The following is a 57,671-nucleotide window of genomic DNA, read 5'->3' as shown; positions in this document are numbered from 1 at the left end:
GCGTTTAACCCCTTTTGGCAAGATGTTACGTTCGACCAGTCTGGATGAAATGCCTGAACTCTGGAACGTAATTAAAGGTGATATGAGCGTTGTGGGTCCACGTCCATTATTAATGGAGTATCTGCCGCTGTATAATAAAGAGCAGGCAAAACGCCATGACGTACGTCCAGGTATGACAGGACATGCTCAGGTCAATGGGCGTAATGCGATTAGCTGGGAACAGAAGTTTAAACTGGATACTTGGTATGTAGAAAACAGATCACTGTGGTTAGATTTTAAAATCATGTTGCAGACGGTAAAGAAAGTCATAGCTAAAGATGATATCAGTGAGGCTGGAGAGGCAACAATGAGTAAATTTACAGGAACAGATAATAAGGAGTTAAATAAGTGACAGAATTTATTGGTGTTTACGGTGCAAGTGGTTTTGGTAAAGAAGTTATGCCATTGGTCCGCCAGCAATTTCCAACTTTAAAAAAAGAACAATTTGTATTTATTGATGATGGTCAGGCGGGTGGAAGCCTAAATGGATATGCTGTTTTAACCTATATAAATTTCATTAACAGTTCTGCTACTCATAAAGCTATAACCATTGCGATCGCAAACAGTGTTGTACGAGAGAAGTTGGTTGCACGTCTCAATGAAGATGGTGTCCAACATTTAGCGGTACAAGCAGGCAATACAGTAATTTTAGATGAGGTGGAGATAGGTGAAGGTAGCTTACTTTGTCCATTCACTTGTTTGACGTCAAATATAAAAATTGGCAAGTTTTTCCACGCTAATATCTATAGCTATGTTGCTCATGACTGTGTAATTGGCGATTACGTCACTTTTGCACCTGGTGTCAAATGTAACGGCAATATTCATATTGAAGATCATGCCTATATTGGTACAGGAGCTATAATTAAGCAGGGAACACCAGATAAGCCATTAGTGATTGGTAAAGGTGCTATCGTTGGTATGGGTGCAGTTGTGACTAAAAGCGTGCCTGCAGGAGTCACTGTAGTCGGTAACCCTGCAAGAATTTTAGAAAGAAAGTAAGATATATTTTAATAGGAAATCATAATGTTAAATACTGCATTTGAACCATGGCCAAGTTTTACCCCAGAAGAAGCAGACGCAGTTAAAAATATATTACTTTCAAATAAAGTAAATTATTGGACAGGGCAAGAATGTCGTGAGTTTGAAAAAGAGTTCGCAACATTTGCAGGTACTCAATATGCAGTGGCGCTAACCAATGGCACTGTTGCTTTAGATGTGGCTTTAAAAGCGTTAGGTATTGGTGCTGGTGATGATGTTATCGTGACCTCACGTACCTTCCTTGCATCAGCTAGTTCGATTGTTACAGCGGGCGCCAATCCTGTGTTTGCTGATGTTGAGTTAGATTCCCAAAATATTTCACGTCGTAGCATTGAAGCTGTTCTTACACCAAATACCAAAGCCATTATTTGTGTGCATCTGGCAGGCTGGATGTGTGATATGGACCCAATTATGCAGCTTGCTCAAGAAAAGGGGCTGTATGTGATTGAGGACTGTGCACAAGCGCATGGTGCAAAATACAAAGGCAAACCTGCAGGTTCAATTGGACATATTGCGGCTTGGTCTTTCTGTCAGGATAAGATCATGAGCACGGGTGGGGAAGGTGGTATGGTCACCACCAATGATGAAGTGCTGTGGAAGAAAATGTGGTCTTATAAAGATCATGGTAAAAGCTATGATAGCGTTTATAACAAGCAACATCCGCCAGGTTTCCGATGGTTGCATGATTCCTTTGGTACAAACTGGCGTATGATGGAAATGCAGGCGGTGATTGGTCGTATTCAGTTAACACGTATGACTGAGTGGACACAAAAACGTACTGAAAATGCAGAGAAAATCTTAAAGGCTTTTGAAGGTTCTCCTTACTTTACCGTTCACTTGCCTTCAAATGATTATGTACATGCGCATTATAAATGTTATGTACAGGTCAACTTAGCTGCATTACCAGAGGGCTGGTCGCGTGATCGAATCATGCAAGAGATCAATGCACAAGATGTGCCTTGCTTTAGCGGTTCGTGTTCAGAAGTCTATCTGGAGCATGCATTTGATGGGACGCCATGGCGTCCAGAACAGCGTTTGCAAAATGCACAGCAACTCGGTGAGACAAGTCTCATGTTCTTGGTGCATCCAACACTGAGCACAGAGAGCATCGATAAAACAATTAGTGCAATTGACAAGGTAATACGCGCAATTTAATAAGGTTAAAAAAGTAAGGGGAAGAGTGCAATAATCTTTCAAATGCTTCCCCTTATGATTGTGTAATCAATATGTAAAAGTCATTTCTAGTTCTGTCAGAAATGCGTATAAAGATCAAACTGTAAAATGGAATGATTAGAAGATCATTGTGAAAAAGATTATTCATCACTTCGCCTCAGCACCAAGGCTTTTTAAGCAAATTTTCCTTGTTCTTTTGGATGCTCTAGCTTTCCCTATAATTTTATGGTTGTGCTATGTGATCCGTTTATTTGACTTAGGTGCAGATGTTATTCCTGGTATTCCTCATGGAATCATGCTGGTCAGTTTTATTACGGTTCTGAGTCTGGCACTTACAGGCGTTTATCATTTTATTGTACGTACATTTAACGAAGTCTTTATTGTTAAGCTGGCGATTTCCGTGGCATTGACCATGGCAACCTTGTACATCCTGAATGTGATTACGCCAGCCTATATCCCAATGTCGATTCCATTCATGTATGGATTTATGATGTTTGCCTGGGTATGGCTCAGTCGTGCCGTGATTCGTTTTATTATCAAAGCTTCTTATTATTCAGAGATTGGGCGTAAACGAATCGCAATTTATGGAGCGGGTGATGCAGGGCAGCAAATCGCAGCGGCATTACATCGTTCAGATGACCATTTACCAGTATTCTTTATTGATGACTATACTTCTTTACAAGGTCAAACTGTTGGTGGTTTAAAAGTTTATTCGGTTGAAAAAGCGTTACAGCGATTTAAAAAAGACCGTATTGATGAAATTCTACTGGCACTTCCTTCTGTTGGACGGGTGCGTAAGGCTGAAATTATCCAGCAATTTGAAATCGCACGTTTAAAAATTACGGAATTACCTGGTCTAACCCGTTTAGTGGATGGCGAAATTCAAGTTTCTGATATTCAGGAAGTTGATATTATTGATTTATTGGGCCGTGATCCAGTTCCGCCTATTTCACATCTGATCGCCAAAAATATCCAGAATAAAGTGGTCATGGTGACAGGTGCGGGCGGTTCAATTGGTTCTGAACTGTGCCGTCAAATTATTAAGAATAAGCCTAAAATGTTGGTTATTTATGAGCTAACAGAATTTGCGTTATACGATATTGATAAAGAGTTAAGACAAACAGCAACTTGTGAAATTGTTCCGATTTTGGGAACGGTACAAGATCAGCAAAAACTTGAACGTATTATTGAACAATATCATATTCAGACGGTTTATCATGCCGCAGCTTATAAGCATGTCCCTCTGGTTGAATGTAATCCTATCGCTGGCTTAAAAAACAATGCGATTGGTACTGCGAACAGTTTGAATGCCGCCGTGAAAAAAGGCGTTGAAACCTTTGTTTTGATCTCAACAGATAAGGCGGTGCGACCAACCAATGTGATGGGTGCATCAAAACGTATGGCTGAGCTCTATTGTCAGGCGGTCGCTGAAACCAAACCTGATACGCAAATCAGTATTGTTCGTTTTGGTAATGTCTTGGGATCTTCTGGTTCGGTTGTTCCACTCTTTAAGCAACAGATTGCAAAAGGTGGTCCGATTACAGTGACTCATCCTGAGGTGACCCGTTACTTTATGACCATCCCTGAAGCATCACAGCTTGTCATTCAAGCGGGTGCGTTGGGCACTGGGGGCGATGTATTCTTGCTCGATATGGGTGAGCCCGTCAGAATTCAGGATCTTGCTCGTCAAATGATCAAACTCAGTGGTTTGAAAGTGAGAGAAAGTGGTTCACTAGATGGTGATATTGAAATTGCCTATAGTGGTTTGCGTCCAGGTGAAAAACTGTATGAAGAATTGCTGATTGATCAGGACAATACCGAATATACTGAACATACCCGTATCTTACGTTCGTTTGAAAAACATTTTCCATTAGAAGAAATTCAGTGTGTATTTGGTAAAATCAATCAAATGACAGCAATCGATCATGATGTTGACTGGGCTTTAACACAGCTTGAGCATTATGTTGATGGCTATAAACGTAGTGACGAAGTTCGAGTTAACTAATCTGAGAAAGCAATGATCAAAAAAGCAATTTTACCTGTGGCTGGTTTAGGTACACGTTTCTTACCTGCAAGTAAATCTATTCCAAAGGAAATGGTGACTGTTGTTGATCGCCCTGCAATTGAATATGTGGTGCGTGAAGCGGTTGAAGCAGGTATTGAACAAATCATTTTGGTGACTCACTCTTCAAAAGCATCGATTGAAAACTATTTTGATCGTAATTTTGAGCTAGAAACGACGTTAGAGCAGAAGAAGAAATTTGATCTACTCAAAGAAATCACAGATATTTTGCCAAAGCATGTCAGTGTCGTGAGTGTACGTCAGCCACAGCCATTGGGTCTTGGGCATGCGGTACTCTGTGCAAAAGATATTGTAGGTGATGAAGCCTTTGCGGTGTTATTACCCGATGTGCTGGTCAAAAACCAAAGTGCTGAAAATGATTTGTCATTGATGATTCAGCGTTTTGACGCATCTCAAGCTGCGCAAATTATGGTTGAAGCAGTGCCTGACCACTTAGTTGATCAATATGGGATTGTAGACGTTGCTGTATCACCGAATGAAGGTGAAAGTATTGTTATGCAAGGCATTGTTGAAAAACCTGCCGTGGGAACAGCACCTTCAAATCTATCTGTGGTTGGTCGTTATATTTTACCCGCACAAATTATGGGCCTTTTGGAAAATACACCGCGTGGCGCTGGAAACGAAATTCAGCTGACGGATGCGATTGCGACTTTACAGCAAGCACAGGCCGTTGAAGCATATCGTATGAAAGGGCAGACCTTCGATTGCGGTAGCAAACTTGGTTATCTGAAAGCTGTGTTACATTATGGTGTTGAGCATCCAAAACTGGGCGCAGAATTTAAGGGCTTAATCAAGGAATTGGCCCTCTAATCATTTAGGGCAAGTATTTTATGAAAGTCGCGATCTTTGGTAATACTTTATATGCAGGCGTTATGTCTGCATTATTGTCTGAATCTGGTCATTTGGTGTATTGGTGTTCACAGCTTAATAGAGAAGTAGATGATCAACAATATGCCTTCCATGATGAAAACGTTAGTCATTTATTGCAGAAACAACTGAGCAGTGGTTTTCTGCATTATAGTGATTTAGCGGGCATACCTTTAGATATTGATGCTTATCTATTTAGTTTTAACCAAACGCAAGAGCAGCAAGTCTTTCAACTGTTACACTCTTTGAAACAACGTCCAATTATTCATCCGAAATTGATGATTAATGCATCCACTTTTGGTTTGCGTGGCACAGAAAAATTTCAACAGATCCTTTGTGATGATGATTGGGCATATCTGCCTGATACCATGCAGGAAGGAAACGCTTTACAGAGTTTAACTCAAGCAAAACAGTTGATTGTGGGCTGTACACGATCTGAAGTGCAGATTAAGGTCAAAGAGTTATTAAGACCTTTCTTTCCTCTAGAACAACAATATCTATTTATGCCGATTCTGGATGCCGAGTTTACCAAACTCAGTATTTCGGGCATGTTGGCGACACGTATTAGTTATATCAATGATTTGGCTGTCGTGGCGGAAAAGCTGGGTATTGATATTGCCTCTGTGCGTCAGGGTATGGCTGCTGATAACCGGATTGGATCAGCTTATCTAGCACCAGGTGCAGGTTTCGGTGGTGAAAACTTTTCTCATGATATTTTAACCCTTGCCAACACGGTTGCGAATACTGGGGTGAAAAGCCAGTTACTTGCTCAGGTTTGGGATATCAATGAGCAACAGAAAGAAATTCTGTTTCGCAAGTTCTGGAATTATTACCACGGGGATTTGCAAGCCAAATCGATTGCGATCTGGGGTGCATCTTTTAAAGAAAATACCTCAAGTATTCAACAATCTCCAATTCATCAAATGCTTGCCGCTTTATGGGCTCAAGGTGTAACCGTTCATCTGCATGATCCACAGGCCTTAGATGAAATAGAAATGATGTATGGGCAGCGCAGTGATTTGATTTTGCATCATGATCAATATGATGCTGTTAAAGATGTGCATGGCTTATGCGTTTTAACAGCTTGGAAACAATACTGGAGTCCGGATTTCAAACAATTAACACAATTGATGGAACATCCCTTGATTTTAGACGGTCGAAATATTTATGACCCACACTATGTAAAAGCCCAAGGTTTTGCTTATATGGGAGTGGGACGTTAATGATGACTAAGCAGATTCATCCTTTCGCTGTTAAAGCACAGTCCTCTGTTTTGGAGGAGCTGGCTGTTTTACAAAAGCAGTTTAAGATGCTTCATCTAAATGCTTTATTTGCAGAGGATCCTACTCGTTTCAAGCATTTTTCAGTCGAATATGACCAGATCGTTTTAGATTTTAGTAAACATCGTATTGATCAGCAGGTGTTAAATCAATTGGTGGATTTGGCTCATGCTCAGGATCTGAATGGGTGGATTAAACGACTATTCTCATGTGAGCAGATTAACTACACCGAACATCGGGCTGCGATGCACTGGGCCTTACGTCTGCCTAAATCAAGTCCAAAGCTGCCAGAGGTCAATCAAGCCGTTCAAGATCAGCTGGAGCAAATGTATGCGCTGGTTGAAAAAATTCATGCCGGCCAATGTCGCGGTGCAACAGGTGAAGTGATTCAAGATGTGGTGAACATCGGGGTCGGTGGATCTGATCTGGGCCCCCTCATGGTCACCCATGCGCTTTCAGACTTTAAAGTCAAAACGGCAAAGCCTTTAGATATTCACTTTGTTTCAACCATGGATGGCAGCCAGCTCTCTGAATTGTTACATCAGCTTCGTCCTGAAACCACCTTATTTATTATTTCTTCCAAGTCATTTGGTACCATTGATACACTTTCGAACGCACAGACTGTACGACAATGGTTAGAAAAAGCGTTAGGAAGCAATGAAAAGATTCTAAAGAATCACTTTGTTGGGGTCTCGACTAAACCAGAAAAGATGACGGAATGGGGCATTGCACCTGATAAGCAGCTTTTGCTTTGGGATTGGGTTGGTGGTCGCTATTCACTGTGGTCATGTATTGGTTTACCGATTGCGTTAACGATTGGTGTCGACGGGTTTAAACAACTGTTGGCAGGGGCATATGCCATCGATCACCATTTCCAGACGGCTTCATTTGAACAGAATATCCCTGTATTGATGGGGCTGTTAGGGGCGTGGAATAATAATTTTCTCGATATCCAAACCCATGCGGTATTGCCTTATGACGGGCGACTCAAGTATTTCGCGGCTTATTTACAGCAGCTTGAAATGGAGTCGAATGGTAAGTCCATTCAACGCAATGGGGAAAAGGTCAATTCAGCCACCTGCCCAATTGTTTGGGGAGAAGTGGGACCGAATGCGCAGCATGCTTTCTATCAGCTGTTACATCAAGGCACGCACTCGGTCAGCTGTGATTTTATTGCCCCAGTAAAACGTTATAACGCAAACCAGTTTACCTATGCAGAAAGCGCAGAGGCACTGGTCGAGCAACATCATCTTGCTTTGTCTAACTGTCTGGCTCAATCGCGTTTACTGGCGTTTGGAAATCAGGCTTTAGCCGCTGACGAACTTGAAGCTTTACCTGCATATAAGCAATATGAAGGGAATCAACCGAGCTCAACCATTTTACTTAAAGAGCTGAATCCTTATAGTTTAGGGATGTTGATTGCAATGTATGAGCATAAGGTGTTTGTGCAATCTGTACTTTGGAATATCAACCCCTTCGATCAATGGGGCGTTGAAAAAGGTAAAGAAATTGCCAATCAGCTGTTACCGATTTTAAATCGTGAGCAAGAAGATTTATCTTCATTTGATGCATCAACGCAAGGTTTGCTGAAAATATTGTTAGGAAAGACAGATGGCTAAGATTTTAGTCACAGGTGGTGCGGGCTATATTGGTTCGCATACCTGTTTAGAATTGCTGGATGCAGGCCATGAAGTTATCGCATTTGATAATTTGTCCAATAGCTCGGAAGAAGCTTTGCGCCGTGTCGAAAAACTAGCAAATAAAAGCCTGATTTTTGTAAAGGGTGATATTCGCCATGAGCAGGATCTAGATCAGGTCTTTCACAAATTCCAGATTGATGCGGTGATCCATTTTGCAGGTTTAAAAGCAGTGGGTGAAAGTCAGCAAATACCTTTAGCCTATTTTGAACATAATATTGCGGGGAGTATACAACTCTTCAAATCGATGGAAAAAGCAGGTGTTTTTAGCTTAGCATTTAGTTCATCTGCAACGGTATATGGTGAGTTAAATCCTTCACCTTATCAAGAAGATATGTCTCTAAGTTTGCCAAATAATAATTATGGTTATACCAAACTGATTATTGAACAGATGCTAGAAAAGATGGCGCTGGCAGACTCAAGATGGTCGATTGCCTTGCTACGTTATTTTAATCCAGTCGGTGCACATAAAAGTGGCCAGATTGGAGAAGATCCTCAGGGTATTCCAAATAATTTAATGCCCTATGTCACACAAGTAGCGGTAGGACGTCGTGAAAAACTGTCTATTTTTGGCAATGACTATCCAACCAAAGACGGCACTTGTGAGCGAGATTTTATTCATGTGGTTGATTTGGCGAAAGCTCATGTGCTGGCTGTTTCCAATCGTCTCAACAATAAAGGTTGCCGAGCTTGGAATATTGGAACCGGAGCTCCAATTTCAGTTCTACAAATTAAAGAAACCTTTGAGAAAGTGAATGGGATTAAGATTCCGACAGAATTTGCGGAGCGGAGAGCCGGAGATTTGGCCGCATTTTATGCAGATGCTTCGCGGGCTAAAACTGAGCTCGGTTGGCAACCCCAATATACTTTGGAAGATATGCTGGCAGATAGCTGGAACTGGCAAAAGCAAAATCCAAACGGTTTTAACTGAATCTGGTGGTAATAAAAAAGGAGCATGAAGCTCCTTTTTTATGACATGAATAGATTAGCCCTGAATCAAAGCTGTTAACTCATCAACATAATGCTGCATCGGTTGCGGATTTTTGTCTGCACGGCTTTCGATATTTAAGCGCAATAATGGCTCAGTATTTGATGCACGTACATTCAGGCGCCAAGCACCAAAATCGAGGCTAACGCCATCGGTGCGGTCTACCTGAGGATTCTGGTCAGCATAATGATCAAAGATTTTTTGTACGGTGGCTTGTGTGTCAGCCACTTTAAAGTTGATCTCGCCACTGCACGGGAATTTGGCAATCATGTTTTCAACCAGTGTTGAAAGCGATTGTCCTGTTTCTGAAAGCAATGCAATGGTGAGTAACCATGGAATCATACCGCTGTCACAATAGGCAAAATCACGGAAATAATGATGCGCGCTCATTTCACCGCCATACACTGCATTGTGTTCACGCATCACATCTTTAATGAAAGCATGTCCTGATTTTGACTGTACCGCAATGCCTTGATATTGATCGACGATATCAAAGGTATTCCAGATCAGACGTGGGTCATGCACGATTTTCTCACCTGATTGTTTGATCAGGAAGGCCTGTGCCAATAAACCGACGATGTAATATCCTTCAATAAACTGACCTTTTTCATCAAACAGGAAGCAACGGTCAAAGTCACCATCCCAGGCAATGCCCATATCGGCTTGATGTTGCAGCACCGCATCACGGGTACTGTCGCGGTTTTCAATTAAAATTGGGTTAGGAATACCATTTGGGAAGTTGCCATCAGCTTCATGATGAATTTTAATAAATTCCACAGGGATGTTGAGTTGCTGGAATTTTTGTTCAATGGCATCAATCACATGGCCTGCGGCACCATTGCCCGCATTGACCACTAGCTTGAGTGGACGAATTTTTTGCGGATCGATATAGGTGAGCAGATGCTCGATGAACTCAGGCAAAATATTGTAGTTTTGGGTGGTACCTTTATTTGTAACTTCAGTGAATTGTCCTGATTCTGCTAGTGCCTGAATTTCTTTTAAGCCTGTTTCCGCACTGATAGGACGAGCATTTTCACGCACTAATTTCATGCCGTTGTAATCCATTGGATTGTGGCTGGCAGTCACTTCAATACCGCCTTGTACATCTAAATGGAAGGCTGCGAAATAGACTTCTTCTGTACCTGTCATACCCAAATCAAGCACATTGATGCCTGCATCATTCAAACCACGAATGGTTGCCTGTTTTAAGCCTTCGCTACTTAAACGGATATCACAACCAATGACTACAGTTTTAGGTTGATAGATCTGTCCATAGGCACGACCAATGTTATAAGCAATCTCTTCATTCAGTTCTGTGCCGAGTTTGCCGCGAATATCATAGGCTTTAAAACAAGTCAGTTGAGTCATATTGTTCAATTCATAGTGATGTGATTTGAGTTGTGAACACATTATACAGATATCGCCAAGAAGTCATATTTATAGTTCTTTATCGAGTGATTACGGTTGAGTTCAACTTCGTAGAGTTGCCGTAAAGACAATCCTTTCATAAGACTTTAGTCGAATGTGAAATAAGAAGATTGATAGAAAAGGGTTGATTTAGTTTAATTATTATTGGTCATACCAATTATTGTGGTTGCAGTGGGGTTGATCCTGATAATTCATATAATTAAGATGCGTAAAGATTGCAAATGGGTTGGATTTGCTTATTTATGGAATATTGGTCATACCAATATTGGGAAGATTCGTTAAATATCGAAGTGAAAACAAAATGACGCCCAGCATTTCAAGGAGATGAGAATGCTAAATGTGTGGCAACAAATTTATGACCCTTTAAATAATATCTGGCTATCCAGTGCGGTTGCGCTGATTCCGATTATTTTCTTCTTTTTGGCTTTGGCTGTATTTCGTTTAAAAGGCAGTGTTGCGGGAACCTGCACTGTGATTATTGCCATGCTGATTGCTTTATTCTTCTATCAAATGCCCGTTGAAATGGCATTTGCTTCTGTTGTGTATGGTTTTATCTACGGTTTATGGCCGATTTCCTGGATTATTATCGGTGCCGTTTTTCTGTATAAAATTTCAGTGAAAACAGGGCAGTTTGACGTCATTCGCTCCAGTATTTTATCGATTACCGAAGACCAGCGCTTACAAATGCTACTGGTCGGTTTCGCTTTTGGGACCTTCCTTGAAGGTGCGGCAGGTTTTGGTGCGCCAGTTGCGATTACCGCGGCATTATTAGTCGGACTAGGCTTTAAACCACTTTATGCCGCTGGGCTGTGTCTGATTGTGAATACTGCGCCTGTGGCCTTTGGTGCAATGGGTATTCCAATTATTGTGGCAGGGCAGGTATCTGGTGTGGATACCATGGAAATCAGCCAGATGGTGGGTCGCCAGTTGCCTTTTCTAACCATCATTGTGCTGTTCTGGATTATGGCGATCATGGATGGCTGGCGTGGAGTGAAAGAAACTTGGCCTGCAGTACTGGTTGGCGGGAGTGCCTTCGCCATTGCACAATACCTGACCTCGAATTTTCTGGGGCCAGAACTGCCTGATATTACTGCCGCGATTGCCTCATTGGTCAGTCTCACCTTGTTATTCCGCGTCTGGAAACCAAAGCATATTTTCCGTTTTGAGGGTGTAGAGCCACAAGATACAAGCTCAGCAGAGCATATGCCACAACGCTATAGCATTGCGCAGATTGCCAAAGCATGGTCTCCGTTTATGATCTTAACCGTGATGGTGACCATCTGGAGTATTCAACCCTTTAAGGCTTTGTTTGCCAAAGATGGGGCATTGGCGGACTGGATTTTTAAAATTGAAGTGCCGTATCTGCATAAGCTGGTAGAAAAAATGGCGCCGATTGTACCTGAAACTACAGCTTATGAAGCGATCTATAAATTTGACTGGTTCTCTGCCACAGGTACGGCTATTTTTATTGCGGCCATCATCACCATCATTTTCCTGAAAATGAGAACGCGTGAGGCGGTCACTACCTTTGGCGAAACATTGAATGAATTAAAAACGCCAATTTATTCGATTGGGATGGTGTTGGCCTTTGCTTTTATTGCTAACTATTCAGGTCTTTCTGCGACTCTGGCGCTAGCATTATCACACACAGGTCATGCTTTTACTTTCTTCTCGCCATTCTTGGGTTGGCTGGGTGTATTCCTGACGGGTTCAGATACGTCATCAAATGCCTTGTTCTCGGCTTTACAAGCGACCACAGCCCAGCAAATTGGAATTCCAGAAGTATTGCTGGTGGCAGCCAATACCAGTGGCGGCGTGACGGGCAAGATGATTTCACCACAATCGATTGCGATTGCCTGTGCAGCGGTAGGTCTCGTTGGAAAAGAGTCAGACTTGTTCCGTTTCACGGTAAAACATAGCATCATATTTACTGTCTTTGTTGGCATCATCGTCACGGTTCAGGCTTATCTGGTGCCGTGGATGATTCCATAACGCTAATCAAGGAAATGTGATGAGAATCTCCGATCAAGTGGTCATGAAATTACAGGCGCTCATTGAGCAGCGTCAGATGAAACAAGGTGATCGTTTGCCAGCTGAGCGTCAGCTTGCAACCAGCTTGGGAGTGTCTCGTCCGTCCTTACGTGAAGCGATTCAGCAATTGAATAGTCAGGGCGTGCTGAGTAGCCGCCGTGGTGATGGGACTTATATTCAGCAATTGCCAGAACAATGGTCACAACAGTTGATTGTGAATCCGATTAGTAACCTGATTGAAGAAGATCCGCTGTACCGTTTTGATGTGCAAGAAGCCCGTTTGTTATTGGAAGGTGGAACTGCGTGGTATGCAGCATTGCGTTCAACGCCTGAAGATCGTGCCAAAATCCATCATTATTTTGATGAGATTAGCCGCCATCAAAATGCAGGGGATTCGGCTCAGGCCGCGGTTGCAGATGCAGAATTCCATCTGGCGATTGCTGAGGCCTCACACAATCTTGTGTTGATCCAGATGATGCGCGGCTTGTTTGACTTGTTGCAATACAACGTCTTACTGGGACGCAAGAAAGTTTATAACGATCCTGTTAATGGTGATTTGCTTAGTGAGCAGCATTTTCAGGTGATGGATGCGATTGATCGTAAAGATCCGGAGGCTGCGCGCCAAGCGGTGTGTGGTCATATTGAATTTGTGATTAATCATGTACGTGCGCTGGACGAAGATGAAGCTCGCCAGAAACGTGCAACACGTTTAACAAGAGTTGACTCAAAATGATTATTTCTTCTGGCAATGATTATCGTGCTGCGGCACAACGTCGTTTACCGCCATTTTTATTTCATTACATCGACGGTGGTGCCTATTCGGAACATACCTTAAAACGCAATGTACAGGACCTTTCTGATATCGCTTTGCGTCAACGGGTGCTGAACGATATGTCTACACTCAGTTTGGAAACCAAACTGTTTAATGAAACGCTTTCAATGCCGGTGGCTTTGGCACCTGTAGGTTTAACAGGTATGTATGCGCGTCGCGGTGAAGTTCAGGCGGCAGTGGCAGCGGATAAAAAGGGAATTCCATTTACTTTGTCGACGGTTTCGGTTTGTCCGATCGAGGAAGTTGCACCTGCAATTCAGCGTCCAATGTGGTTCCAGCTTTATGTTTTGCGTGACCGTGGCTTTATGCGCAATGCTTTGGAACGTGCCAAAGCGGCAGGTTGTTCGACACTGGTATTTACCGTAGATATGCCTGTGCCAGGTGCGCGTTATCGTGATGCTCATTCAGGGATGAGTGGCCCAAATGCGGCGATGCGTCGTTATATGCAGTCTATGTTGCATCCGCATTGGGCATGGAATGTTGGGATGTGCGGTCGTCCGCATGATTTGGGCAATATCTCGAAATATCTGGGCAAACCGACAGGGCTTGAGGATTATATCGGCTGGCTAGGCTCTAACTTTGATCCGTCGATTTCTTGGAAAGATCTGGAGTGGATTCGTGAATTCTGGGATGGCCCGATGGTGATCAAGGGTATTCTGGACCCTGAAGATGCTAAAGATGCTGTGCGCTTTGGTGCAGATGGCATCGTGGTCTCCAATCATGGTGGTCGTCAGCTCGATGGCGTGATGTCTTCTGCACGTGCTTTGCCTGCGATTGCTGATGCAGTGAAGGGTGATCTGGCGATTTTGGCGGACTCTGGCATTCGTAATGGTCTGGATGTGGTGCGGATGTTGGCCTTGGGTGCGGATACGGTGTTATTGGGCCGTGCCTTTGTCTATGCCTTGGCGGCGGCAGGGGGGCAAGGGGTGTCGAATTTGCTCGATCTGATTGATAAGGAAATGCGGGTGGCGATGACGTTGACGGGTGCCAAGTCGATTCAAGAAATTAATGCAGATTGTTTGGTACAAGCCATTAAACAAGGTTTTTAAGAATTCTTTTCTAAGTTTAGTAGTAGGCACAGCCGCCAAGTTTGGTGACATGCTTATGTCTGAGGTAGAGGCATTTGTCACTTTTGAAGGATCAAAAGTAACCAAAAATCCTCTATTCCGATGACGGTACTTCCCTGCTACCGCATCGGAACAGGCGGCATCCTTGCCGCCAATCGCGATAGCAAATAAAGGGCTGATTCGTATTGAAGAATGAGCTACTCGAATGACAAATACTAAGATTCTGTCGTGTTGGTCTAAGTTTATATATGGATGATCTAAAGGAGCCATCATGCAAAAATTTTCTCCCAAAGCGGTGATTGATCGTTTACAGCAGATTGTTGGACGTCAGCATGTACTGAGTGATGATCAAAGTACCCGCCAGTATCGGCAAGGTCGTCGTTTTGGTGAAGGTAAAGTCTTTGCAGTGGTCATCCCGGGTACCTTGCTGGAACAATGGCAGGTGCTGCAAGCGGCGATTGATGCAGATTGTATTGTCATCATGCAAGCCGCCAATACAGGACTAACGGGTGGTTCAACACCCTATGGCGATGATTATGACCGTCCTGTGTTGGTGATGAGTACGCGCCGTTTAAAGGGCATTCAGGTGATCCATGACGGTAAGCAGGTGATTTGTTTGCCAGGGGCGACTTTGGATAATCTGGAACAGCTATTGAAAGGCTATGATCGGGAACCACATTCGGTGATTGGTTCTTCATGCATTGGCGCTTCGGTATTGGGTGGGGTCTGTAATAACTCGGGTGGTGCACTGGTACGTCGTGGGCCTGCTTATACGGAACTGGCGCTGTATGCGCAGGTCAATACACAAGGTCAGCTGGAATTGGTGAATCATCTCGGTGTGAACTTGGGCTCAACTCCTGAAGAAATCCTGACCCGTTTAGAGCAGCAGCAATACCAAGCCACAGATATTTTAGATGATGTTGAAAAGCAGGCATCCGATCAGCGTTATGCGCAAGATGTCACTCAAGTCGATGCTGATAGTCCAGCTCGTTTTAATGCTGATCCATCACGTTTGTTTGAAGCCTCTGGTTCGGCAGGAAAAGTCTGCGTGTTTGCGGTGCGTCTCGATACCTATGAGAAGGTGGAGAGCAGCGTTTTCTATATTGGCACAAATGATGCCGATGACCTAACCGCGATCCGTCGTTATTTACTCACGTCGTTGCCAAGCTTGCCGATTGCAGGGGAATATATTCATCGTGATGCTTACCATATTGGCGAAAAATACGGTAAAGATACCTTTCTGTTTATTGAAAAATTTGGCACCGCCAATGTACCGAAAGCTTTTGCACTGAAAGACAAGGTCGATGGCTTTTTAGAAAAATTTAAAATCAAAGGGCTGACCGATCATCTTTTACAAGCGGTCACGGCCTTGTTACCGAGTCATTTACCCAAACGGATGACCGAATATCGTGATCGTTATGAACATCATCTGATGTTACGCGTTGAAAATAATTGCAAAGCCCAGACCGAAAAATTTTTACAAGACTATTTTACGGTGCATGCTTCAGGCAATTTCTTTGTCTGTGATGCGGATGAAGGACGTAAAGCCTTTTTGCATCGTTTTGCGGTGGCAGGTGCAGCGATCCGTTATCGTGATACCCATCGGGACGAGGTTGAAGATATTGTGGCGCTCGACATTGCGTTACGTCGTAATGATCGTGAATGGGTCGAGCAGCTGCCTGAGGAGATGGAACAGCAGATCATTCATAAGCTTTATTATGGGCACTTTTTCTGCCATGTCTTTCATCAGGATTACATCCTTAAAAAAGGCAATGATCCTTTAGCGATGGAACATCAAATGTGGCATTTGCTGGATGCACGCCGTGCTGAATATCCAGCCGAGCATAATGTCGGTCATCTGTATATTGCCAAGCCTACATTGGCGAATTTCTATCAGAAACTTGATCCGAATAATTGTTTTAATGTCGGGATTGGACAGACCTCTAAATTGAAGTATTGGGGCAAAGCCAAGCCCTAAATTCACATAAAACCAGCAATAAAAAAGGCGCTTTAAGCGCCTTTTTTATCTGTTACAACTTAAGCTGTTGCAGCAGATTTTGCTAAAACTTCAGCCACTGCTTTTGCAACTTTGTAAACGTTATTCATGTTCAGACCCGCAACACAGATACGACCACTGCGTACCAAGTAGATTGCATATTCTTCACGAAGAATGTCCACTTGCTCAGCCGTTAAACCGGTGTAGCTAAACATGCCTTTTTGGTTCACAAGGTAGCTAAAGTCACGGTCAGGAAGGGCTTTAGTCAATTCATCTTTCAAGATGCTACGCATTTTGATAATACGCTCACGCATCTCTTTTACTTCGCCTTGCCATTGTTGATTGAGATCAGCGTCATTTAACACTTGATCAACCAACCATGCACCTGTTGTTGGTGGGCTAGAGTAGATACGACGTACTGTTGCTTTCAACTGACCGAATGTGCATTTTGCTGCTTCAGCATCGTCACATACGAAGGTCAAACCGCCAACACGCTCACCGTAAAGTGAGAAGATTTTAGAGAACGAGTTGCTGACAATAAAGTTTAGACCTGCTTGGTCTAAAGCACGAATTGCATAGGCATCCTGTTCCATACCATCGCCAAAACCTTGATACGCGATGTCGAGGAATGGAATGAGGTTACGTTCTTTTAATACCACAATCACTTGATCCCATTGTGCTGGGTTCAAGTCTGCACCTGTTGGGTTATGGCAGCATGGGTGTAATAACACAATGCTTTGTTCTGGCAATGTTTTTAAAGTAGACAACATACCGTCAAAATCAACGCCACGTGTTTCAGCATCGAAGTACGGGTAGAAGTTGCTCTTGATGCCTGCACCATTGAAGATCGCAACGTGGTTGTCCCAAGTTGGCTGGCTTACCCAAACTTCTGAATTCGGGAAGTAGGTTTTTAAGAAGTCTGCACCCACTTTTAATGCGCCAGAACCACCAAGCGTTTGAATTGTTGCAACACGACCTTGTTGAATTGCAGGGCTATTTGCACCAAACAATAACGCTTGAATCGCATCACGGTAAGGCTTGAAACCTTCCATTGGTAAATAAAGCTTGGTTTGCGTGTTTTTAGGAGCAATACGTTTTTGCGCTTCGATAATGGTATCAAGCTGAGGAACGATACTGTCTTCGTTATAGTACAAACCAATACTAAGGTTAACCTTTTCAGCACGCGAATCAGCATTGAACTGTTCCATTAATGAAAGGATCGGATCGCCTGCATAAGGTGGGATATGTTGAAACATTAACAATGTCCTTTTCTTCAACAAAGTGCATAGATGTCTGGGGAAGTTGCGCTGCATGAGCGGAACCTTCGATGCCCAATAATGTATCAATAAAGACTGCATGAAGCACGCTGTTATTTACATTTTGGTGCAGTATTTACTTACAAAATTTGTCGGGATTGCTCAATTATAAAGATTGTCTACAATCAAGCTGTCATACCATGGTCGTAGGATAAAAAGTAGCAGCTTTGAAAGGGCAGTGAAAAGACCTAAGATCTGATCCTGTATTTTGAATTTAAGTTATTGTTTTATATCTTATTTTAATAATTCTGCCAAGAGATAATATACGTGTGTCAAGGCCATTGGATTGACAGCATCAGTCTAATTTATTGTCGACAATCCTATTGCATTTTTTGTTATACCTCGTTATAAAATCATCAAAACTGTAGAGATTGTCGACAATATGCAAGATACCCTTGTTCCTCAAGCCATCAGCACCAGTCAGGGAATGACCTTGACGGAACACGTATTTAAGCAAATTCAGTCGGCAATTGTGTTGGGGCAAATTCCTGCGGGCAGCAAGATTTCAGAACCTGAGCTGGCACGGATATATGGCATTAGCCGTGGCCCGTTACGTGAAGCCATTCACCGTCTGGAAGGGCAGAAACTGGTGGAGCGTACTGCCCATGTTGGTGCGCGTGTGGTGTCATTGTCACTGCAACAGTTTAAGGAACTCTATCAAATTCGTGCATCATTAGAAGGCTTGGCCTGCAAACTAGCGGCCCAGCATATTGATAAAAAACAGATTTTGGCCTTGCGTGACGTGCTGCGGATGCATGCTGAAGATGAAAATTTTAAAGCAGGTAAAGGCTATTATCTGCAAGAAGGTCAGGACGATTTCCATTACTGCATTATCAAAAGCAGTGGCAATAAAACCCTAGAAAAAATGTTATGCGATGAGCTGTATCACCTCATCCGTATGTATCGCATCCAGTTTTCAAATACCCCAGATCGCCCGAGCAAAGCTTGGGACGAACATATCCGCATTTTAGATGCGATTGCCGAAGGTGATGGTGAGCTGGCTGAAATGCTGATGCACCGTCACATCAATGCATCCTACAAAATTGTTGAGCAAACATTGCTACAAAATCAAGGAGAACAACAACATGGCTAAACAGTCTGCTGGTCAGCTATTCCGCGACGCGGTCGCAAATGAAAAACCATTACAAGTGGTGGGTGCGATCAATGCCAACCATGCTTTATTGGCAAAGCGTGCAGGTTATAAAGCGATCTACTTGTCTGGTGGTGGTGTTGCGGCAGGTTCTTTGGGTTTACCTGATTTGGGTATCAGTAACCTTGATGATGTATTGACCGATGTACGCCGTATTACCGATGTGTGTGATCTGCCATTGTTGGTCGATGTGGATACAGGTTTTGGGGCATCTGCGTTTAATATCGCGCGTACTACCAAGTCGATGATTAAGTTCGGTGCTGCTGCGATGCATATCGAAGATCAGGTTGGCGCTAAACGTTGTGGTCATCGCCCAAATAAAGCCATTGTAACTCAGCAAGAAATGGTAGACCGTATCAAAGCCGCAGTCGATGCGCGTACCGATGACAGCTTTGTGATCATGGCACGTACCGATGCGCTCGCGGTTGAAGGTTTACAAGCTGCGATTGACCGTGCAGGTGCTTATATTGAAGCAGGTGCAGACATGCTGTTCCCTGAAGCAATTACTGAATTGGCAATGTATAAGCAATTTGCAAATGCGACCAAAGTGCCTGTTTTAGCCAATATCACTGAATTTGGTTCTACGCCATTATTTACCACTGAAGAATTGGCTTCTGCCGATGTCAGCATCGCGCTCTATCCACTTTCTGCATTCCGTGCCATGAACAAGGCAGCAGAAAATGTCTATGAGACATTGCGTAAAGAAGGCACGCAAAAGAATGTGGTCGATACCATGCAAACCCGTCAAGAATTGTATGAACGCATTAACTACCATGCGTTTGAACAGTATCTTGATGGAACTTTTGCGAAGAATAAATAATTTTACCCCCTCCTAACCTCCCCCAGAGGGAGAGGGATTTCACGAATTTAAGACCTTCTTTTATGAAAGTATTAATGATCGTGAAGGCGGCATGGATGCCGCCACGTTGGGCTGCGGTAGCAGGGAAGTACCGTCAGGCCAACAAAGGATTTTTGCTTACTTTTGATCCGTCAAAAGTAAGTCCGGCCGAAGGCTTATCCTCAAATAAGATGAGAGTTCGGTAAGACACCGCTACGAAATTCACCTAAGGATATAAAAAGGACAATCTTATGAGCAGTAATGAAACAACAACAGGCTTCAAACCAAAAAAATCAGTTGCACTCAGCGGACAAGTTGCAGGCAACACCGCACTCTGTACTGTAGGCCGCAGCGGCAACGACTTACACTACCGTGGCTATGACATTCTCGATCTTGCTGTGGGTAGCCAATTTGAAGAAGTGGCACACCTTCTTGTACACGGCAAACTTCCAAACAAAGCAGAACTCAAAGCCTATAAAGCAAAATTAAAAGCACTCCGTGGCTTACCCGCAGCATTGAAAACAGCACTTGAGCAACTTCCACCATCTGCACACCCAATGGATGTGATGCGTACTGGCGTCTCTGTATTGGGTTGCTTAACCCCAGAACATGAAGACCACAACGAAGCGGGCGCAAAAGACATCGCTGATAAATTGATGGCAAGCCTAGGCTCAATGTTGTTGTACTGGTATCACTTCAGCAACAACGGTCGTCGTATCGAAGTTGAAACCAATGATGACTCGATTGCTGCACATTTCTTGCATTTACTTCATGGCGAAGCGCCATCAGAAGAATGGATTCAAGCTATGCACACTTCTTTGATTCTGTATGCAGAGCATGAGTTTAATGCATCTACATTTACCTCTCGTGTAGTCGCAGGGACAGGTTCAGACATGTACTCGGCAATTACGGGAGGTATCGGTGCGTTACGTGGCCCTAAACATGGTGGTGCGAACGAAGTAGCGTTTGTGATTCAACAACGTTATGACAACGCAGACGAAGCAGAAGCTGACATTCGTAGCCGCGTTGAGAAAAAAGAAGTGGTGATTGGTTTTGGTCACCCAGTGTACACCGTTTCTGATCCACGTAACGAAGTGATCAAGAAAGTGGCACACGACTTGGCGCAAGCACAAGACAATACCAAGATGTATTTGATCGCTGAGCGCCTAGAAGCCGTGATGAAAGAAGTGAAGAACATGTTCCCGAACCTCGACTGGTTCAGCGCGGTGAGCTATCACCTGATGGGCGTTCCAACTGCAATGTTCACCCCATTATTCGTAATTGCACGTACTGCGGGTTGGTCTGCGCATGTGATTGAACAACGTCAGGACGGCAAAATCATTCGTCCAAGCGCGAACTATACGGGTCCTGAAAACCTCGAATTTAAACCATTGGCGGAGCGTGGTTAATGAACACAAAATATCGTAAACCGCTGGCGGGTACCCAGCTCGAATACTATGACGTGCGCCAAGCCGTTGAAGATATTCAGCCAGGCGCATATGCAACTCTGCCGTACACATCGAAAGTGTTGGCTGAACAGCTAGTACGCAAAGCTGATGCAGAAAATTTAACAGAATACCTAAAGCAATTGATCGAACGTCGTCAAGATACCGATTTTCCATGGTATCCAGCGCGCGTCGTCTGTCATGACATCTTGGGTCAAACAGCACTGGTAGACCTTGCTGGTTTGCGTGATGCGATTGCCGATAAAGGCGGTGATCCTTCTAAAGTGAATCCTGTGGTGCCAACTCAGTTGATCGTCGATCACTCTTTGGCAGTGGAATACGGTGGTTTTGACCCTGATGCGTTTGAGAAAAACCGTGCAGTGGAAGACCGTCGTAATGAAGACCGTTTCCATTTTATTGAGTGGACCAAAACAGCCTTTAAAAATGTTGATGTGATCCCTGCGGGTAACGGCATCATGCATCAAATCAACTTGGAGAAAATGTCTCCAGTGATTCAAAACCGTGACGGCTTGGCATTCCCAGATACTTGTGTCGGTACAGATTCACATACGCCACATACCGATGCGCTTGGCGTGATTTCAGTCGGTGTCGGTGGCTTAGAAGCTGAAAATGTCATGCTCGGTCGTGCATCTTGGATGCGTTTACCTGACATCATTGGGGTTGAATTTGTTGGTCAACGTCAAGCAGGTATCACTGCAACAGATATCGTACTTGCTTTAACTGAATTCTTGCGTAAAGAGCGTGTAGTTGGTGCTTACCTTGAGTTCTTCGGTGAAGGTGCTGACAGCATGTCTGTGGGCGACCGTGCCACCATTTCGAACATGACACCAGAGTATGGCGCTACGGCTGCGATGTTCTATATTGACCAGAACACGATTGATTATTTACGTCTGACAGGTCGTGAAGATGCGCAAGTGGCATTGGTTGAGCAATATGCCAAAGAAATTGGTCTTTGGGCATCTGATATGACCAAAGCTGAGTACCCACGTGTACTCCGTTTTGACCTTTCAACGGTGACACGTAACATTGCAGGCCCTTCAAATCCGCATGCACGTGTTTCTACCGCTGACTTGAAAGAGAAAGGTATTGCTGGTGTAGTTGAGAACCGTACCGATGGCTTAATGCCAGATGGCGCGATTATCATTGCTGCCATTACCTCATGTACCAATACTTCTAACCCACGTAACACGGTTGCCGCAGGTCTGTTGGCACGTAAGGCCAATGAGCTAGGTTTAGTGCGTAAGCCTTGGGTGAAATCATCATTTGCACCAGGTTCAAAAGCGGCTGCACTGTATCTTGAAGAAGCGGGCGTACTTAAAGACCTTGAGAAACTTGGTTTTGGTATCGTGGCTTATGCATGTACCACTTGTAACGGCATGTCAGGCGCACTTGACCCAGTGATTCAACAAGAAATCATTGATCGTGACCTGTATGCAACCGCCGTGCTTTCGGGTAACCGTAACTTCGATGGTCGTATCCATCCATACGCAAAACAGGCATTCTTGGCATCTCCGCCGTTGGTTGTGGCCTATGCAATTGCAGGAACGATTCGTTTTGATATCGAAAAAGATGCGCTGGGTACAGACAAAGACGGTAATCCAATTTACCTGAAAGATATCTGGCCTTCAGATGCTGAAATTGATGCACTTGTGAAAGAAGCGGTGAAGCCTGAACAGTTCCGTAAAGTCTATATTCCAATGTTTGACTTAGGCGAATTTGAACAAGCTGAAAGTCCGTTATATGACTGGCGTCCGCAAAGTACTTACATCCGCCGTCCACCATATTGGGAAGGGGCGTTGGCTGCACCACGTACTTTAGCCAATATGCGTCCGTTGGCAATCTTGGGTGACAATATCACCACCGATCACTTGTCACCATCGAATGCGATTCTGATGGATTCGGCTGCGGGTGAATACCTACATAAAATGGGCGTACCTGAAGAAGACTTCAACTCATACGCAACCCATCGTGGTGACCATTTGACGGCACAACGTGCAACCTTTGCGAATCCGAAACTGTTTAATGAAATGGTAGTCCGTTCAGACGGTACCATTAAGCAAGGTTCAAAAGCGCGTGTCGAGCCTGAAGGCGAAGTGATGCGTATGTGGGAAGCGATTGAAACCTACATGAACCGTAAGCAACCGTTGATCATTGTGGCGGGTGCGGATTATGGTCAGGGTTCAAGTCGTGACTGGGCAGCGAAAGGTGTACGTCTTGCAGGTGTTGAAGCGATTGTGGCTGAAGGTTTTGAGCGTATTCACCGTACTAACTTGGTCGGTATGGGCGTTTTACCGCTTGAGTTTAAAGCAGGTGTAAACCGTAAAACCTTAAAGCTAGATGGTACGGAGCTTTATAGCGTAATTGGTAATATTGCACCGCGTTCGACTTTAACTTTGGTGATTGAACGCGCTACAGCAGATGGTAAAGAAGAGATTGTTGAAGTACCTGTGACTTGCCGTTTAGATACAGAAGAAGAAGTTTCTGTTTATGAAGCGGGTGGGGTATTACAGCGTTTTGCACAAGACTTTTTAGAAGGTCAAGTGGCTTGATAATGTACTAATCTTGTTGATTATCTTTAATAAAAGCCCTACTTTAGAGTAGGGTTTTTTTATGGTTTATACCTTATATATGCGAGATTTAGGACAATTAGGTGAAAGTACCTTTGCAATGTGGTGTGCTCAAGTTGGTTTAATTGCGAATGGTTCAGCAATTGATAAAACCGGATGGGACTACTATGTTGAATTCCCAATATCTCCAAATATAACTACTCGTGAATTACATAAGCCAGCTTTTGAATGTAAAGTTCAGGTTAAAGCAACGGATAAACAAAATAGAAAACTCCCTATTACTATGTCAAATCTTAGAAGAATGGCGACAGTACAAATGCCAGCGTTTTACATTTTTCTAGAATTTGATGGTACTAACGAAGTACAAAATGCATTTGTTTTACATGTAGATAATGAGTTAGTTTATAAAATTCTTAAGAAAATTCATCAAATAGAACAAAATGAAGAGAACAAAAACTTAAATAAGAAGACTATGACGTTTACTTATAGTGAACAACATAGACTTGAAAAGTTAAATGGCGAAAGTCTTAAGGAAAACTTATTGAAATATATGGGAGAAAGTTATTCTGATTACATAGTTAATAAAAATAAGTACTTAAAAAAATGTGGTTTTGAAGATGGGTGTGGAACAGTCCAATTCTCTATTGAGGGAGAAGATGGTATCAGGAGGATGATTGACGTTTCATTAGGATTGGAAGAGGATTTAGATGTTAAAAACTTAATTAATATTGAGAAACGATTTGGTATCCCTTCTAAAAAATCGAATTTTGAAATGCCTAATGCAAAACTAAGTTTAGGAATGTTACCTCCTAAGAAGGGAAAAATCAGATTTAAAGAAGACCATTTATCAAGCGGTTTAGTTTTTGATATAGATTTTTATAGCTCGCCTTTTAGCTTTAAGGAGTTTAGGAAATTTGCAAAGTTTAGGCTTATTGGTGATTTCTTTGATATGACCTTTGAACCATATGTTGGTAAATCTAATTATAGTTTTACTTTGGGTGATAATAGGCAGTTTGAACTAAAAAAATTAAAAGATGCTATTGCTCTAATAAACCTAATGAGTAGAGATAATCAAGAGGCTATTATTGAGTTGAAAATAGAAGGATTTGATCTTTTAGAATTTGATTTTAAAAGTCAATTTTGTAAAAGAGATTTGAAAATATTTGATGATTTGCTGGATAAAGTATTAAAAATTTGTTTGCAAGAAAAAATATATGAAGAAATAAATACTTCTCTACAAGAGCTATATTTATATAGACAAGAAATAGAACAATTCTATTCTGTAGTCATTAATTCAGGTAAAAGTAATTTCAGATTAGGGTTTGAGGTGGAGAATAAACATATATTTGAATTTGAGAAGACGGCTTCAACTTCAGCTATATTTTGCAGGCTAGGTAGTCATGCTATAGGGACTGTATTAACTTTTATTGGTAAACCTGAAAATATATCAAAAAATAAATTTAAGATTGATAGCGGTGAACTAGTGATAGAAAGAACTTTAATTTTTACTCGAGAACATGAAAATATTAATGAAGATATTAGTAAAGTAATAAAAAATACGATAAGTAAATATATAGATGAATATGACGTTTTTTATAACTGGGGTGATGATGTATAGAATGCCTGATCCTTTTATTGGAAGGTCTTATATTTGGTAATATTTATTATTTTTCCTTATTTCACGGGAGTAATTTTTAGATATAAACATATAAATTTCATTCTTCACCTTTCCGCCATCACCACCCGTCGGAAAGGTCAATAAATAATCAAAACTATCACGCTATAGTATATGTACCATTTCTAAAATCTATGGAGAGCAAAGATGGTAACTGCTGGCGAAAAACCTGGAACAGGCTTCTATTTTTGTGTTCAATGCGGACACCGCACCTATTTAGAAATTGGTACTGATCGTTTACCTCCGTGTACCAAATGCCTTGGCAATCAATTCAACAGTAAGAATGCCTAAGCCGCAAAATACCAAACAGTTACCCACTGTTTGAATAAAAGCCCTATCCCTTGATAGGGCTTTTTGTTACCTTAAAAATAAGATGTAAATAACAAGACCTGTCATAGGCATAAAAAGGTAATCCATGATGGAAACAATTTTAGGACTTTGTATTGGCGTTGGACTCAGCGCAGCCTGTGGTTTTCGTGTTTTTGTTCCGCTGTTGGCGATGAGTATTGCTACCCTCATGGGATGGTATCAACCTGCCCAAGGCTTTGAATGGTTGGCACTTCCATCAGTTTGTATGGCGCTGGGCTTTGCTACGATCTGTGAAATTGCAGCTTACTATGTACCTTGGGTGGATAACCTATTAGATACCATTGCCACACCTGCGGCTGTGGTGGCAGGTACGCTGACCACGATGGCGGTCAGTAGTGGAGAAATGTCCCAGTTTGCCACTTGGGCAGCGGCACTGATTGTTGGTGGTGGAACAGCAGGCGTGGTGCAAATGAGTACCGTAGCAGCACGCGGGGTTTCGACAGCAACCACAGGTGGACTGGGTAATTTTGTAGTAGCTACAGGTGAACTGATTGGCTCGATCTTATTGTCGATTTTGGCTTTTATCATGCCTGTGGTAATTACGGTTTTGGTGATTATTTTAGTGATCGTCACAGTACGCTGGATTCGTTCGAAAAAACAAGAGAAACTCAGCCATTCTATATAAGTGTCATAACAGCAATAACAACCTGAATGAAGAATTAAAAATGATGATAAAAACACAATGCATTGCATTCATCTTGGCTTGTTCAAGCCTATCTATACTGCCGCAAACAGCCTTTGCCCAAGAACAACCAACAGCAGAAGAACTGAAACTCCGCAAAGATAAAGTCACCTATAAAGTCTATGTCCCTGCGAAATATCAACTCTTTCAAGCCATTGAAGGCGACCTCAATAAAGATGGTTTGAAGGATGTGGTGTTGATCGTCAAAGCCACTGATCCCAAAGCCTTTGTGCATGATGAATATCGTGGACATTTAGACCGTAACCGCCGTGGTGTAATCGTATTGCTGAATGAAAAAGGCAAATACAAAGCTATTGTCAGTAACCTCAGTTGTTTTAGCTCGGAAAATGAAGATGGTGGCGTCTATTTCCCACCTGAGTTATGGATGGAAATTAAAAATAATCTATTGAGTGCCTATTATTCGCATGGACGTTATGGTTATTGGCGTTATCTGTTTCGCTTAGAAGGCAATGATCTACGTCTGATTGGTTATGATGATTCAAATAATCATGGCCCTCTCATTCAAAGCCAAACCAGTATTAACTTTTTAACAGGCAAAAAAGTGATACGGAAAAATATGAGTGAAGATGAAGAAGTGGATCCAAGGTTTAAAGAAACGTGGAGCAAAATCGATCAGGCACCCATCTATTTGTCCAAAGTGAAAGACTTTGATGATTTAAGTTTTTAAGCACTGGCGACTATCGAAAAACCAGTCAGAACAGCGTAAATTAGCTTCACTTTTGATATTGCGTTCAAGCTTATGATGATCACTTGGATTCTGTTCACCCTGATGGCTGCATTTATGCAGGCTTGGCGCAATGCATTTCAAAAACAACTCAGTACCACTGTGGATGTCTACGGCACCACACTGGCCCGATTCATCTTTTCACCCATTTTTGCCTTTAGCTATTTGGCCTTTCTCTATCTGCATCAGCCCGTCACCGCATCCGTGCATTTTTCCGATAAATTCTGGTTCTATATCGTCATTGCAGGCATTAGCCAGATCTATGCGACTGCCTTGATGGTGCAACTTTTTCAACAAAAGAACTATGCCATTGGCGTGGGACTCGCCAAAAGTGAAGCGATCTTGGCCGCCTTGGTCGGTGTGCTGTTCTTGCAAGAACATCTCAGTACATGGGGCTGGGTCGGGGTAGTGATTGGTGCATTGGCAGTATTTTTACTCAGTAAAGGTAAGCAACAATCTGATTTGTCCTTAAAAACCTTGATGATTGGATTGGGCAGTGGGCTGTGCTTTGCCATCACCTCTTTATTGGTGCGTGAAGCCAGTCTGGAACTGAGCATGTTGCCATTTCTACATCGTGCCGCTTGGGTGCTGTGCAGTCTGATCAGTTTTCAATGCATCGTATTACTGATCTATCTCGGATTTTTTAGTCGACCGACGCTGTATAAAATGTGGCAGCGTGTCGGGCTGACCTTGAGAGTGAGTATCTGTAGTTTTCTGGCTTCAGTCGGCTGGTTTAGTGCGATGAGTATGCAAACCGTGGCGATTGTCAAAACATTAGGGCAGGTGGAAATTCTATTCAGTCTATTGATTTCGGCCTTTTTCTTTAAAGAAAAGCTCGCCAAAACTGATCATTTGGGTCTGTGGCTGGTCATTGTCGCCGCGATAATGGTGATTTGGGCCTAAATTAGAGGCCGTATTTGAAAAAATACACATGTAAATTTGAATTTATCGAAATATAAATCGTAGTTTTTTACTGGAAGTGGGAAATATTTCAATATTTGACTTTTAGTATGCAAATTTATTTCATTGAGCGTTAAAAATAGCACTTTTTAGGAAAACAATCCCACCGTGATCTGCCTAAACTATGTCTCAAGGGTGTGAAAGGGATCGAAAAGAGTAGCATGCACCGATGCTTACAAAGCAAGTGTGTACGTACCCAAAAGGTCTCGATTCGGCTTAGGACGCTATAGATCAAAAGTTTATAGGCAAAGGTTATGGCTTACAAAGTCATAGGTGTTGAAGTAAACAACCTCTGTTTTCCCTTGATACCCTAAAAAATTTAACCAAATAGAAAATAATAATCAGCGCTAAATAATAAAAACTGCATCAATAAAATCAAAAATGAATGTGACATCCATCCTGTAATCCTGCCAATATGAAGATAAATCGATATTTTTATATTAAAAAACAAAATGATATAATTTTTCTATACCTAAAAATCAAAACATGATCACAGGAACAGGTCAATACAATAATGAATCAGTTTGAACTTAAAATTCGCTATCCACATCAGATGAATCGCAATGAAATTGATGCGATGGGGACATTTGACCTGACCACGATTTTAAGCAAATTTGAAGAGATGAGCTGGCGTCAGCAACTGGTTCGTCAGTTACAGCTCAATGGTGCCGATACCAGTTTTATCGTGACCGATCGTGATACCGATCAAACCCTTGCAATTACGCTGGACGCTTATGCCAAATCACAACAACTGGAATTCAAGCTGGATAGTAATCTTGTGGTGATTGTCCCTAAAAAAGATGTCTTTGGATTGGTGACTCGTAAAACCAAAGAGACCATTGCATTTAAACAGTTGAGTCTGGCGCGGGCAAAAGACTACCTGATTGCCTTTTTAAATCGGGACATTGTCATTCTGGAAGAGAAATATAAAGATAACTTAAGCAAAGGCATTAAAGTCCATTCTTAATGATTCAACTGCCTTGCCTATAAAATAAGCCTGTTGCGAAACTGTTTTGCAGCACTATAATCGCTGCTCATTTTGTCCCTTTGTCTGCCTGCTTATTTTCTTATGCCTTTAAACGACAACTTTATTTATGCTCCTCCGCAACATGCTTTAGAAATCATCTATGAAGATGAGGACTTGATTGTGGTGAATAAGCCTGCGGGACTATTGTCTGTCATGGGGCGTTTACCCGAGCATCAAGACAGTGCTTATTTACGGGTTTTAGAACAGCATCCAGCTGCCAAAGTGACGCATCGTCTGGATATGGCGACCTCTGGGCTGTTGATGTTTGCCAAGCATCGGGAAGCAGAAGTGGCGGTTAGTAAAATGTTTCAGGCTCGAACCGTCAAAAAATACTATGAAGCACTGGTACAAGGTGAGATTCAGGCCGAGGGCAGTGTTGACGTTCCGCTAATTACCGATTGGGAAAACCGTCCACGTCAGATCGTCCATTTTGAGCTGGGCAAGCAAGCCAAAACCTTATTTCAACGCATCCACTATGATGCGGCAACTGATCAAAGTCGTGTTCGTTTGGAGCCAGTGACAGGTCGTTCACATCAACTGCGGGTGCATATGATGCACATTGGTCATCCGATCATGGGCGATAAGCTCTATCATCCTGAGCCTGCCAAGTTTCATTTAAAACGCATGGCACTACATGCTGCCTATCTAGCATTTCAGCATCCACTTAAGTTGCATGAAATTGAAATTCATTCTGAGGTAAAATTTTAAAAGACAATAATAAATAGGCAGGCTGATGTATTCGATTCAACAGGTGCTCTGGCAGACCTTGCTGCCTGCGCAACAAGCACAACTCAAGACTTTGCTGCTCGAAGCCGATCCAGATTGGGCGCAAGTTTCAAGTTATCTGTTTCAATCGAATCTCTTCCTCATACTGGATGAGCGGGCACAGATCATTGCCCAGTTGTGTTTACTGGAAACGAATGATCAAGCTGAAATTAAAAATCTGACTGTGGCCGAAAACCATCAAGGGCAGGGCTTGGCTAAAAGATTGATTCAACATGCAATTGAATCTGCCAAACAGATGCATATCCATACTTTATGGGTCAAGACGGGCAACTCCAGTCTGGATCAATTGGCACTTTATCAAAAATGTGGCTTTCGTATGTCGCACATAGAACGTGATGTGTTTAGAGATTATCCAGCACCAATTTATGAAAATGGGATTCGTTGTTTAGATCAGGTGGTGTTGTGCTTGGACTGTATTGAAAATCAGTAAGCCACGATATTTTGGGTTGATCATTTTTTGACTACAATATTGCTATTAACACGTATAAAAATTGAAATAAAAATCGGTTAACCTATAGCCAAATATCAACTCCAAAACACAACAAAGGATATGCATATGACACGTGACTATGACAAATTTCCAGATAATGATAACGGCAACGTACTGTGGCAAATGGTTGAAGATGGCAATGACTTGAATGAGCCACATGAAGTTGAATTTTCGATTGTTTTTGAGAAGCAGGAACAGATTGAAAAATGTGCTTTACACCTTTTGCATCAAGAACAGAAAATTTCCCTGTTTCAGGAAGAACAGCATTCGGACGGTTCTGATCTGTGGGTTCTGAATATTCACGTTAACATGACGCTCGAATACGAAGATATTGCGGATCTGGAAGAATGGATGACCCGTATCGCGCAAGAGTTTAATGGTGAATATGATGGCTGGGGTTGTATGAGCTATATTTACGATGAAGAAGATGAGTAGTCTTACTGCTGTTTGAATAAAAGCCCTGAAAAGGGCTTTTTTATTGCTGGATGCTACACACCCATATCCAGATACAAAGATTCTTTCACTTCCTCCATCACCACATAGCTATGCGAAGAAGCAGAGGCTGGCAGTTTTTTCAGTAAATCCCCTAAGAGACGACGGTAGGCACTCATTTCTTTAAGACGCGCCTTTACCAGATAATCAAACTCTCCTGAAATCAGATGGCATTCCAATACTTCTGGGATATCCACCAAATCACGTGCGACCTGATCAAATACATCGCCTGATTTTGCTGACAGTTTAATTTCCAGAAACACTAACAGGTTACGATCGACATATTCTGGATTAAGTCGGGCGTAGTAGCCCATGATGATGCCTTCACGTTCTAAGCGCTTGACCCGTTCTGAACAAGGCGTGGTCGATAAGTTGACCCGTGAAGCCAGTTCACTAATCGCAATACGTCCTTCACGTTGCAAAATATCTAAAATCAGGCGATCAATACGGTCTAATTTACGCATCATATATTCCCTTTTATTTTAATTTTTCCGTGACGAAAACATCAAATTACCTAGATTATACCTATAAAATCAGTGAAAAAAACTATTGATCCAAAAATATACTAGTTAAATAAACTAGTGTGTGCGTGAGGGAACGACAATGCGCGTAATCGTTTTAGGAAGTGGCGTCATTGGTGTGGCAAGTGCCTATTATCTTGCACAACAAGGTGCGCAAGTGACGGTGCTTGACCGTCAATCAGGACCTGCAAAAGAAACCAGCTTTGGTAACGCAGGCCAAATCTCCCCAGGATATTCAACGCCGTGGGCTGCTCCCGGTATTCCTTTTAAAGCCGTCAAGTGGATGTTCCAGCATCATGCACCGTTAGCCATTAATATTGATGGCAGCATGTGGCAGTTGCAGTGGATGGCACAGATGCTGAAAAACTGTAATCCACAAAGCTATGCGGTGAATAAAGAACGTATGATGCGTGTTGCAGAATACAGCCGTGACTGCTTACGTGACTTAAGAGCGAAAACAGGCATCAACTATGAAAACCGTGCCAAGGGTACGCTACAGGTGTTCCGTAGCGAAGCACAACTTGAAGCGGTGCAGCGTGATATTGAAGTACTCAAAGAATGTGGCGTTGATTTTGATTTGTTGAACGCTCAAGAGCTGGGTGCTGTCGAACCCGCCTTAGCCTTTACCGATAAACTGGTGGGTGGTTTACATTTGCCGAATGATGAAACAGGCGATTGTTACCTGTTTACCAATGCTTTGGCAAAACTGGCGCAAGACTTGGGCGTAGATTTCAAATTCGATCAAAATGTCGAAAATCTGATTGTTGAAGGCGATCAGATCAAAGGTGTTGTGGTCAATGGTGAAGTCCTGACTGCCGATCGCTATGTCTTGGCCTTTGGTAGTTATTCACGTGACTTCCTCAAGCCGCTTGAGCTGAATTTACCTGTTTATCCAGTGAAAGGTTATTCACTGACTATTCCAATTGTGGAACCAAAATTTGCACCTCAATCAACGGTACTGGATGAAACCTATAAAGTTGCCTTAACCCGTTTTGACGAGCGTATTCGTGTCGGTGGTATGGCAGAACTGAGTGGTTTTAACCTAGGTCTGAAAGAAGATCGCCGTGCCACGTTGGAAATGGTGACTCAGGACTTGTTCCCGGGTGGCGACTTGACTCAGGCCTCGTTCTGGACAGGCTTACGTCCGATGACCCCAGACAGTACCCCGATTATTGGTGCAACAAAATATAAGAATCTGTTCCTGAATACAGGTCACGGTACATTAGGTTGGACCATGGCATGTGGTTCTGGCAAATTGATCAGTGATCTGGTAATGAATCATCGCCCAGATATCAGTACAGATGGTTTATCTATTCAGCGTTATTCACACGCCGCATAAATATGGTTTACAAGGAAGTTTAGTATGCCTCGTCCGATTACTGCGGTGATCCATGCTCAAGCCTTACGCCAGAATCTGGCAGTGGTCAGGCAGTCTGTACCCGACAGCAAAGTCTTTGCTGTGGTCAAAGCCAATGCTTATGGGCATGGAATTGAACGGGTCTATGAATCTTTTAAAAGTGCCGATGGTTTTGCTTTACTCGATATCGAGGAAGCAAAACGTCTGCGTACTTTAGGCTGGACAGGCCCGATTTTACTGCTTGAAGGAATTTTCTCTCCACAAGACCTGTTTGATTGTACACAGTACCAATTAAGTTTTACGGTGCATAGCGAGCAGCAAATGGTCTGGTTGCAGCACCATCCGTATCCAGCGCAGTTTGAGATTTTCCTGAAAATGAATAGTGGCATGAACCGTTTGGGTTTCAAGCCACAGCAATATCGTGAGATCTGGCAGCAACTTAGCCAATCAGACAAAATTGCCAGTATTACCCATATGATGCATTTTTCTGATGCGGATGGAGAGCGTTTTGGTCAGAAGGGCATTGACTATCAACTTAGCGAATTTGAAGCCACGATTCAGGATTTACCAGGCGAAAGATCGGTCAGTAACAGTGCTGCAATCTTAAGATATCAAAATCAATTGCAATCGGATTACGTGCGTGGCGGCATCATGCTGTACGGCAGTTCTCCCGATTACCCCAAACACAGCATTCAGGACTGGGGTCTTGCACCGACCATGAGCTTGCGCAGTGAAATCATTGCTGTGCAGCAGCTCAATGCCAATGAAAGTGTTGGTTATGGTTCCAGCTATGTGGCCGAACAACCAATCAGGATCGGTATTGTGGCTTGTGGTTATGCCGATGGTTACCAACGCATTTCAGCGACAGGTACGCCAGTACTGGTCAATGGGATTCGGACCCGAACCATTGGTCGTGTCAGCATGGATATGTTGGCGGTGGACTTAACCCCGATCAGTGATGCGCAAGTGGGTAGTGAAGTGGTGCTATGGGGCCAATCCAGCACAGGAACAATTTTACCTATTGACGATGTCGCAGCGACCTCAGGCACGATCGGTTATGAACTGATGTGCGGCGTGACGGCACGTGTCAATTTTATCAATCAGGAATAAGGAAATAATCATGTCAAATTCAGATATTCAAAAGATCAACACCAACGAAGTGATGAGTGCGGTAACCGTATTCAATAAGGTGGTGTATTTGTCTGGTCAGGTGCCTAAAAATGCGGATCTGGATATTGAAGGACAAACCCGTGAAGTTCTTGCAACCATCGAACAGTTACTTGCTTCAGCAGGGACAGATAAATCTCGTTTGCTATCTGCGCAACTGTTTTTGAAAGATCTTTCAGATTTCCCTGTGGTCAACACCATTTGGATTGACTGGTTAAAAGGTCATGTTGCGCCTTCACGTGCAACCATTCAGGCTGATCTGGTGAATCCAAAGTGGTTGATCGAAATTGCAGTTGTTGCAGCACAAAAATAAAGCGATCCGCTTTATTTTTGCTTAAAAAATATAAAAAAAGAAGAAAAGTAACGTATTTGCAGTAGATAAAACGTAGTGAGATACGTATTTTCTTGCAATTAAAAATGAGTCAGCCCGCAGGAATGGACGGCTAGCAATAGCACAACAATAACAGGCTGGCTCATGAGGGAATCGTAAAAAGGAACTTTTTGTTATGACGGTTACACATCAACAGTCAGAAGGCGAACAGTCGCCCCATGACTTGCAGCGCAAACTCTCTAACCGCCATTTGCAACTGATTGCAATTGGTGGTGCCATCGGTACGGGCCTGTTCATGGGCTCAGGAAAAACCATTTCACTTGCAGGCCCATCGATTCTGTTTATTTACATGATTATCGGCGGGATGTTTTTCTTTTTGATGCGTGCACTCGGCGAGTTGCTGCTGGCAAATTTACACTATAAATCTTTTGTGGATATGGCTCATGACCTGATTGGGCCTTGGGCTGGTTATTATCTAGGCTGGACCTACTGGTTGGGCTGGGTACTGGTCGGGATTGCCGATCTGGCCGCCGTGATCAATTATTTAACCTTCTGGCTGCCCGAAGGGACCATGTTTACCCCGATCGGGCAGGCCGCGATCAGTGCAGGCTGTGTCCTGTTTGTGCTGTTCTTAAATCTGCTGACGGTACGTTTGTTTGGTGAAGTTGAATTCTGGTTTGCCTTGATCAAGATTCTGGCTATCCTCGGTTTAATTGGCGTTGGTGGCTATATGATCTTTAGCCATTTTCAGGCTCCGCATGGGACGGTCGCATCGCTCAGTAATGTCTGGTCTCATGGCGGGATGTTCCCTAAAGGACTGGATGGTTTCTTGGCGGGCTTCCAGATCGCAGTCTTTGCCTTTGTCGGGGTAGAGCTGATTGGAACGACCGCGGCTGAAACCAAAGATCCGCATAAGAACTTGCCAAAAGCGATTAATGCGATTCCGATCCGTATCATCCTGTTTTATGTACTGGCTTTACTGGTAGTGATGTCGGTCACGCCATGGAATATTATCCGTGCCGACAAGAGTCCATTTGTGGAATTATTCATGAATGCGGGGATTGTGACCTCAGCCATTATCATGAATCTGGTGGTGCTATCTTCGGTCATGTCTTCCATGAACAGTGGGGTATTCTCGACCAGCCGTATGTTGTTTGGTCTGTCTAAAGATGGTCAGGCACCGAATGCATTTGGGCGGTTATCAAAAAGTGCCGTACCTGCCAATGGTCTTATCTTTTCATGTGTGTTCATTATGGGTGGGGCAGTACTGCAATACTTTGTACCGAATACCCTTGAAGCCTTTACTTTGGCAAGCTCCCTCTGTGTGATCCTGTTCATCAGTGTCTGGAGTCTGATTATGGTGTGCTATATCCGCTACCGTAAGTTACGCCCAGAATTGCATGCTCAATCGAAGTTCAAAATGCCAGGTGGTGTATTCATGTCTTATGTCGTGATTGCCTTCTTGCTATTTGCACTGGTGATCTTGGCATTGGAACCAGATACCTTAAAAGCACTCTATGTCAGTCCATTATGGGTGATTCTGTTGGCGGTGACCTATCAGTTGCTGTATAAGCCAAGAATGAAAAAACTCGGTCGAGAACTGGTGCAGTAAATCATAGTGAATTGATTAAAGGCCGATCTATAGAGATCGGCTTTTTTATGCTTTACTTGAATGGGTTTAATCCACCAGTAACTGTTGGTATTGATCTGCCTGTTTACGTAAATAATCCCAAACCAGCTTGATGCGCGGATCATGTTGTAGATCAACAAATGTCAGCATCCAGAAGGTATGGGTAAAGCGCACTTGCTGTTGTAACACGGCTTCAAGCTCAGGTTTATCATCGGCCAGAAACTTGGGCAAGATGGCCAGTCCCGCGCCTGCACTCACTGCAATTTGTTGTGCCAGAATACTGCTGCTCCGGAAATTGGCGCTTAGCTTCAAGGGTAAACGTTCCAGACAATACAGCTCAGGGCTATACACCAGATCATCAATATAATTGACGAAACGATGCTGGGTTAAATCATCCAGCCCACGAATTGGCGGGTTTTGTGCCAGATAGTGCTGACTGCCATAAATCTTTAAACAATAATCAGAGAGCCGCGTAATAATATAAGGCCCCGACGTTGGACGCTCGATCGACACCACAATATCCGCTTCACGGTGCGATAGCTTGATCATTTTCGGTACGGGAATCAGGTCAATGGTGAGCAATGGATATTGGATCGAAAACTCCGCCAGCAAACGGGCTAAAAATGCAGTACCAAAGCCTTCGGGTGTGCCAATTCGCACACGTCCCTGTAAGGGCTGATGAGGTTTATCAATCTGTAAAAAGGCCTGTTCCATTTGTTCAACACGTGGCACTAGCGCCATACCTTCAAGGGTAAGCTCATAACCCGTTGCTTCACGTTTAAATAAAGTGGTGCCTAAAGCCTGTTCCAAAGCCTGAATGCGTCTGGCGACGGTACTATGTTCGACCCCAATCACGCGTGCTGCATTGGTCAAGGTCTTGGTTCGTGACAAAACCAGAAAAAATTGTAGATGATCCCAATCCACTTTCATTGTTATTGTATTCCCTGTGCATATTTGCACAATAATCGTGCATGAATTTCCATTGGTGGTCAAAGCTTTCTTTGTTAGTCTCAGATAAAAGCCCAATCAGGAAAATACCACCAAAGTGTATTTCCGATGATTTAACACAATAAAAATACGACCTATGGAGAGGTTATGAATACAATCCAGAACATCCAGTTGGAAACCGCCAAATTACTCATTAACGGCAATTTTATCGAGTCTGAAACACAGCAATGGCAAGATATTGTGAACCCTGCGACTCAGGAAGTGATTGGTCGTGTACCCTTTGCAACGGCTCAGGAAGTTGATGCTGCAATCCAGGCTGCACAAGATGCTTTTGCTTCATGGCGTCAAACCCCGATTCAGGCACGTATGCGTATCATGCTTAAACTGCAAGAACTGATTCGTGCCAACATGAAAGAAATTGCACAGGTACTGACTGCCGAACAAGGTAAAACGCTGGCGGATGCAGAAGGTGATATTCAACGCGGTTTGGAGGTGGTTGAACATGCTTGTTCAGTCGGTACCTTGCAAATGGGTGAATACGTCGAAGGGGTGGCGCGTGGTGTCGATACTTATACCTTGCAGCAGCCGTTGGGTGTGTGCGCGGGCATTACGCCGTTTAATTTTCCAGCCATGATTCCATTGTGGATGTTCCCGATGGCGATCGTCTGTGGCAATACCTTTGTTTTAAAACCATCCGAACAAGATCCACTTTCGACCATGATGCTGGTAGAGCTGGCGATTCAGGCAGGCATTCCAGCGGGTGTGCTCAATGTCGTGCATGGCGGTAAAGAAGTGGTGGATCGTCTATGTACCCATACTGATATTAAAGCGATTTCATTTGTTGGTTCGACTGCGGTCGGTACGCATGTGTATAACCTTGCAGGACAACATGGCAAACGTGTCCAGTCGATGATGGGTGCCAAAAACCATGTTGCTGTAATGCCTGATGCCAATAAGGAACAAACCCTGAATGCCTTGGTGGGTGCGGCTTTTGGCGCAGCAGGGCAGCGCTGTATGGCGTTGTCAGTTGCGGTGATGGTCGGTGATAGTAAACACTGGATTCCAGAATTGGTTGAAAAAGCCAAGACTTTAAAAGTGAATGCAGGGCATGAGCCAAATACCGATATTGGCCCAGTCATTTCAAAACGTGCGAAAGCGCGGGTGTTGGACTTAATTGATAGCGGTGTCGAGCAAGGGGCTGAGCTGCTACTTGATGGTCGCGATGTTCAGGTGCAAGGCTATGAAGCCGGCAACTTTGTCGGGGCGACGATTTTTAGTGGCGTGAATACCGACATGCGCATTTATAAAGAGGAAATCTTTGGCCCAGTATTGTCGATTATTTGTGTTGATACGCTTGAAGAAGCGATTGCGTTGATCAATGCCAATCCATTTGGTAATGGCGTGGGGTTATTTACGCAAAGTGGCGCGATTGCGCGTACTTTCCAGAACCTGATTGATATCGGTCAGGTCGGGATCAATATTCCGATTCCAGTGCCTGTACCATTCTTTAGCTTTACCGGTTCCCGTGGTTCAAAACTTGGTGATTTGGGACCTTACGGTAAACAGGCAGTGCAGTTCTATACACAAACCAAAACCATTACCAGTCGCTGGTTTGAAGACAGCCACGAAGTAGGCGCTGTAAACACAACCATTAGTTTACGTTAAGGGGATCACGGATGAATATCGCCTTTATCGGTCTAGGTAATATGGGCGGCAGAATGGCCCAAAACCTGCTCAAAGCTGGACTCACAGTATATGGTTATGACCTTAGCGAAGTAGCAATTCAGCACTTTGCCGAGGCGGGTGGTGTGGTTTGCGACAGCCCGCAAGCAGCAGCGAAACAAGCCGACGTGGTCATTAGTATGTTACCTGCGGCAAAGCATGTCAAAGAGGTGTATCTGGGCGAAGATGGCGTGCTGGAAGTGCTGAAAGCAGGCAGCTTATGCATTGATAGCAGTACTATTGACCCACAAACCATTAAAGACATTGCTGCCATTGCCCAAAGTAAAAATATTCATATTTGCGATGCGCCTGTTTCAGGTGGCACCATTGGCGCACAAGCGGGTACGCTGACCTTTATGGTGGGGGCAAATGATCAGACCTTTGATGAAGTGAAACCTGTACTCAGTCACATGGGCAAAAATGTAGTGCATTGTGGCGATGTCGGCGCAGGACAGATTGCCAAAATCTGCAATAACCTGATTCTCGGGATTTCCATGGCTGCGGTGGCTGAAGGAATGGCATTGGGTGCCAAGCTTGGCATTGATCCGCAGGCGTTGGCTGGTGTGATCAACACTTCAAGCGGTCGTTGCTGGAGTTCGGAAGTCTGTAACCCGTGGCCACATATCAGTGAAAATGCGCCTGCCTCTCGTGGCTATCAGGATGGTTTTGCCACGCAGTTAATGCTGAAAGATTTGGGTCTTGCGGTTGAAGCCGCAGGGCAGGTGAAGCAGCCTGTAGTGTTGGGCGGGATGGTGCAGCAGCTGTATCAGCAAATGTGCATGCGTGGTAATGCACACCTTGATTTTTCTAGCATTATTCAGCAATACCTGCCGCCAGAGGCATAAAAACTAAAGCCAAAGGATGGCTTTTATTCAGAAATTAAACCCTGTCATGAATAACAATGAATCCAGACTGAGGGAACACAGATGTTGAATTATAAAGAGACGGTACAGGCTTTCGATCTGGAAAGTACTGCAAAACACATGTTATCCGGTTCAATGGATGCGCTGAATGCCTGTTATGAATGTTGTGATCGCCATGCGCAAGGCGACAAAATCGCGTTGTATTGGCAAGGCAAAGATGGTCGTAAGGAACAATATACCTTTCGCCAGTTACAGCAATGGTCGAGTCAATTTGCCAACTTTTTAAAGTCGCAAGGTGTAAAGGCGGGCGACCGTATTTCAGGTCTATTGCCGAGAACGCCTGAACTGCTGGTGACGATTTTCGCGGCTTGGCGTATTGGCGCTGTCTATCAGCCCTTATTCACAGCCTTTGGGCCCAAGGCAATTGAGCATCGTCTGCAACTGGCACAAAGTAAACTGGTGGTAACCGATGTGGCGAACCGCAGCAAACTGGATGAGATCGAACATTGTCCAGCGATTGTTATGGTTGCTGATCCACAAGGTGCACCGCTGAAGTCAGGTGACTTTAATTTTTGGGATGAAGTGAAACAGCAGTCTGATCAATGTGAATTGGTGATGCGAAGCATCCAAGATCCCTTTCTACTCATGTTTACCTCGGGCACCACAGGGCCTGCCAAACCGCTAGAAGTGCCGTTAAAAGCCTTGCTGGCTTTTGGTCGTTATATGCAAGATGCCATTGGTTTGAGAGAAGAAGATTCGTTTTGGAATATTGCCGATCCAGGTTGGGCTTATGGTTTGTATTACGCCATTACAGGGCCACTATTCTTGGGTCATGCCACCTTGTTCTACGAAGGCGGTTTTAGTACCGATAGCCTGTGTCAGATCGTAAAGGATTATCAGATCACCAATCTGGCGGGAGCGCCAACGGCTTATCGCATGATGATGGCGGCTGATCCTGCTCAGATGGCACCGTTAAAAGGCCAGTTCCGTGTGGTCAGCAGTGCGGGCGAACCACTGAATCCAGAAGTGATTCGCTGGTTTAAGCAGGTTCTGGATGCCCCGATTTATGACCATTATGGACAGACTGAGGTCGGCATGGTGGTGTGTAATCATCATGGTTTAACTCATGAAATTCGTGCAGGTTCGGCAGGTTTTGCGAGTGCAGGTTATCGCGTTGCAGTTGTCAATGAACAGGGTGAGGAGCTTCCAGCGGATACCCCTGGGATTCTAGCTGTGGATATTAGCCAGTCTCCGATGATGTGGTTTGGTGGCTATAAAGAAAGTCGTAAATCCCCTTTTGTTGGGCACTACTATCTCACAGGTGATACCGCCGAGTTACATGCGGATGGCAGCATGAGCTTTGTTGGTCGTAGTGATGACGTAATCACCACATCGGGTTATCGGATCGGGCCTTTTGATGTGGAAAGTGCTTTGCTGGAGCATGATGCTGTGGTTGAAGCAGCCGTAATTGGTGTACCTGATCCCGACCGTACCGAAGTAGTGAAGGCTTTCGTGATTTTGGCTGCAGGTATTCAGCCTTTGGAACAGTTGGCGGAAGAGCTGAGCCAATTTGTGAAAAAACGTTTATCAGCACATGCTTATCCACGACTGGTCGAGTTCGTGACTGAACTTCCAAAAACACCAAGTGGCAAGATTCAGCGCTTTTTATTACGTAATCAGGAAATTGCGAAACAGCAAGCAAAGGCAGGGTAAGGAACGCAAGATGCAATTGACCGAAGAACAAGTCTTAATACGTGATATGGCGAAAAGTTTCGCCCAAGAACAGATTAAACCCAATGCCAGTGATTGGGATCGACATGGTACATTTCCAAAAGATGCGCTTGCACAAATGGGGCAGCTCGGTTTTATGGGCATGCTGATTCCCGAACAATGGGGCGGTTCTGACACAGGTAATTTGGCCTATGTGTTGGCACTTGAAGAAGTCGCTGCGGCAGATGGTGCGACCTCAACCATTATGAGCGTACATAACTCGGTGGGCTGTGTGCCGATTTTAAAATTTGGTACCGATGAGCAAAAAGAACGCTTTTTAAAACCATTGGCACAGGGTGAAATGATCGGTGCTTTTGCCTTAACTGAACCGCATACAGGTTCAGATGCGGCAGCCATTAAAACCCGCGCGGTGAAAGATGGCGATGACTACATTCTCAATGGTGCCAAGCAATTTATTACCTCGGGTGATAATGCGGGCGTGATTATCGTATTTGCCGTGACTGATCCAAGTGCGGGTAAAAAGGGCATCAGTGCCTTCCTTGTGCCACGCGAGACAGCGGGTTATGAAGTGATTCGGGTGGAAGAAAAACTCGGCCTGCATGCTTCGGATACCTGCCAGATTGCCCTGACAGATGTACGTATTCATAAAAGTCTGATGCTGGGTAAAGAAGGTGAAGGTTTAAAAATCGCGCTTGCCAATCTGGAAGGTGGTCGTATTGGCATTGCCGCACAGGCAGTCGGTCTGGCACGGGCGGCATTGGAAGAAGCCACGCGCTATGCCAAAGAACGATTAACCTTTGGTAAACCAATTTTTGAGCATCAGGCACTGGCATTCCGTCTTGCCAGTATGGCGACCGAGATCGAAGCGGCCCGACAACTGGTGCATTACGCTGCACGGCTCAAAGAAGCAGGGCAACCCTGTCTCAATGAAGCGTCAATGGCCAAGCTATTTGCCTCAGAAATGACCGAACGGGTCTGTTCAAACGCATTACAGGTATTTGGTGGCTATGGCTATCTGAAAGACTTCCCGATTGAACGGATCTACCGTGATGCACGTATTTGTCAGATTTATGAAGGCACTAGCGATATCCAGCGTTTAGTGATCGCACGTAGTCTATAAAAGCTAAGCAAGGAATAAAGCATGCAGTGGAACAGTATTTTATTAGAAAAGCGTAATGGTGTTGGACTGATTACCCTCAATCGTCCGCAAGCCTTGAATGCGCTGAATAGTGAATTGATTAGTGAAATCAATCAGGCGTTGGATGCGTTAGAGAAAGATCGTGAGATTGGCTGCATCGTATTGGCAGGTTCTGAAAAGGCTTTTGCTGCAGGTGCAGATATTAAGGAAATGGCTGATCTGGCATTTCCAGATATCTACTTCGACGACTTTTTCCATCTGGCAGATCGTATCGCACAACGCCGTAAACCGCTCATTGCAGCGGTGAGTGGCTATGCTTTGGGTGGTGGTTGTGAGCTGGCACTGATGTGTGACTTTATCTATTGTGCTGACAATGCCAAGTTTGGTTTACCCGAAGTGACTTTAGGTGTTATCCCGGGCATTGGTGGTACACAGCGTTTAACCCATGCGATTGGGAAAGCCAAAGCCATGGAAATGTGCTTTACCGCACGGCAAATGGGTGCAGTAGAGGCAGAGCAAAGTAGTCTGGTGGCGCGTGTGTTTGGCAAAGAAGAATTACTGGAACAGACCCTGCAAGCCGCAGAAAAAATTGCAGCGCGCTCTTTAACCGCCAATATGATGCTGAAAGAAACCATCAATCGTGCCTTCGAGGTCAATCTCACCGAAGGCTTACGTTTTGAACGTCGTATGTTCCATTCGATTTTTGCAACTTCGGATCAAAAAGAGGGGATGCAGGCCTTTGTGGAAAAACGGCAGGCAAACTTTAAAAATCAATAAGGGATCAAGAAAATGAATACAGAAAATCACTTAATGATTGAGCAACAAGGTAGCTTAGGCGTCATCAGTCTGGATCGGGTCAAGCATTTGAATGCGTTATCGCTCGATATGATTGAAGGTATCTGCACACAACTGGAACTGTGGCGCAATGATGCTGCCATTCAGGCGGTTTTGTTCAAATCGAATAGTCCCAAAGCCTTTTGTTCGGGTGGCGATATCCGTTATCTGTATGACAGTTATAAGAATGAAACAGCTGATTATAAAGGCTATTTCAGCGCTGAATATAAAATGCTGAATCTGCTACGCGAATATCAAAAGCCTGTGATCGTGGTACTTGATGGCTATGTGCTGGGTGGCGGTTTTGGCTTGGCTCAAGCGTGTCATATTGTGGTGAGTAGTGAAAAGTCCAGATTCGCCATGCCTGAAACTGCGATTGGATTTTTCCCTGATGTCGGTGCGACTCATTTCCTGTCTCGGCTGGATGATATCGGCGTGTATATGGCGATTACGGGAGAGCAGATCAGCAGTAGTGATGCGCTCTATCTTGATCTGATCGATTACCATGTGCCGAGTGAGCAATTGTCTACCCTACAAGAGGCATTGATTGCCGCACCGAACCTGAGCAAAGCCAATATTGAACAGATCATTGCCCGCTTTATTACCCGTCCTGCTGAAAGTGAACTCAAGCAACTCATTGAGCCGATCCGTAAACATTTCGGTTTCCAGCATTTGGATGAGATCGAGCATAGCCTTGAACATGAACAGGAAGAACAGTTCAAAACTTGGGCCAGCAAGATGCTGGATATTTTGCAGCAACGTTCCTTTATCGCCAAACAAACCAGCCTGAAATTACAGTATTTGGGTCGTGGATTATCTTTACAGCAGTGTATGCAACTGGAACGGGATTTACAGGATATCTGGTTTGAGCATGGTGATTTTATTGAAGGTGTACGCGCCTTAATTGTTGATAAAGACAAACAGCCAAAATGGCAACAGCGTAACCCTGAACTGGAACAGATTCTGGAAAAACTAAGCTAAATTTACTCTACCTTCTATCTACACACATCAAGGAGTATCAACCATCTGAACATGCTGGTGATCAGGATTGAGCATCAGCACAAAAATATAAAACAAGAATATCCAAGAAAGGAAAATGACGATGCAAACAATACATGGAAACGGTTCATCTCCTAACAAGTCATCCCATCGACTGGCAGGTATCTCCAGTATGGTCGGGACCACCATTGAGTGGTATGACTTCTTTATTTATGGTGCAGCAGCAGCTTTAATTTTCAATAAATTATTTTTCCCGAATCTTGATCCACTGACGGGCGTACTCGCTGCTTTTGCAACCTATGCGGTGGGATTTATCGGACGGCCTCTGGGCGGTCTGGTATTTGGGCATTTTGGTGACAAGATTGGCCGCAAATCGATGTTACTGCTGACCTTGATGCTGATGGGAATACCCACAGTGCTGATCGGTCTGTTACCGACCTATGAATCAATTGGCTACTGGGCTGCAATTGGCTTGGTGATCTTGCGATTTATCCAAGGTATGGCGATGGGTGGCGAGTGGGGCGGTGCAGTTTTGATGGCGGTTGAACACGCGCCAGAGGGCAAAAAAGGCTTCTGGGGCAGCCTTCCCCAAGCCAGTACCGGTGGTGGTTTGATGTTGGCTTCTATCGCGCTTGGGCTGGTGTCTTTATTACCTGAACAGGCCCTGTTTAGCTGGGGCTGGCGGATTCCCTTTCTAGCGAGCATTATTTTACTGGCAGTTGGTTGGTATATTCGGGTGAAAGTGCCAGAGTCGCCAGACTTTGAAAAAGTGAAACAACAAGCTGAAGAAGTTAAAGTTCCTGCCTTACAGGTATTTAAGCAACATCCTAAGCAATTGATAAGTATTATTGTGGCACGTGCGGCAGAGAATGCATGGTTTTATATTGCCTCTACCTTTACTTTGGCCTACACCACCACACAACTGGGCATCGCCAGACAGGAAATTCTATTTGCCACCATTTGCGGTGCCGCCGTGATTTTAGTGATGACACCATTATGTGGACATTTGTCTGATAAAGTCGGACAGCGCAATATGTTCATGTTTGGTCTGTGTGTGCTGGCGCTGTATTGTTATCCGTTCTTTAGTATGCTCAATACCAAAGATCCTGTGCTGGTCTGGACGGCAATTGTATTGGCAATCGGTGTGGTTTTTCCGATTATGTATGCGCCTCAGGCACAACTTTTTGCCCGACAGTTTCCCGCAGAAATTCGCTATAGCGGCATCTCCATTTCGGTACAACTGGCAGGTGTAGTCGGTGGTGGTCTTGCACCGCTGATTGCGACAAAGTTATTGAGCGTTGGCGGTGGAAATCCTTACTTGATCATGTTGTATATCGGTTCGATGGCAGTTGTTGCCATTATTGCCACTTCATTTATGCCACGAGATCACAGTCAGCAGGCATTGGTAGCGGAGAACAACAAGCAAGGCGTCAAACTGCAAGCCAAGATGACAGAATAGCTGTTTGTTCAAAATGAAATGAAAAGGTGTTGCTCGATGCTGAGGAACACCTTTTTATTTTTTAAGGATTTATAAGCAAAGAAGAGAGATCCAATATTTGCGCTTCATTATTTTTGATGTTCCACGTGGAGCATAATATTTAGACAAAGAAAAAAGCCCTAATCTTTCGACTAGGGCCTTTTAAATTTGGAGCGGGAAACGAGACTCGAACTCGCGACCCCAACCTTGGCAAGGTTATGCTCTACCAACTGAGCTATTCCCGCATATTGAGCAGTTTTTACTAAAACTTACACTTAAAAAAACCAATCTGGAGCGGGAAACGAGACTCGAACTCGCGACCCCAACCTTGGCAAGGTTATGCTCTACCAACTGAGCTATTCCCGCGTGCCAGCTATAATACATTAAGCAAAATGAGGGTCAACAACTTTATGCAAAGAAATTGTTTAATTGCATAAAATAAAAGCATTTTCATGGAAAAAACAGCTTAAAAGCAAAAAAATGGATAAAAGTTTCGCTTCAAGTGAGGTCATGTATACTAATGAGCTATCTCAATCTGACCGGACAGCCTGACTCATGAACTTAGAACAACAGTTGATTGAACGTTTACAAACACTGGCACCCACTCATCTCGAAGTGATCAATGAGTCAGCGGGGCATGGCGGTTATTTCCCAGGTAAAGAATCACATTTCAAAGTGATTGTGGTGAGCGATGAATTTAAAGGCTTGCGTCTGGTACAGCGTCATCAAAAAATTTATGCCGTTGCAGCGGAATTAATGAGCCCAGGTCGTATCCATGCTTTGGCAATTCATGCTTATGTACCAGATGAATGGCAAGGTGAAGCACCTGCTAGCCCTGAATGTGCACATGCACCAAAAGGTTAAGGACGGATCATGGACCTACATTTCATCACTAAAATGATTCATATGATTGCAATGAGCTTGTTGATTATTGCTTTTGTATTACGTGGTTCAACATTATTTGTGGGTGTACAGGATCAGCAGCCTAATCTAAAGGCCCGTAAAGCGATGGTCGGCTTACAGCATTTATCGTTGACCCTAATTATTGTTACGGGTGCGATCTTGCTGGCGATGAAGAACTTTGATGTACAGCCGTGGTTCTATGCCAAAGTCATCCTGTTCTTTGTATTGTGGTCGTCATTGATCAAAACCTATAAGCAAGACAGCAGTATCTTATTGGAACAACGCCGTGCAGGTTTGTTGATCGGTACAGTGGCTATGGTCGGGATTCTCGGTCTTGTGATGATTAAACCGGTTTTTGCCTGATTGTTGGACATTGTTTTAGAAATTGTTTTTGCACTAGGTTAAACTGCATGCAGTTTAAAAAAATAGGGTAGAGGGAAATCATGTTAACGCGTGTGGTGTTTAACCAGAAAGGTGGTGTGGGGAAATCGAGTATTACCGTTAATCTGGCTGCAATTAGTGCAAAACAGGGCCTGAGAACACTGGTCATTGATCTTGATCCACAAGCAAATTCGAGCCAGTACCTGTTAGGTGAAGATGCAACCTATTCTGCGGACAAAGCAGCGTTAGAACCCAATATTGAAAATTTCTTTGATGATGTTTTAGGCACTACACAGCAAAAAGGCCTGATTGGCAATGCCATTGGTTCGATTTTAAAAGCACCTCGTGGCAAAGGTCTGGATAGTTTTGTTCACCGCTCGTCATTTGAAAATCTGGATGTCATTCCTGCCAGCCCAAGTCTGGGCAGTCTAGAGCATGCACTGGAAAGTAAACATAAAATTTATAAATTACGTGATTCAATTCAGTCACTCAGTGCACGTTATGACCGTATCTTTATTGATACACCACCTGCCTTTAACTTCTTTACTTTATCTGCGCTGATTTCAGCAGATCGCGTGTTGATTCCATTTGATTGTGATGTGTTCTCAAAACGTGCGTTACAAACTTTGATTGAAAATGTCCTCGAAACCCAAGATGATCATAATGATCGCCTTGAGATTGAGGGAATTGTGGTCAATCAATTCCAGTCTCAGGCAAAATTACCTCGAGAAGTGGTTCAACAATTAAAAGATGAAGGCTTGCCTGTGCTCGATAGCATGTTGCCGCCCTCGATCTTGATGAAAGAATCACATCAAAAGAATTTACCACTGGTTCATTTGGCATCTGAACATAAATTGACGCTTGCTTATGTCACGCTGTTCAATGAGATTGAATCTAAGAAATAAGAGAACACTATGAAACGCTTATATTGGATGCCTGTTTTGGCTGCAAGTATGCTCTTGGGTGCTTGTGCATCAACGGTTAAGCCAGCTTATGTTTCACCTACGCAATATCAGACCTTGAACTGTCAGCAACTACAAGCCGAATACAACCGTATTCAGCTCTATATTGAAAATGGCGTGGAAACACCAAAACGTACCGGTATGGGCGTGGGTGTTGGACTCGGTGGTGGCTGGGGCCGAGGCGGTTGGGGCTTTGGACCATCTATCTCTGTAAATATGGGCCAGTCGATGAATACCAAGAATACCGAACTTGCCAAAGTGATGGGTCAGCAAGATGCGATTGTGCAGGCTGCGAAGTTTAAAGGCTGTCCGATTATCGTAAAACAACGTCCAAAATCATAATTTTTGCCTCCTTATCACCATAATTCGTTATGGTGATAAGTAACTAAATTATCGCAAAATGTTTCAAAAAATAATGATAAAAATTAAACGCTTAAAAATTTATCGATACTAAACTCCAGTATTTTACCTGCTGCTTTTATTACCGAAATTTGTATTTTTGCCCTAAATTCGTTTAAGGTGGCGCCCATGTATAGTCGTTCGGTATGTGTATGATTGAGAGTTGGTTTTTTGTTTTGGCGATGTTGGCAGTGTTACTAATTCCAGGTCCGACCAACGCTTTACTTGCCAGTGCAACCCACCAACAAGGTGTACCTAAAACCATGAAATTTATTCCAATCGAATGGTTGGGATATTTGTACGGCATTAGTTTATGGGCGCTGTTCATTCATCTTTTTGACCCGATCTGGCCCGCATTGGGCGCGATTTTACATACAGCCAGTTTGCTCTATGTACTTTGGATGGCTTTTCATCTCTGGAAAAGTTCACATCTACAAAAACACGATCAGCATCATCCGCATATCCGTAAAAGACAACTGTTTATGTCGACCTTAAAGAACCCGAAAACGGTTTTGTTGGCAGCAGGAGTTTTCCCAAGCGAAACCTGGAATTCACTCGAAAATGCAGCCATCGTTTTTGCAGTGTTTAGTCTGGTGCTTTTGCCCGTCAGTATTTTCTGGATGTTATTTGGACGTGCTTTATTAGCGGGAAGTCTGATTGGAATCAAAGCCGATCATTTATATAAAGGATCGGCTGTGTTATTGCTGATTTGTATGTTACCAATGATCTTTCGTTTGTTTTAAACCGAAATTTGATTTATTGGCCTTTGCGGTTACTCAGTTTTTGACGAATAAAACCAATCACACCCGGTAACACACTAATAATAATAATACCGAAAATTAAGTGAGTGAAGTTATCCTTCACGATTGGCATGTTGCCAAATAAATAACCCAGTGTAATAAACGATGCAATCCAGCAGAATGCGCCAATCACGTTATAGGTTAGGAAGTACTTATAGTTCATGCTGCCTGCACCTGCAACGAATGGAGCAAAAGTACGGGCAAAGGGTACAAAACGGGCAAAAATAATCGTTTTACCGCCATGACGTTCAAAGAAATGCTGGGTCTTGATCAGATGTTGTTTATTGATAAAACGAGAATTGGTTTCAAAAACGCGCGGGCCAATGTAGCGACCAATGTGGTAATTTACGGTATCGCCGAGTACCGCTGCGATAAATAATAAAATACCTAAAACCCATGGATCCATTGCACCTGTTGAAGCAGCCAACGCACCTGCTGCAAATAACAGACTGTCACCTGGTAAAAATGGCATCACCACCAAACCAGTTTCAACAAAAATAATTAAAAATAAAATGGCATAAATCCACACGCCATAATTGGTAATAAATTCTAAAAGGTGTTCGTCAACGTGCAGAATAAAATCAATGAGTTCCATGAAGATGTTAACACTATAAATGTGGACTAAATCCTAGCAGTGCATCATTAGAATGTCAGTATAAAAAGCTAATTAATTAGTAACTTTGCAAGGGAAACATTTGATAGGAAAGCTGATTTAATCTTTTTATTGTTGCAAATAAAGAACGATATGTTAACTAATATGGTGTTTATTGCATAAACAAAGATACATAAACTGGCTCCATGTTAAAAAACAAACAGTGTGGAACCAACCATGTTTAATCCGAATGTTGTTGTAAAAAATATCGTAACGCAATCTGGCGTAGCAAATGGTGTCATTTTAGTTGCACGTTTATTACTGGCTTATATCTTTCTTGTTGCGGGTTGGGGCAAGATTGTAGGTTATGCAGGTACTGCTGGCTATATGGAATCAATGGGCGTACCAGCTGCGTTACTTCCGCTTGTGATTCTGATGGAGTTCGGTGGTGGTTTGGCTTTACTGTTTGGCTTCCAGACACGTTTTGCATCGCTGGGCTTAGGTATCTTTAGCATTCTCACTGCATTTATCTTTCATAACGGTGCCGAAGATGCGATTAACTTTATGAAGAACTTTGCAATGGCAGGTGGTTTCTTCGCGCTCATGTTGTATGGTGCAGGCCGTTTTAGCCTTGATCACCTAATTGAAAAATAATAAGTGCAACACATTGCCCCGCTTTCAGCAGCGGGGCTAAGCCTCTGTATGACTTACATGAATTACGCTTAATTACAAACTTAAGCCGACATGAGCGACTATTTCTGTTTAGATCATAAGACTTTAGAACAAAACAGGAAATGAAATGAAAAAAATCATCGCAAGTTGTGGGATTGTGGTTTTAGCGGGATTATCAACAGCGACTTGGGCAGGTAAAGATGACCATGTCATTGTGCAGGAGGCGGCGAAGAATGTCGTAACCGTCAGTCAGGTGGCAAAACTTGCTGATGAAACTGGCATTACGTTGACAGGCCAGATCACTAAACATCTGAAAGGTGATCATTATGAGTTTAAAGACAAGAGCGGGACGATTGGTGTCGAAATTGATGATGATATCTGGCGTCAAGCAAACCTAAAAGTCGGTGACCATGTGCGTCTGGTCGGTGAAGTTGATACACATCGTTATAAGCCAACTGATATCGAAGTTGTCAAAATTGAAAAACATGCCCATTAATTAAAAAAAGGAAGCTGAAGCTTCCTTTTTTTATTGGGTATCATATTTTTAAAGCATAAAGTGAATCTGCATTTCCCCCACAAGGAAACCAAGCACCGCGCCGACAATAATCAAAGACCATTCATCTTCTTTAAAGGCTGGACGCAGCATTCCTTCGAATTCTTCGGGGCTTAGTTTCTGCATGCGCTCAACTAAGGTATTGCGTACATTCATCGCGTCTTCAGCATAAGATTCAACGTAGCGCATGGTGTCTGGAAGCTGTTTTAAAATACGTTCAGCCACATCAGCTTTCAGGTTTTGATATTTCTCACCGCCGATTGCATAGACTACCAGTGGGCGAACAATACCTGCCTGTAAATCAATTTCCTGTTTGACCTGACGGCTGACCAGTTCAATGACTTTGTCTGAATGTGTACCCGAAAATAGTTCTTCCATCATGTTGCGAGAGGTGAGTAACTGTTTTGAAATCAACGCAGCATAATCAGCCGCCACTTCATTCTGACGTTTAATGAATAAACCTTGCCACGTATAGCCCATGATCTTTTTCGGATATAACGGGCGGAACATCATTTGCAGGGCCATCCAGTCACTAAAGAAACCGACGAAGCCGCCAAACATTGGCAACATCCATGGATATTTACCTTGCGTGACGATCCAGCACAGCATTTGCACCACGCCAATCGCGAAACCAAATACAAAACCGACATTACTAAAGAATTTGAATTCCTGTTTGCCGACTTTTTTAAAGATTTCATTCAGGAGACGCTTATCTTTGAGTAGGTTGTTGACCACCATATGCTTGATATCGAAGTACTTGGCAACATCCTTCTGTACTTCACTCATAATATGTTCAACAATTTCAGGGGCTTTGGCCTGAACCCGCTTAATCAGTCTTTGACGGGCAAACTCTGGCATACCTTCCCATAAACCGGGTTGATATTGCTGTGCGACTTCACGAGTAATATCCTCGGCAGCCGCCATTAACGGTTTTTCAATTTCCTGTGCAATACGTTTGGGGTCGAGTCTGGCAAAGATTTCTTCAGGTTTGATGAGCTTGGAGGTCATTAGCTCAACGGCTGTGGTCGCCATTTTTTCAGCTTTGCGTGGCACAATCCCTTGCCATCCGAGTGGGAGTCCAAATAATCTTAACCCTTTAAATTCGAGGGGAGAAAACATCATTTGAATCGCAATGACTTTGGTCACATAACCAATAAAGCCGCTGATAAATGGAATGGAAATATATAGCCAGAAATTTTGGTGAAAATCCGCAATCATTTCTTGAAACATTATTTTATTGGTCCTTCAAGTCCTAATTGTTGCTCGTGGTCGGGCAAGCGCTAGATGATAGTAAAATATTTTAGGACATTGGTGATCTACCAAGACCTTGAGATGCTGTATTACCTTTTTATTTTTCCTTTAATTAAGGACATCACAATCGCATAAAAAGGCAACGATGCTGTCGATTGAATACCTTTCCATGGTAATCCCTATTTCGAGCCATCATCTTAGCACCAATTTTTGTTTTGTGTTGAGCAGAATCGGTGAGTTTTGTTGATTTAAATCGCTTAAATAAGTGGCTTGTGGAGAAATTTTAGTTTAAATATCAGGGCTGATGGCAAGGCCGGATTAAAATGCAAGATAGATGATGAATTGCGGTGCGTCAAAGCGTGAAAAATGTTAGAATGTGGCGCTTAATTCATTTGCCTTTAAGATGAACCATGACGACCAATACTCAAATTACTGAAGATCGTATCCTTATTCTGGATTTCGGCTCTCAATATAGCCAGCTCATTGCACGTCGTGTACGTGAAGCAGGTGTCTATTCTGAAATGTATGCATTCGATATGTCTGAAGAAGACATTCGTGCGTTTAATCCGAACGGGATTATTTTATCAGGTGGCCCTGAGAGCGTACATGAAGAAGGAAGCCCACGCGCACCGCAAGTTGTATTTGAACTTGGTGTACCAGTGTTGGGTATTTGCTATGGTTTACAAACCATGTCTGAACAGCTTGGCGGTAAAGTAGAGCCAGGTACAGTACATGAGTTTGGTTATGCAGAAGTTGATATTCTGGTACGTGATAATCTGATTGGTAACTTGCAAGATCGCGAGAACCAGCTTCACGTATGGATGAGTCATGGCGATAAAGTAAGTGCGATTCCTGAAGGTTTCCAGGTTACTGCAAGCACCCCAAGCTGCCCATTTGCTGCGGTGAGTGATGAAACTCGTCGTTTCTATGGCGTACAGTTCCATCCAGAAGTAACACACACTGCCAAAGGTGCTGAGTTACTGTCTAACTTTGTACACAAGATTTGTGGTTGCCGTGGTCTGTGGACACCTGAACACATCATTGATTTACGTGTAGAACAGTTACGTGCACAAATTGGTGATGAAAAAGTTCTATTAGGTTTATCTGGTGGTGTGGATTCATCAGTCGTTGCTGCGTTATTACACAAAGCGATTGGCGACCAGTTAACGTGTGTATTTGTAGACAATGGTTTACTTCGTTTAAACGAAGGTGATCAAGTGATGCAAATGTTTGCAGACAACATGGGTATCCGTGTGATCCGTGCAGATGCTGAACAACGTTTCTTGTCTGCATTGGCGGGTGAAGTTGATCCTGAGAAAAAACGTAAAATCATTGGTCGTGAATTTATCGAAGTATTTGCAGAAGAAGCACGTAAACTTGATGGCGTGAAATTCTTGGCACAAGGTACGATTTACCCAGACGTGATCGAATCTGCTGCAAGCAAACAAGGTAAGGCACACGTGATCAAATCACATCACAACGTGGGTGGTTTACCAGAAGATCTAGCGTTTGATTTGGTTGAACCATTACGTGACTTGTTCAAAGATGAAGTACGTAAACTAGGTACAACACTTGGTTTACCGCACAGCATGATTTACCGTCATCCATTCCCAGGTCCAGGTTTGGGCGTGCGTATCTTGGGTGAAGTGAAAAAAGAATATGCTGATATTCTTCGTCTTGCTGATGACATCTTTATGCAAGAACTTCGTGACAGCGGCTGGTACGACAAAACTGCACAAGCATTTGCAGTATTCCAACCTGTGAAATCAGTAGGTGTTGTCGGTGATGGTCGTCGTTATGCATGGGTGATTGCACTTCGTGCGGTTGAAACGGTTGACTTTATGACAGCGCGTTTTGCTCACTTGCCATACGAATTGGTTGATAAAATCTCAACCCGTATCATGAATGAAATTAAAGATGTTTCACGTGTTGTATATGACGTGTCATCTAAACCACCAGCAACGATTGAGTGGGAATAATGAAATGAAAAGGCAGGATTAAATCCTGCCTTTTTTTATGTCAGTTGCTCGGCTGTTCAGGAGATTGAAAATGTCAGAAAAATTTCAGCTTCAGCAGTTACAAGAATATTTACATGCTCTATTTGCAGAATCATTATTTGCGATTTACTTGTATGGTTCGGCTGTTGATGGCGGTTTAGGCCCGGAAAGTGATCTGGATCTTCTGGTGGTGGTTACTCAATCTCTAACACACGTTCAGCGACAGCAGCTTGCACAAGCTTTATTAACGCTTTCACATCCAATTGGTGGATTGCAGAAACGCGCACTCGAAGTGACTGTCTTGCTCAAAGAAGAAGTGATTTCAGGCAGATATCCTTTAAGCTATGAATTACAGTTTGGGGAATGGTTGCGTGAGGAACTCGTCGATGGAGGGGAGCTGTCAGCACAAAATGATCCAGACATCAGTATCTTGTTAAAGAAAGCGTACATGCATCACCGAACATTGTTTGGGCCAGATTTAACAAGTTGGTTAGATGAGATTCCAGATCAGCAACTTTGGCAAGCGATGGCAGACCTTTATCCATCAATAGTGGCACATTGGGATGAAGATGGTGATGAACGTAATCAGATTTTAGCGTTATGCCGAATCTATTTTAGTTTGAGTCTGGGTGAGATTGTTTCCAAGTCGCATGCTGCCCAATGGGTGATCGCTCAACTCGAGGAAAAAGATCAGCCCGTCTTACAACGAATGGTGCAAGAGTATAAAGGCGAGATGACAAAACAGGACTGGCCAAGTCAGCATCAGATTTTACAGCCTATCGTTGATTTTCTGAGTCAGCACATAGAGACTATTTTTGATAAAAAGGGCCTAAAAATAAAACAATAAAGGATATTTTTCAGGTCGTTTCAGGAATAAGGCTGAGTATTGCAATAACGGACTATTCAAATTGGCTTGCTTAGACCTAATATCTGTCTTAAATAAAACCCGCTTTGGGGGTGTGTTTGAATCAGATTATAGAAATGCAGACCTATATTGCTGTCATTGAAGCAGGAAGCATTACCAATGCTGCAAAGCGTTTAGGTATTACGAAGTCTGTCGTGAGCCAGCGGATTCAACAACTCGAACAACGTTTGGCTACGGCACTTATTCATCGTGGCAGAACCATGCAATGTACAGATGTGGGACAGGAGTTTTATCAGCAGTCCATCAAGATTTTGGCTGAGCTCAGTCATCTCGAAGAGTCAATCAGCGCTCACCATGATCATTTAAGAGGTAACTTCCGCTTATCTGTACCTCAGGGGTTTAGCATTCGGTATCTGGCTGCTGATCTGGCAGAATTCATGAAAATGTATCCTGATCTGAAACTGGATATAGAGTCGTCTGATTATTTTGTGAATTTGAATAATGGAAATTATGATGTGGCCATTCGTATGGGAGAGTTGCCTGACTCTAACTTGATCAGCCAAACCATTGCTGAAAATCGTCATTATATTTGTGCGAGCCCAGATTACTTACAGACCCATGGTACTCCAACACATCCAAATGAGCTTTTCCGACATCGTGGTTTGCTTTACCTGCCGCGTGAACCTCATGGGATGTGGCAATTGCCCGTAGATGGGGAAAGGGCATTTTTCCGGATTTCTCCTTATATGCGCAGTGACAGTGGTCATCAATTACTGGAGGCCGCAAAACTGGGGTTAGGGATTGCGATTTTGCCAGGTTTTTTGGCAGCTGATGCAATTTGCCAGCAACAACTCAAAGTCATCTTGCCCGCATTTTCTCCATCGGGAGGCAATATATCCGTCGTTTATCGCGTATCAAATCGGGCTTCACCAAAGATTCAGGCTCTGGTTCATTTTCTATCAAAAAAAATCGGGCATACCCCAAGTTGGGATATCGCCATTCAAAAAAACCTACAGCAGTCGGTTTAAGTGATCGTTCGAAAAAAACGAATCCAGCTTTTGTTGATTGTGGTCTAGTGGATAAAAAACTTCATTTGTTAGGGTATTTTTCTCTCTTTGAAATCGACCTGCTTATCAGTTGACGTCAGGGAAGATTGGGATTTCAGTTGTCAGATTTTACCGAATCAATGCAATGACTCATCCAGTGGCTCATAAAGTCCCTGAGCTGAAGCTAGCCAGAAGGCAGAATTAAGTACGGTAAAAATAAGAATATTAGATGGAATATCTAAGCTGATCCTCTCTTGTTTTCATTTTAGGATGTACAAATGGATAGACTCGCGAAGAACTGGATTAATGGTGAATGGATTGACTCTCAACAGTACGTACAGTCCATCAATCCTGCAACATATGAGATAATTGGGCAGTATGCAGATGTCACTACAGAACAGGTGGAACAAGCCATTTCTGCTGCTAAAACCGTATTTAAGAAGTCAGGCTGGAAGCGTGATCGTCATTTGAGAGCAAAAGTCCTGAATGAGATGGCAGATGCGTTTGAGCGATATGCTGATGAGCTGATTGAGATTCTTGCAACTGAAAATGGAAAAATTAAGCCTGAAGCAACTTTTGAAGTCACGATGATTCCTGCCAAGTTACGTTACTATGCTGCTGTGACGTTGACAGAGTATGGACGCGCACTGGAACCAAAGCCAGGAAGCTACTCAATGGTTTTACGTGAACCGATGGGGGTGGCAGGTATTATTGTACCGTGGAATTCTCCTGTTGTGTTGATGGTTCGTTCACTCGCGCCAGCTTTAGCCGCAGGGGTGACAGCGGTAATTAAGATGCCTGGTCAAACCGCACAAACAAATGCACTCATTGCCCGAATTTTTTCGGAACTATCCGCTCTGCCAAAAGGGGTGATTCATTTATTTAGTGAATCTAAAAGTCTTGGAGCTCGCCTGCTGATTGACTCGCCAGATGTCCCTGTGATCAGTTTTACAGGGAGTACCGCAACAGGCAAGGCCATTTCAGCAGCAGGTGCCCAACATTTGAAGCGTTTTGGACTGGAATTAGGCGGTAAAACACCAATGATCGTATTCAAGGATGCAGATCTGGATCTGGTTTTGCCGAAGCTAGAAAAAGCCGTGACGATTTTTGCAGGACAATTTTGTATGACAGGTTCACGTTTGCTGGTACAGCGTGAAATTGCGGATGAATTGAAACAAAAACTGGCGCAACGTTTAAGTGCAGTCAGCGTTGGCCCAGCCGCCGATCCAAACAGTGATATGGGGCCATTAATCGATAAGAATAATGTGGAACGCGTGAATACCACTGTCGAAAAGGCGATTGCGGAAGGCGCTAAAGTGATTGTTCGTGGTGGGCCAGTCACGGAAGGTGAATTGGCAAAAGGTGCTTTTTATCGTCCTACCTTCCTAGAAGTGCATGACAATTCACTTCAAATTATTCAGGAAGAAACCTTTGGCCCTGTTTTGACTGT

Annotated in this window: 53 protein-coding genes and 2 tRNA genes (2 of these 55 cut by a window edge); 47 read left to right on the top strand and 8 right to left on the bottom strand. The window is 43.5% G+C overall.

Annotated features, from left to right (window positions below; genetic code table 11):
* The 8 genes from AWW72_RS02860 to galE form a co-directional block, all read left to right on the top strand.
* Window positions 1-391, top strand: the 3' portion of a protein-coding gene (locus AWW72_RS02860; RefSeq protein ID WP_062846378.1) for a sugar transferase. Its footprint begins 221 nt before the window's first position; only the last 391 of its 612 coding nucleotides appear in the window; the start codon falls outside the window, past its left edge; the stop codon is at window positions 389-391.
* Window positions 388-1,038: a NeuD/PglB/VioB family sugar acetyltransferase gene (locus AWW72_RS02855; RefSeq protein WP_081410354.1), complete on the top strand. Its 651-nt coding sequence runs from the start codon at window positions 388-390 to the stop codon at window positions 1,036-1,038. Before AWW72_RS02860 ends, AWW72_RS02855 begins: the two co-directional genes overlap by 4 nt.
* 24 nt (window positions 1,039-1,062) lie before the next feature.
* Complete coding sequence (locus AWW72_RS02850; RefSeq protein WP_062846377.1) at window positions 1,063-2,232, top strand: DegT/DnrJ/EryC1/StrS family aminotransferase; 1,170 nt, start codon at window positions 1,063-1,065, stop codon at window positions 2,230-2,232.
* A 148-nt stretch (window positions 2,233-2,380) separates the two neighbouring features.
* Window positions 2,381-4,255 carry a nucleoside-diphosphate sugar epimerase/dehydratase gene (locus AWW72_RS02845; protein WP_062846376.1) on the top strand — a complete coding sequence of 625 codons (1,875 nt, stop codon included), beginning with the start codon at window positions 2,381-2,383 and terminating at the stop codon, window positions 4,253-4,255.
* Window positions 4,256-4,267: 12 nt separating this feature from the next.
* A complete protein-coding gene (gene galU, locus AWW72_RS02840) occupies window positions 4,268-5,143 on the top strand; it encodes a UTP--glucose-1-phosphate uridylyltransferase GalU (RefSeq protein ID WP_062846375.1) in 876 nt (291 codons plus the stop codon).
* Window positions 5,144-5,163: 20 nt separating this feature from the next.
* Complete coding sequence (locus AWW72_RS02835) at window positions 5,164-6,423, top strand: nucleotide sugar dehydrogenase (protein ID WP_062846374.1); 1,260 nt, start codon at window positions 5,164-5,166, stop codon at window positions 6,421-6,423.
* Window positions 6,424-6,425: 2 nt separating this feature from the next.
* Window positions 6,426-8,099, top strand: a complete 1,674-nt coding sequence (pgi, locus tag AWW72_RS02830; RefSeq protein ID WP_171254669.1) for a glucose-6-phosphate isomerase — start codon at window positions 6,426-6,428, stop codon at window positions 8,097-8,099.
* On the top strand, window positions 8,092-9,108 hold the full coding sequence (gene galE / locus AWW72_RS02825) for a UDP-glucose 4-epimerase GalE (RefSeq protein ID WP_062846372.1): 1,017 nt from the start codon (window positions 8,092-8,094) through the stop codon (window positions 9,106-9,108). Before pgi ends, galE begins: the two co-directional genes overlap by 8 nt.
* A 54-nt stretch (window positions 9,109-9,162) precedes the next feature.
* On the opposite strand, the gene AWW72_RS02820 is transcribed toward galE, so the two are convergent.
* Entirely contained in the window at window positions 9,163-10,533 is a 1,371-nt protein-coding gene (locus AWW72_RS02820; RefSeq protein WP_062846417.1) for a phosphohexomutase domain-containing protein, read from the bottom strand.
* Between the two features lie 384 nt (window positions 10,534-10,917).
* On the opposite strand from AWW72_RS02820, the gene lldP reads away from it, so the two are divergent.
* The 4 genes from lldP (at window position 10,918) to dld (ending at window position 16,501) form a co-directional block, all read left to right on the top strand.
* Entirely contained in the window at window positions 10,918-12,585 is a 1,668-nt protein-coding gene (gene lldP, locus AWW72_RS02815; RefSeq protein ID WP_171254664.1) for an L-lactate permease, read from the top strand.
* A 19-nt stretch (window positions 12,586-12,604) separates the two neighbouring features.
* Window positions 12,605-13,357 carry a transcriptional regulator LldR gene (gene lldR / locus AWW72_RS02810; RefSeq protein WP_062846370.1) on the top strand — a complete coding sequence of 251 codons (753 nt, stop codon included), beginning with the start codon at window positions 12,605-12,607 and terminating at the stop codon, window positions 13,355-13,357.
* Window positions 13,354-14,505, top strand: a complete 1,152-nt coding sequence (lldD, locus tag AWW72_RS02805; RefSeq protein ID WP_062846369.1) for an FMN-dependent L-lactate dehydrogenase LldD — start codon at window positions 13,354-13,356, stop codon at window positions 14,503-14,505. Before lldR ends, lldD begins: the two co-directional genes overlap by 4 nt.
* 289 nt (window positions 14,506-14,794) lie before the next feature.
* Complete coding sequence (gene dld, locus AWW72_RS02800) at window positions 14,795-16,501, top strand: D-lactate dehydrogenase (protein WP_062846368.1); 1,707 nt, start codon at window positions 14,795-14,797, stop codon at window positions 16,499-16,501.
* 59 nt (window positions 16,502-16,560) lie between these two features.
* Here dld and AWW72_RS02795 read toward each other — a convergent pair whose 3' ends face one another.
* Window positions 16,561-17,775 (bottom strand): amino acid aminotransferase, encoded by a 1,215-nt coding sequence (locus AWW72_RS02795; RefSeq protein ID WP_005228320.1) that lies wholly within the window; start codon window positions 17,773-17,775, stop codon window positions 16,561-16,563.
* A 442-nt stretch (window positions 17,776-18,217) separates the two neighbouring features.
* Here AWW72_RS02795 and AWW72_RS02790 point away from each other — a divergent pair, with 442 nt between their 5' ends.
* The 13 genes from AWW72_RS02790 to AWW72_RS02735 all read left to right on the top strand — a co-directional run bounded on the left by AWW72_RS02790 (window position 18,218) and on the right by AWW72_RS02735 (window position 31,025).
* Window positions 18,218-18,928: a GntR family transcriptional regulator gene (locus AWW72_RS02790; RefSeq protein ID WP_062846367.1), complete on the top strand. Its 711-nt coding sequence runs from the start codon at window positions 18,218-18,220 to the stop codon at window positions 18,926-18,928.
* Window positions 18,921-19,805, top strand: a complete 885-nt coding sequence (prpB, locus tag AWW72_RS02785; protein ID WP_004773358.1) for a methylisocitrate lyase — start codon at window positions 18,921-18,923, stop codon at window positions 19,803-19,805. The genes AWW72_RS02790 and prpB overlap by 8 nt, the downstream gene beginning before the upstream one ends.
* Window positions 19,806-20,074: 269 nt before the next feature.
* Complete coding sequence (gene prpC / locus AWW72_RS02780; RefSeq protein WP_004773356.1) at window positions 20,075-21,232, top strand: bifunctional 2-methylcitrate synthase/citrate synthase; 1,158 nt, start codon at window positions 20,075-20,077, stop codon at window positions 21,230-21,232.
* Window positions 21,232-23,838, top strand: coding sequence for a Fe/S-dependent 2-methylisocitrate dehydratase AcnD (gene acnD, locus AWW72_RS02775; protein WP_062846366.1), 2,607 nt, complete (start codon window positions 21,232-21,234; stop codon window positions 23,836-23,838). Before prpC ends, acnD begins: the two co-directional genes overlap by 1 nt.
* A 61-nt stretch (window positions 23,839-23,899) precedes the next feature.
* Window positions 23,900-25,474 carry a DUF4365 domain-containing protein gene (locus tag AWW72_RS02770; RefSeq protein ID WP_249409141.1) on the top strand — a complete coding sequence of 525 codons (1,575 nt, stop codon included), beginning with the start codon at window positions 23,900-23,902 and terminating at the stop codon, window positions 25,472-25,474.
* 204 nt (window positions 25,475-25,678) lie between these two features.
* Window positions 25,679-25,822 (top strand): zinc ribbon-containing protein, encoded by a 144-nt coding sequence (locus AWW72_RS18985; protein ID WP_004637424.1) that lies wholly within the window; start codon window positions 25,679-25,681, stop codon window positions 25,820-25,822.
* 127 nt (window positions 25,823-25,949) lie between these two features.
* Entirely contained in the window at window positions 25,950-26,525 is a 576-nt protein-coding gene (locus tag AWW72_RS02765; protein WP_062846365.1) for a DUF4126 domain-containing protein, read from the top strand.
* 43 nt (window positions 26,526-26,568) lie between these two features.
* The gene (locus tag AWW72_RS02760; RefSeq protein WP_062846415.1) at window positions 26,569-27,270 is read left to right on the top strand and encodes a hypothetical protein; all 702 of its coding nucleotides are present in this window, start codon (window positions 26,569-26,571) and stop codon (window positions 27,268-27,270) included.
* A gap of 72 nt (window positions 27,271-27,342) precedes the next feature.
* Entirely contained in the window at window positions 27,343-28,230 is an 888-nt protein-coding gene (locus AWW72_RS02755; protein WP_062846364.1) for a DMT family transporter, read from the top strand.
* A 571-nt stretch (window positions 28,231-28,801) separates the two neighbouring features.
* Window positions 28,802-29,254 carry a hypothetical protein gene (locus AWW72_RS02750; RefSeq protein WP_062846363.1) on the top strand — a complete coding sequence of 151 codons (453 nt, stop codon included), beginning with the start codon at window positions 28,802-28,804 and terminating at the stop codon, window positions 29,252-29,254.
* Between the two features lie 102 nt (window positions 29,255-29,356).
* Window positions 29,357-30,022, top strand: coding sequence for an RluA family pseudouridine synthase (locus tag AWW72_RS02745; protein ID WP_047433049.1), 666 nt, complete (start codon window positions 29,357-29,359; stop codon window positions 30,020-30,022).
* Between the two features lie 25 nt (window positions 30,023-30,047).
* Window positions 30,048-30,530, top strand: coding sequence for a GNAT family N-acetyltransferase (locus tag AWW72_RS02740; RefSeq protein WP_062846362.1), 483 nt, complete (start codon window positions 30,048-30,050; stop codon window positions 30,528-30,530).
* A 126-nt stretch (window positions 30,531-30,656) separates the two neighbouring features.
* Complete coding sequence (locus tag AWW72_RS02735) at window positions 30,657-31,025, top strand: ribonuclease E inhibitor RraB (RefSeq protein ID WP_005255750.1); 369 nt, start codon at window positions 30,657-30,659, stop codon at window positions 31,023-31,025.
* Between the two features lie 53 nt (window positions 31,026-31,078).
* Here AWW72_RS02735 and AWW72_RS02730 read toward each other — a convergent pair whose 3' ends face one another.
* On the bottom strand, window positions 31,079-31,546 hold the full coding sequence (locus AWW72_RS02730; protein ID WP_004773316.1) for an Lrp/AsnC ligand binding domain-containing protein: 468 nt from the start codon (window positions 31,544-31,546) through the stop codon (window positions 31,079-31,081).
* Window positions 31,547-31,685: 139 nt separating this feature from the next.
* Between AWW72_RS02730 and AWW72_RS02725 the strand changes: the two genes are divergently transcribed.
* From AWW72_RS02725 to AWW72_RS02710, 4 genes are all read left to right on the top strand, one after another.
* Window positions 31,686-32,942 (top strand): D-amino acid dehydrogenase, encoded by a 1,257-nt coding sequence (locus AWW72_RS02725; RefSeq protein WP_062846361.1) that lies wholly within the window; start codon window positions 31,686-31,688, stop codon window positions 32,940-32,942.
* Between the two features lie 24 nt (window positions 32,943-32,966).
* Window positions 32,967-34,070, top strand: a complete 1,104-nt coding sequence (alr, locus tag AWW72_RS02720) for an alanine racemase (protein ID WP_062846360.1) — start codon at window positions 32,967-32,969, stop codon at window positions 34,068-34,070.
* A 10-nt stretch (window positions 34,071-34,080) separates the two neighbouring features.
* Window positions 34,081-34,440 carry a RidA family protein gene (locus AWW72_RS02715; RefSeq protein ID WP_004773310.1) on the top strand — a complete coding sequence of 120 codons (360 nt, stop codon included), beginning with the start codon at window positions 34,081-34,083 and terminating at the stop codon, window positions 34,438-34,440.
* 193 nt (window positions 34,441-34,633) lie between these two features.
* Complete coding sequence (locus AWW72_RS02710) at window positions 34,634-36,070, top strand: amino acid permease (RefSeq protein WP_005255738.1); 1,437 nt, start codon at window positions 34,634-34,636, stop codon at window positions 36,068-36,070.
* A 66-nt stretch (window positions 36,071-36,136) separates the two neighbouring features.
* On the opposite strand, the gene AWW72_RS02705 is transcribed toward AWW72_RS02710, so the two are convergent.
* A complete protein-coding gene (locus tag AWW72_RS02705) occupies window positions 36,137-37,018 on the bottom strand; it encodes a LysR family transcriptional regulator (RefSeq protein ID WP_062846359.1) in 882 nt (293 codons plus the stop codon).
* A 165-nt stretch (window positions 37,019-37,183) separates the two neighbouring features.
* Here AWW72_RS02705 and AWW72_RS02700 point away from each other — a divergent pair, with 165 nt between their 5' ends.
* The 7 genes from AWW72_RS02700 (at window position 37,184) to AWW72_RS02670 (ending at window position 45,782) form a co-directional block, all read left to right on the top strand.
* On the top strand, window positions 37,184-38,701 hold the full coding sequence (locus AWW72_RS02700; RefSeq protein ID WP_062846358.1) for a CoA-acylating methylmalonate-semialdehyde dehydrogenase: 1,518 nt from the start codon (window positions 37,184-37,186) through the stop codon (window positions 38,699-38,701).
* Window positions 38,702-38,712: 11 nt separating this feature from the next.
* The gene (gene mmsB, locus AWW72_RS02695) at window positions 38,713-39,603 is read left to right on the top strand and encodes a 3-hydroxyisobutyrate dehydrogenase (RefSeq protein ID WP_062846357.1); all 891 of its coding nucleotides are present in this window, start codon (window positions 38,713-38,715) and stop codon (window positions 39,601-39,603) included.
* A gap of 81 nt (window positions 39,604-39,684) precedes the next feature.
* Window positions 39,685-41,334 (top strand): AMP-binding protein, encoded by a 1,650-nt coding sequence (locus AWW72_RS02690; RefSeq protein WP_062846356.1) that lies wholly within the window; start codon window positions 39,685-39,687, stop codon window positions 41,332-41,334.
* A gap of 10 nt (window positions 41,335-41,344) precedes the next feature.
* Entirely contained in the window at window positions 41,345-42,472 is a 1,128-nt protein-coding gene (locus tag AWW72_RS02685; protein WP_062846355.1) for an acyl-CoA dehydrogenase family protein, read from the top strand.
* Between the two features lie 21 nt (window positions 42,473-42,493).
* The gene (locus AWW72_RS02680; RefSeq protein ID WP_062846354.1) at window positions 42,494-43,267 is read left to right on the top strand and encodes an enoyl-CoA hydratase; all 774 of its coding nucleotides are present in this window, start codon (window positions 42,494-42,496) and stop codon (window positions 43,265-43,267) included.
* A 12-nt stretch (window positions 43,268-43,279) separates the two neighbouring features.
* Window positions 43,280-44,305 (top strand): enoyl-CoA hydratase/isomerase family protein, encoded by a 1,026-nt coding sequence (locus AWW72_RS02675; protein WP_062846353.1) that lies wholly within the window; start codon window positions 43,280-43,282, stop codon window positions 44,303-44,305.
* 121 nt (window positions 44,306-44,426) lie between these two features.
* Window positions 44,427-45,782: an MFS transporter gene (locus AWW72_RS02670; RefSeq protein WP_062846352.1), complete on the top strand. Its 1,356-nt coding sequence runs from the start codon at window positions 44,427-44,429 to the stop codon at window positions 45,780-45,782.
* A 187-nt stretch (window positions 45,783-45,969) separates the two neighbouring features.
* Here AWW72_RS02670 and AWW72_RS02665 read toward each other — a convergent pair.
* Together AWW72_RS02665 and AWW72_RS02660 are read right to left on the bottom strand one after the other, a co-directional pair.
* Window positions 45,970-46,045 (bottom strand) — tRNA-Gly (locus AWW72_RS02665).
* A 45-nt stretch (window positions 46,046-46,090) separates the two neighbouring features.
* Window positions 46,091-46,166: transfer RNA gene (locus AWW72_RS02660), tRNA-Gly, on the bottom strand.
* Window positions 46,167-46,355: 189 nt separating this feature from the next.
* Here AWW72_RS02660 and AWW72_RS02655 point away from each other — a divergent pair.
* The 5 genes from AWW72_RS02655 (at window position 46,356) to AWW72_RS02635 (ending at window position 49,188) form a co-directional block, all read left to right on the top strand.
* The gene (locus tag AWW72_RS02655; protein WP_062846351.1) at window positions 46,356-46,664 is read left to right on the top strand and encodes a BolA family protein; all 309 of its coding nucleotides are present in this window, start codon (window positions 46,356-46,358) and stop codon (window positions 46,662-46,664) included.
* A gap of 9 nt (window positions 46,665-46,673) precedes the next feature.
* On the top strand, window positions 46,674-47,066 hold the full coding sequence (locus tag AWW72_RS02650; RefSeq protein ID WP_062846350.1) for a SirB2 family protein: 393 nt from the start codon (window positions 46,674-46,676) through the stop codon (window positions 47,064-47,066).
* Window positions 47,067-47,146: 80 nt separating this feature from the next.
* The gene (locus AWW72_RS02645; RefSeq protein WP_004773290.1) at window positions 47,147-47,989 is read left to right on the top strand and encodes a ParA family protein; all 843 of its coding nucleotides are present in this window, start codon (window positions 47,147-47,149) and stop codon (window positions 47,987-47,989) included.
* A gap of 9 nt (window positions 47,990-47,998) precedes the next feature.
* Window positions 47,999-48,388, top strand: a complete 390-nt coding sequence (locus AWW72_RS02640) for a hypothetical protein (RefSeq protein WP_004773289.1) — start codon at window positions 47,999-48,001, stop codon at window positions 48,386-48,388.
* Window positions 48,389-48,597: 209 nt separating this feature from the next.
* The gene (locus AWW72_RS02635) at window positions 48,598-49,188 is read left to right on the top strand and encodes a LysE family translocator (RefSeq protein WP_062846349.1); all 591 of its coding nucleotides are present in this window, start codon (window positions 48,598-48,600) and stop codon (window positions 49,186-49,188) included.
* A gap of 13 nt (window positions 49,189-49,201) precedes the next feature.
* On the opposite strand, the gene AWW72_RS02630 is transcribed toward AWW72_RS02635, so the two are convergent.
* Window positions 49,202-49,840 carry a DedA family protein gene (locus AWW72_RS02630; RefSeq protein ID WP_004773285.1) on the bottom strand — a complete coding sequence of 213 codons (639 nt, stop codon included), beginning with the start codon at window positions 49,838-49,840 and terminating at the stop codon, window positions 49,202-49,204.
* Between the two features lie 234 nt (window positions 49,841-50,074).
* Here AWW72_RS02630 and AWW72_RS02625 point away from each other — a divergent pair, with 234 nt between their 5' ends.
* Window positions 50,075-50,491, top strand: a complete 417-nt coding sequence (locus AWW72_RS02625; protein ID WP_004773284.1) for a DoxX family protein — start codon at window positions 50,075-50,077, stop codon at window positions 50,489-50,491.
* A gap of 145 nt (window positions 50,492-50,636) precedes the next feature.
* Window positions 50,637-51,005 (top strand): NirD/YgiW/YdeI family stress tolerance protein, encoded by a 369-nt coding sequence (locus AWW72_RS02620; protein ID WP_005255721.1) that lies wholly within the window; start codon window positions 50,637-50,639, stop codon window positions 51,003-51,005.
* 48 nt (window positions 51,006-51,053) lie between these two features.
* Here AWW72_RS02620 and AWW72_RS02615 read toward each other — a convergent pair whose 3' ends face one another.
* A complete protein-coding gene (locus tag AWW72_RS02615) occupies window positions 51,054-52,280 on the bottom strand; it encodes a DUF445 family protein (protein WP_171062171.1) in 1,227 nt (408 codons plus the stop codon).
* Window positions 52,281-52,723: 443 nt separating this feature from the next.
* Here AWW72_RS02615 and guaA point away from each other — a divergent pair, with 443 nt between their 5' ends.
* The 4 genes from guaA to AWW72_RS02595 all read left to right on the top strand — a co-directional run.
* Window positions 52,724-54,292 carry a glutamine-hydrolyzing GMP synthase gene (gene guaA / locus AWW72_RS02610; RefSeq protein ID WP_005255720.1) on the top strand — a complete coding sequence of 523 codons (1,569 nt, stop codon included), beginning with the start codon at window positions 52,724-52,726 and terminating at the stop codon, window positions 54,290-54,292.
* Between the two features lie 70 nt (window positions 54,293-54,362).
* Complete coding sequence (gene ant(3'')-IIb, locus AWW72_RS02605) at window positions 54,363-55,157, top strand: aminoglycoside nucleotidyltransferase ANT(3'')-IIb (RefSeq protein ID WP_062846348.1); 795 nt, start codon at window positions 54,363-54,365, stop codon at window positions 55,155-55,157.
* A 116-nt stretch (window positions 55,158-55,273) separates the two neighbouring features.
* Entirely contained in the window at window positions 55,274-56,203 is a 930-nt protein-coding gene (locus AWW72_RS02600; protein ID WP_062846347.1) for a LysR family transcriptional regulator, read from the top strand.
* 296 nt (window positions 56,204-56,499) lie between these two features.
* On the top strand, window positions 56,500-57,671 hold the 5' portion of the coding sequence (locus AWW72_RS02595) for an aldehyde dehydrogenase family protein (protein WP_062846346.1). It continues 286 nt past the right edge of the window; the window shows 1,172 of its 1,458 coding nt (coding positions 1-1,172); its start codon is at window positions 56,500-56,502; its stop codon lies off the right edge, out of view.

Origin of the sequence: Acinetobacter sp. NRRL B-65365 (assembly GCF_001605865.1) — a bacterium.
Taxonomy (GTDB): domain Bacteria; phylum Pseudomonadota; class Gammaproteobacteria; order Pseudomonadales; family Moraxellaceae; genus Acinetobacter; species Acinetobacter vivianii.
This window is presented reverse-complemented; position numbering and strand designations above follow the sequence as displayed.

Excerpts from the sequence above, each read along its gene's own strand:
- galU (WP_062846375.1), top strand. The coding sequence starts at position 4,268 with ATGATCAAAAAAGCAATTTTACCTGTGGCTGGTTTAGGTACACGTTTC.
- AWW72_RS02745 (WP_047433049.1), top strand. The coding sequence starts at position 29,357 with ATGCCTTTAAACGACAACTTTATTTATGCTCCTCCGCAACATGCTTTA.
- AWW72_RS02670 (WP_062846352.1), top strand. The coding sequence starts at position 44,427 with ATGCAAACAATACATGGAAACGGTTCATCTCCTAACAAGTCATCCCAT.
- AWW72_RS02750 (WP_062846363.1), top strand. The coding sequence starts at position 28,802 with ATGAATCAGTTTGAACTTAAAATTCGCTATCCACATCAGATGAATCGC.
- lldD (WP_062846369.1), top strand. The coding sequence starts at position 13,354 with ATGATTATTTCTTCTGGCAATGATTATCGTGCTGCGGCACAACGTCGT.
- AWW72_RS02635 (WP_062846349.1), top strand. The coding sequence starts at position 48,598 with ATGATTGAGAGTTGGTTTTTTGTTTTGGCGATGTTGGCAGTGTTACTA.
- AWW72_RS02795 (WP_005228320.1), bottom strand. The coding sequence starts at position 17,775 with ATGTTTCAACATATCCCACCTTATGCAGGCGATCCGATCCTTTCATTA.
- AWW72_RS02850 (WP_062846377.1), top strand. The coding sequence starts at position 1,063 with ATGTTAAATACTGCATTTGAACCATGGCCAAGTTTTACCCCAGAAGAA.
- AWW72_RS02755 (WP_062846364.1), top strand. The coding sequence starts at position 27,343 with ATGATGATCACTTGGATTCTGTTCACCCTGATGGCTGCATTTATGCAG.
- AWW72_RS02715 (WP_004773310.1), top strand. The coding sequence starts at position 34,081 with ATGTCAAATTCAGATATTCAAAAGATCAACACCAACGAAGTGATGAGT.
- AWW72_RS02650 (WP_062846350.1), top strand. The coding sequence starts at position 46,674 with ATGGACCTACATTTCATCACTAAAATGATTCATATGATTGCAATGAGC.
- AWW72_RS02615 (WP_171062171.1), bottom strand. The coding sequence starts at position 52,280 with ATGATTGCGGATTTTCACCAAAATTTCTGGCTATATATTTCCATTCCA.
- AWW72_RS02740 (WP_062846362.1), top strand. The coding sequence starts at position 30,048 with ATGTATTCGATTCAACAGGTGCTCTGGCAGACCTTGCTGCCTGCGCAA.
- galE (WP_062846372.1), top strand. The coding sequence starts at position 8,092 with ATGGCTAAGATTTTAGTCACAGGTGGTGCGGGCTATATTGGTTCGCAT.
- AWW72_RS02625 (WP_004773284.1), top strand. The coding sequence starts at position 50,075 with ATGTTTAATCCGAATGTTGTTGTAAAAAATATCGTAACGCAATCTGGC.
- AWW72_RS18985 (WP_004637424.1), top strand. The coding sequence starts at position 25,679 with ATGGTAACTGCTGGCGAAAAACCTGGAACAGGCTTCTATTTTTGTGTT.
- prpC (WP_004773356.1), top strand. The coding sequence starts at position 20,075 with ATGAGCAGTAATGAAACAACAACAGGCTTCAAACCAAAAAAATCAGTT.
- acnD (WP_062846366.1), top strand. The coding sequence starts at position 21,232 with ATGAACACAAAATATCGTAAACCGCTGGCGGGTACCCAGCTCGAATAC.
- AWW72_RS02620 (WP_005255721.1), top strand. The coding sequence starts at position 50,637 with ATGAAAAAAATCATCGCAAGTTGTGGGATTGTGGTTTTAGCGGGATTA.
- AWW72_RS02760 (WP_062846415.1), top strand. The coding sequence starts at position 26,569 with ATGATAAAAACACAATGCATTGCATTCATCTTGGCTTGTTCAAGCCTA.
- AWW72_RS02675 (WP_062846353.1), top strand. The coding sequence starts at position 43,280 with ATGAATACAGAAAATCACTTAATGATTGAGCAACAAGGTAGCTTAGGC.
- AWW72_RS02645 (WP_004773290.1), top strand. The coding sequence starts at position 47,147 with ATGTTAACGCGTGTGGTGTTTAACCAGAAAGGTGGTGTGGGGAAATCG.
- AWW72_RS02655 (WP_062846351.1), top strand. The coding sequence starts at position 46,356 with ATGAACTTAGAACAACAGTTGATTGAACGTTTACAAACACTGGCACCC.
- guaA (WP_005255720.1), top strand. The coding sequence starts at position 52,724 with ATGACGACCAATACTCAAATTACTGAAGATCGTATCCTTATTCTGGAT.
- AWW72_RS02680 (WP_062846354.1), top strand. The coding sequence starts at position 42,494 with ATGCAGTGGAACAGTATTTTATTAGAAAAGCGTAATGGTGTTGGACTG.
- AWW72_RS02705 (WP_062846359.1), bottom strand. The coding sequence starts at position 37,018 with ATGAAAGTGGATTGGGATCATCTACAATTTTTTCTGGTTTTGTCACGA.
- AWW72_RS02725 (WP_062846361.1), top strand. The coding sequence starts at position 31,686 with ATGCGCGTAATCGTTTTAGGAAGTGGCGTCATTGGTGTGGCAAGTGCC.
- AWW72_RS02735 (WP_005255750.1), top strand. The coding sequence starts at position 30,657 with ATGACACGTGACTATGACAAATTTCCAGATAATGATAACGGCAACGTA.
- AWW72_RS02835 (WP_062846374.1), top strand. The coding sequence starts at position 5,164 with ATGAAAGTCGCGATCTTTGGTAATACTTTATATGCAGGCGTTATGTCT.
- AWW72_RS02685 (WP_062846355.1), top strand. The coding sequence starts at position 41,345 with ATGCAATTGACCGAAGAACAAGTCTTAATACGTGATATGGCGAAAAGT.
- AWW72_RS02630 (WP_004773285.1), bottom strand. The coding sequence starts at position 49,840 with ATGGAACTCATTGATTTTATTCTGCACGTTGACGAACACCTTTTAGAA.
- AWW72_RS02690 (WP_062846356.1), top strand. The coding sequence starts at position 39,685 with ATGTTGAATTATAAAGAGACGGTACAGGCTTTCGATCTGGAAAGTACT.
- mmsB (WP_062846357.1), top strand. The coding sequence starts at position 38,713 with ATGAATATCGCCTTTATCGGTCTAGGTAATATGGGCGGCAGAATGGCC.
- AWW72_RS02765 (WP_062846365.1), top strand. The coding sequence starts at position 25,950 with ATGGAAACAATTTTAGGACTTTGTATTGGCGTTGGACTCAGCGCAGCC.
- AWW72_RS02700 (WP_062846358.1), top strand. The coding sequence starts at position 37,184 with ATGAATACAATCCAGAACATCCAGTTGGAAACCGCCAAATTACTCATT.
- AWW72_RS02820 (WP_062846417.1), bottom strand. The coding sequence starts at position 10,533 with ATGACTCAACTGACTTGTTTTAAAGCCTATGATATTCGCGGCAAACTC.
- AWW72_RS02770 (WP_249409141.1), top strand. The coding sequence starts at position 23,900 with ATGGTTTATACCTTATATATGCGAGATTTAGGACAATTAGGTGAAAGT.
- AWW72_RS02640 (WP_004773289.1), top strand. The coding sequence starts at position 47,999 with ATGAAACGCTTATATTGGATGCCTGTTTTGGCTGCAAGTATGCTCTTG.
- prpB (WP_004773358.1), top strand. The coding sequence starts at position 18,921 with ATGGCTAAACAGTCTGCTGGTCAGCTATTCCGCGACGCGGTCGCAAAT.
- lldP (WP_171254664.1), top strand. The coding sequence starts at position 10,918 with ATGAGAATGCTAAATGTGTGGCAACAAATTTATGACCCTTTAAATAAT.
- pgi (WP_171254669.1), top strand. The coding sequence starts at position 6,426 with ATGACTAAGCAGATTCATCCTTTCGCTGTTAAAGCACAGTCCTCTGTT.
- dld (WP_062846368.1), top strand. The coding sequence starts at position 14,795 with ATGCAAAAATTTTCTCCCAAAGCGGTGATTGATCGTTTACAGCAGATT.
- alr (WP_062846360.1), top strand. The coding sequence starts at position 32,967 with ATGCCTCGTCCGATTACTGCGGTGATCCATGCTCAAGCCTTACGCCAG.
- lldR (WP_062846370.1), top strand. The coding sequence starts at position 12,605 with ATGAGAATCTCCGATCAAGTGGTCATGAAATTACAGGCGCTCATTGAG.
- AWW72_RS02710 (WP_005255738.1), top strand. The coding sequence starts at position 34,634 with ATGACGGTTACACATCAACAGTCAGAAGGCGAACAGTCGCCCCATGAC.
- AWW72_RS02790 (WP_062846367.1), top strand. The coding sequence starts at position 18,218 with ATGCAAGATACCCTTGTTCCTCAAGCCATCAGCACCAGTCAGGGAATG.
- AWW72_RS02730 (WP_004773316.1), bottom strand. The coding sequence starts at position 31,546 with ATGCGTAAATTAGACCGTATTGATCGCCTGATTTTAGATATTTTGCAA.